Annotated in this window: 47 protein-coding genes (1 of these 47 running past the window's edge); 19 read left to right on the forward strand and 28 right to left on the reverse strand. The window is 38.8% G+C overall.

Annotation, left to right across the window (positions count from 1 at the left end):
- Positions 1-322 precede the first annotated feature (322 nt).
- From DSM02_RS00005 to DSM02_RS00025, 5 genes are all read right to left on the reverse strand, one after another.
- On the reverse strand, positions 323-2149 hold the full coding sequence (locus DSM02_RS00005) for a discoidin domain-containing protein (RefSeq protein ID WP_128763725.1): 1827 nt from the start codon (positions 2147-2149) through the stop codon (positions 323-325).
- 11 nt (positions 2150-2160) lie between these two features.
- Positions 2161-2823, reverse strand: a complete 663-nt coding sequence (locus tag DSM02_RS00010; protein ID WP_128763726.1) for a basic secretory protein-like protein — start codon at positions 2821-2823, stop codon at positions 2161-2163.
- A gap of 62 nt (positions 2824-2885) precedes the next feature.
- Positions 2886-4688, reverse strand: a complete 1803-nt coding sequence (locus DSM02_RS00015) for a RagB/SusD family nutrient uptake outer membrane protein (RefSeq protein WP_128763727.1) — start codon at positions 4686-4688, stop codon at positions 2886-2888.
- Positions 4689-4743: 55 nt separating this feature from the next.
- Entirely contained in the window at positions 4744-7935 is a 3192-nt protein-coding gene (locus DSM02_RS00020) for a SusC/RagA family TonB-linked outer membrane protein (RefSeq protein WP_128763728.1), read from the reverse strand.
- 500 nt (positions 7936-8435) lie between these two features.
- Positions 8436-9464, reverse strand: a complete 1029-nt coding sequence (locus tag DSM02_RS00025) for a LacI family DNA-binding transcriptional regulator (RefSeq protein WP_128763729.1) — start codon at positions 9462-9464, stop codon at positions 8436-8438.
- 372 nt (positions 9465-9836) lie between these two features.
- On the opposite strand from DSM02_RS00025, the gene DSM02_RS00030 reads away from it, so the two are divergent.
- Complete coding sequence (locus tag DSM02_RS00030) at positions 9837-10835, forward strand: bile acid:sodium symporter (RefSeq protein WP_128763730.1); 999 nt, start codon at positions 9837-9839, stop codon at positions 10833-10835.
- A gap of 3 nt (positions 10836-10838) precedes the next feature.
- Here the strand turns inward: DSM02_RS00030 and DSM02_RS00035 are convergent, their stop codons facing one another.
- Together DSM02_RS00035 and DSM02_RS00040 are read right to left on the reverse strand one after the other, a co-directional pair.
- Complete coding sequence (locus tag DSM02_RS00035; RefSeq protein ID WP_128763731.1) at positions 10839-12263, reverse strand: exonuclease domain-containing protein; 1425 nt, start codon at positions 12261-12263, stop codon at positions 10839-10841.
- A gap of 201 nt (positions 12264-12464) precedes the next feature.
- Positions 12465-16061 (reverse strand): BamA/TamA family outer membrane protein, encoded by a 3597-nt coding sequence (locus DSM02_RS00040; protein ID WP_128763732.1) that lies wholly within the window; start codon positions 16059-16061, stop codon positions 12465-12467.
- Positions 16062-16358: 297 nt separating this feature from the next.
- On the opposite strand from DSM02_RS00040, the gene DSM02_RS00045 reads away from it, so the two are divergent.
- Genes DSM02_RS00045 through DSM02_RS00055 form a run of 3 tightly spaced genes read left to right on the forward strand, consistent with a single transcriptional unit; the run spans position 16359 to position 18880 of the window.
- Entirely contained in the window at positions 16359-16955 is a 597-nt protein-coding gene (locus DSM02_RS00045) for a YceI family protein (protein ID WP_128763733.1), read from the forward strand.
- Between the two features lie 11 nt (positions 16956-16966).
- Positions 16967-18238 carry a hypothetical protein gene (locus tag DSM02_RS00050; protein ID WP_128763734.1) on the forward strand — a complete coding sequence of 424 codons (1272 nt, stop codon included), beginning with the start codon at positions 16967-16969 and terminating at the stop codon, positions 18236-18238.
- 60 nt (positions 18239-18298) lie between these two features.
- Positions 18299-18880: a hypothetical protein gene (locus DSM02_RS00055; RefSeq protein ID WP_128763735.1), complete on the forward strand. Its 582-nt coding sequence runs from the start codon at positions 18299-18301 to the stop codon at positions 18878-18880.
- Positions 18881-19229: 349 nt separating this feature from the next.
- Here the strand turns inward: DSM02_RS00055 and DSM02_RS00060 are convergent, their stop codons facing one another.
- The 3 genes from DSM02_RS00060 to DSM02_RS00070 form a co-directional block, all read right to left on the reverse strand.
- Positions 19230-20093 carry an SdiA-regulated domain-containing protein gene (locus tag DSM02_RS00060; protein WP_128763736.1) on the reverse strand — a complete coding sequence of 288 codons (864 nt, stop codon included), beginning with the start codon at positions 20091-20093 and terminating at the stop codon, positions 19230-19232.
- A gap of 79 nt (positions 20094-20172) precedes the next feature.
- A complete protein-coding gene (locus DSM02_RS00065) occupies positions 20173-21441 on the reverse strand; it encodes a sensor histidine kinase (protein ID WP_128763737.1) in 1269 nt (422 codons plus the stop codon).
- Positions 21441-22112 (reverse strand): response regulator transcription factor, encoded by a 672-nt coding sequence (locus DSM02_RS00070; protein WP_128762002.1) that lies wholly within the window; start codon positions 22110-22112, stop codon positions 21441-21443. Before DSM02_RS00070 ends, DSM02_RS00065 begins: the two co-directional genes overlap by 1 nt.
- Before the next feature lie 217 nt (positions 22113-22329).
- On the opposite strand from DSM02_RS00070, the gene DSM02_RS00075 reads away from it, so the two are divergent.
- Both DSM02_RS00075 and DSM02_RS00080 read left to right on the forward strand, forming a co-directional pair.
- Positions 22330-22770, forward strand: coding sequence for a PepSY-like domain-containing protein (locus DSM02_RS00075; protein WP_128763738.1), 441 nt, complete (start codon positions 22330-22332; stop codon positions 22768-22770).
- 277 nt (positions 22771-23047) lie between these two features.
- Positions 23048-23479 carry a PepSY-like domain-containing protein gene (locus DSM02_RS00080; protein ID WP_128763739.1) on the forward strand — a complete coding sequence of 144 codons (432 nt, stop codon included), beginning with the start codon at positions 23048-23050 and terminating at the stop codon, positions 23477-23479.
- A gap of 28 nt (positions 23480-23507) precedes the next feature.
- Here DSM02_RS00080 and DSM02_RS00085 read toward each other — a convergent pair whose 3' ends face one another.
- Positions 23508-23888 carry a hypothetical protein gene (locus DSM02_RS00085; protein WP_128763740.1) on the reverse strand — a complete coding sequence of 127 codons (381 nt, stop codon included), beginning with the start codon at positions 23886-23888 and terminating at the stop codon, positions 23508-23510.
- Between the two features lie 286 nt (positions 23889-24174).
- On the opposite strand from DSM02_RS00085, the gene DSM02_RS00090 reads away from it, so the two are divergent.
- Positions 24175-25053, forward strand: a complete 879-nt coding sequence (locus DSM02_RS00090; protein WP_128763741.1) for a DUF808 domain-containing protein — start codon at positions 24175-24177, stop codon at positions 25051-25053.
- A gap of 132 nt (positions 25054-25185) precedes the next feature.
- Positions 25186-26406, forward strand: coding sequence for a porin (locus DSM02_RS00095; RefSeq protein WP_128763742.1), 1221 nt, complete (start codon positions 25186-25188; stop codon positions 26404-26406).
- 6 nt (positions 26407-26412) lie between these two features.
- On the opposite strand, the gene DSM02_RS00100 is transcribed toward DSM02_RS00095, so the two are convergent.
- A complete protein-coding gene (locus tag DSM02_RS00100) occupies positions 26413-27258 on the reverse strand; it encodes a helix-turn-helix domain-containing protein (protein ID WP_128763743.1) in 846 nt (281 codons plus the stop codon).
- Positions 27259-27464: 206 nt separating this feature from the next.
- Here DSM02_RS00100 and hxlB point away from each other — a divergent pair, with 206 nt between their 5' ends.
- Positions 27465-28049 carry a 6-phospho-3-hexuloisomerase gene (hxlB, locus tag DSM02_RS00105; protein WP_240673939.1) on the forward strand — a complete coding sequence of 195 codons (585 nt, stop codon included), beginning with the start codon at positions 27465-27467 and terminating at the stop codon, positions 28047-28049.
- Positions 28050-28090: 41 nt separating this feature from the next.
- Complete coding sequence (gene hxlA / locus DSM02_RS00110) at positions 28091-28717, forward strand: 3-hexulose-6-phosphate synthase (RefSeq protein ID WP_128763744.1); 627 nt, start codon at positions 28091-28093, stop codon at positions 28715-28717.
- A gap of 74 nt (positions 28718-28791) precedes the next feature.
- On the opposite strand, the gene DSM02_RS00115 is transcribed toward hxlA, so the two are convergent.
- Positions 28792-29571, reverse strand: a complete 780-nt coding sequence (locus DSM02_RS00115) for a 3-keto-disaccharide hydrolase (protein WP_128763745.1) — start codon at positions 29569-29571, stop codon at positions 28792-28794.
- Between the two features lie 261 nt (positions 29572-29832).
- Positions 29833-30210, reverse strand: a complete 378-nt coding sequence (locus DSM02_RS00120; protein WP_128763206.1) for a Fur family transcriptional regulator — start codon at positions 30208-30210, stop codon at positions 29833-29835.
- Positions 30211-30925: 715 nt separating this feature from the next.
- Between DSM02_RS00120 and DSM02_RS00125 the strand changes: the two genes are divergently transcribed.
- Positions 30926-31150 (forward strand): DUF4625 domain-containing protein, encoded by a 225-nt coding sequence (locus tag DSM02_RS00125; RefSeq protein WP_128763746.1) that lies wholly within the window; start codon positions 30926-30928, stop codon positions 31148-31150.
- A gap of 903 nt (positions 31151-32053) precedes the next feature.
- On the opposite strand, the gene DSM02_RS00130 is transcribed toward DSM02_RS00125, so the two are convergent.
- The 6 genes from DSM02_RS00130 to DSM02_RS00155 form a co-directional block, all read right to left on the reverse strand.
- Complete coding sequence (locus DSM02_RS00130; protein ID WP_128763747.1) at positions 32054-33025, reverse strand: hypothetical protein; 972 nt, start codon at positions 33023-33025, stop codon at positions 32054-32056.
- On the reverse strand, positions 33022-34029 hold the full coding sequence (locus tag DSM02_RS00135; RefSeq protein ID WP_128762020.1) for a DUF4421 family protein: 1008 nt from the start codon (positions 34027-34029) through the stop codon (positions 33022-33024). Before DSM02_RS00135 ends, DSM02_RS00130 begins: the two co-directional genes overlap by 4 nt.
- Complete coding sequence (locus DSM02_RS00140) at positions 34019-34741, reverse strand: DUF3667 domain-containing protein (RefSeq protein ID WP_128763748.1); 723 nt, start codon at positions 34739-34741, stop codon at positions 34019-34021. Before DSM02_RS00140 ends, DSM02_RS00135 begins: the two co-directional genes overlap by 11 nt.
- A gap of 6 nt (positions 34742-34747) precedes the next feature.
- Positions 34748-35587, reverse strand: coding sequence for a hypothetical protein (locus DSM02_RS00145; protein ID WP_128763749.1), 840 nt, complete (start codon positions 35585-35587; stop codon positions 34748-34750).
- Positions 35588-36562: 975 nt separating this feature from the next.
- A complete protein-coding gene (locus tag DSM02_RS00150; protein WP_317128214.1) occupies positions 36563-37885 on the reverse strand; it encodes an FAD-dependent oxidoreductase in 1323 nt (440 codons plus the stop codon).
- A 514-nt stretch (positions 37886-38399) separates the two neighbouring features.
- A complete protein-coding gene (locus tag DSM02_RS00155; RefSeq protein ID WP_128763751.1) occupies positions 38400-39563 on the reverse strand; it encodes a hypothetical protein in 1164 nt (387 codons plus the stop codon).
- 181 nt (positions 39564-39744) lie between these two features.
- Between DSM02_RS00155 and DSM02_RS00160 the strand changes: the two genes are divergently transcribed.
- A complete protein-coding gene (locus tag DSM02_RS00160; protein ID WP_128763752.1) occupies positions 39745-40506 on the forward strand; it encodes a hypothetical protein in 762 nt (253 codons plus the stop codon).
- An 8-nt stretch (positions 40507-40514) separates the two neighbouring features.
- Positions 40515-41615 (forward strand): cadherin repeat domain-containing protein, encoded by a 1101-nt coding sequence (locus DSM02_RS00165; protein WP_128763753.1) that lies wholly within the window; start codon positions 40515-40517, stop codon positions 41613-41615.
- Between the two features lie 101 nt (positions 41616-41716).
- Here DSM02_RS00165 and DSM02_RS00170 read toward each other — a convergent pair whose 3' ends face one another.
- Positions 41717-41923: a hypothetical protein gene (locus DSM02_RS00170; RefSeq protein ID WP_128763754.1), complete on the reverse strand. Its 207-nt coding sequence runs from the start codon at positions 41921-41923 to the stop codon at positions 41717-41719.
- Between the two features lie 87 nt (positions 41924-42010).
- Between DSM02_RS00170 and DSM02_RS00175 the strand changes: the two genes are divergently transcribed.
- From DSM02_RS00175 to DSM02_RS00190, 5 genes are all read left to right on the forward strand, one after another.
- Entirely contained in the window at positions 42011-42928 is a 918-nt protein-coding gene (locus DSM02_RS00175; protein WP_164918196.1) for a helix-turn-helix transcriptional regulator, read from the forward strand.
- A gap of 76 nt (positions 42929-43004) precedes the next feature.
- A complete protein-coding gene (locus DSM02_RS00180) occupies positions 43005-43610 on the forward strand; it encodes a hypothetical protein (protein ID WP_128763756.1) in 606 nt (201 codons plus the stop codon).
- 32 nt (positions 43611-43642) lie between these two features.
- On the forward strand, positions 43643-44713 hold the full coding sequence (locus DSM02_RS00185) for a hypothetical protein (RefSeq protein WP_128763757.1): 1071 nt from the start codon (positions 43643-43645) through the stop codon (positions 44711-44713).
- Positions 44703-44834, forward strand: a complete 132-nt coding sequence (locus DSM02_RS20640) for a hypothetical protein (protein ID WP_262707826.1) — start codon at positions 44703-44705, stop codon at positions 44832-44834. The genes DSM02_RS00185 and DSM02_RS20640 overlap by 11 nt, the downstream gene beginning before the upstream one ends.
- 100 nt (positions 44835-44934) lie before the next feature.
- Positions 44935-46302: a PcfJ domain-containing protein gene (locus DSM02_RS00190; protein ID WP_128763758.1), complete on the forward strand. Its 1368-nt coding sequence runs from the start codon at positions 44935-44937 to the stop codon at positions 46300-46302.
- 499 nt (positions 46303-46801) lie between these two features.
- Here the strand turns inward: DSM02_RS00190 and DSM02_RS00195 are convergent, their stop codons facing one another.
- Together DSM02_RS00195 and DSM02_RS00200 are read right to left on the reverse strand one after the other, a co-directional pair.
- Positions 46802-49027: a hypothetical protein gene (locus DSM02_RS00195; protein WP_128763759.1), complete on the reverse strand. Its 2226-nt coding sequence runs from the start codon at positions 49025-49027 to the stop codon at positions 46802-46804.
- Positions 49028-49136: 109 nt separating this feature from the next.
- Positions 49137-49820 carry a hypothetical protein gene (locus DSM02_RS00200; protein ID WP_128763760.1) on the reverse strand — a complete coding sequence of 228 codons (684 nt, stop codon included), beginning with the start codon at positions 49818-49820 and terminating at the stop codon, positions 49137-49139.
- A gap of 678 nt (positions 49821-50498) precedes the next feature.
- Between DSM02_RS00200 and DSM02_RS00205 the strand changes: the two genes are divergently transcribed.
- On the forward strand, positions 50499-51155 hold the full coding sequence (locus tag DSM02_RS00205) for a class I SAM-dependent methyltransferase (protein ID WP_128763761.1): 657 nt from the start codon (positions 50499-50501) through the stop codon (positions 51153-51155).
- Between the two features lie 978 nt (positions 51156-52133).
- On the opposite strand, the gene DSM02_RS20265 is transcribed toward DSM02_RS00205, so the two are convergent.
- The 5 genes from DSM02_RS20265 to ligD form a co-directional block, all read right to left on the reverse strand.
- Positions 52134-52292, reverse strand: a complete 159-nt coding sequence (locus DSM02_RS20265) for a hypothetical protein (RefSeq protein ID WP_164918197.1) — start codon at positions 52290-52292, stop codon at positions 52134-52136.
- A gap of 577 nt (positions 52293-52869) precedes the next feature.
- Positions 52870-55059: a xanthine dehydrogenase family protein molybdopterin-binding subunit gene (locus tag DSM02_RS00210; RefSeq protein ID WP_128763762.1), complete on the reverse strand. Its 2190-nt coding sequence runs from the start codon at positions 55057-55059 to the stop codon at positions 52870-52872.
- Positions 55059-56036 carry an FAD binding domain-containing protein gene (locus DSM02_RS00215; RefSeq protein WP_128763763.1) on the reverse strand — a complete coding sequence of 326 codons (978 nt, stop codon included), beginning with the start codon at positions 56034-56036 and terminating at the stop codon, positions 55059-55061. Before DSM02_RS00215 ends, DSM02_RS00210 begins: the two co-directional genes overlap by 1 nt.
- Before the next feature lie 5 nt (positions 56037-56041).
- Entirely contained in the window at positions 56042-56509 is a 468-nt protein-coding gene (locus DSM02_RS00220) for a (2Fe-2S)-binding protein (RefSeq protein WP_128763764.1), read from the reverse strand.
- A 149-nt stretch (positions 56510-56658) separates the two neighbouring features.
- Positions 56659-57671 carry the 3' portion of a DNA ligase D gene (ligD, locus tag DSM02_RS00225; protein WP_128763765.1) on the reverse strand. It continues 1417 nt past the right edge of the window, so only the last 1013 of its 2430 coding nucleotides appear in the window; the start codon falls outside the window, past its right edge; the stop codon is at positions 56659-56661.

Below are 57671 nucleotides of genomic sequence, written 5' to 3' on the forward strand. Positions count from 1 at the left end.
GGTAAAACGTTTTACTATTTAAAACATTTTTTTTGTAATTATGATAAGTTCTATAGTTTGTTTATAGTACTTAGTAAATCAAGTTGTCAAATTTAATTCTTATATCAAATGAAAAAGCAACAATTCATTTCAAACACTACACGTTTTATTTCAATCACAACTAATTTTTAAATATTTGATAGATGTAATTTTTTTTGAATTGATACACGTCAAAATAGTAGTAAAAAAAAACTGAACATATTAAGGTTTAGTTTTTTTTAAAAATAATAAAAGACATATCAAAATATACTTTGATATGTCTTTTGATTTTAAAACTTAAATTTTATTCTGCAAACAATCTGAATTCTGCCAACTGAAATAAACCATCACCACCATTTGCTAAAATGTCTAAGCGGTAATATTTATAGCTTGTCTCGTTAGTAACCAAGAACTCTCGGGTCTGCCCTCTGCTTTCAAAAGACTGCCCTGTTCTTGAATCTATTTCAGTAAAGTTTGTGCCATCATCAGACCCGGAGAATATCCATTCTACAGGGTCTCTGCCTGCAGCATCGTTTGCAGAAGTTAGGGCGTATTTAGTTACACGCACAGCTTCAGTAAACTCTTGTTGAATCCATTCTGGATTGTTGAAGTCAAATAATAAAAACTTAGTGCCGATATCACCATCGGTAACTTTATCTGAAGATTCATTTGTGCCTGGACCATTACGATTCTCACGGCTCACTGTAGTAGTAGCTGTAGCTGTAACATCTTGTGGGCCAAAGGTGAGCAATTTTAAGTTTAACAACCTCCATTCTGTAAGTTGAATAAGGGTGCTGCCGTTGTTTTCTATAAGATTTATACGGTAAAACTTATAAGCTTTATCATTATTAAATGAGAATTCTTTTGTCTGATTACGAGCCGTAAAAGTCTGATCTGTTCTAGTATCTAACACATCAAAATTAACACCATCATTAGACCCTAATAATTCCCAAGTTTTAAAGTCGCGGTCTGGAGCGTCATTACCTGAAGTAAACGTGTACTTATTTACAACCTGTGCAACATCAAAATTTTGCTGCATGTAGAATTCTTGTGGAAACCCATTTGTAAGGAACTTTGTAGTGTAGTCATTATCAATTACTTTTAAAGAACCTTCTGCAGAATCAGCACCATTGGGATGATCTCTACTAACAACAATATTTGCACTTCCTTCGCTGGTTACATCAATTAGTTCTGAAGCCGGGTCAAATGGATAATTTAGATTAGGGAATTCAGCTCTCGCCTGAAGTAATTCATTTTGATTAGATTCATCAAAATCAAATGCTGTCACAGCAAGCGGTTCTAAATCTACACCAGTTGCACCACTAAAGAAATGAACAAGTTCACCTAAGGTCATATCTCTGGCATAATCTGTACCGTCTATAGGATAATTTGCAGCGAGAACTTTAAAGAAATTATTTAAAGTTACACTACCGTTGTAATTGTCATAAATAGGCAAAAACCAATCTCTAAACCAAAAGGTTTCTGCCTTGGGAAAGTTAGCAGAAGTTTTTATAAAAGAAGACTTTACACGTTCTGCTTCGGTCTCTAAGCCTAACTTTATATAAAGATCATAGGTGAAAATCTCAGTAAACTTATCACCCCATATAGCTTGAGCAGGAGACTTATGCACTCCATTGCTAGAATTTTCTACAACTTTTGCCATTAAAGCAGCAGGCTTGTCAATAGCAGTACCTGTCCCAGTGGTTGCTGTTAGCGGAAAATCAATTAGACTTCTATTTTCAGCATCATCTTCAAAAATTGTTTTGAAAAATGTAGTTTTATCGGCTTCACCGTGAGCTACGACATACAGTAAGCTTTTTTCACCATAAGAGCCGTAGTTTTCTACTACATAAGCCCAAGAATTACTAAAAAAATTAAAAGGCCATTCTATAGTGCGATCAACCTCTAGATCATAATAAACTGCTGCTGATACATCAAAATATTGTCTAAGCACCTGCTCATCGTGGTCATTCCATGACTCGGTTAGTCCTCTGAGAGGAGAGCCTTCGGGATCATTGTTTACGACAGAATCTTGTTCTCCTGTTACTAATGCTGAATCGTCTTCTTCACATGACTGTAGTACTAAGAGTCCTCCTAATACCATTAAAAAAGGATATATAAATTTTTTCATTTTCTTGATTTTTAAATACTCACTTCTGGATTAGTTGCATATTCTTGCCAAAGCACATCTACTGTCTTACCTGTATACTGTTCCCAAGTCTGAGCTGTATATTTTTTAGTACGTAAATCGCTATCTAGTTTTTTAACCAGATTCTTATCATAATTTTGAGTAATCCAAAGTAAGAAACGTGCAGTGATTCTATAACTGTTTTCATAATTTTGATTGGAGCTAAAAGGAGTTAATGACCATCCTGCTCCCTTGTTATCTAAGGCATACTTATAGCGCACATAATCTGCGATTCCTTCCGTTAACCAGCTGGGGCCGGCTCCGCCGGGATATGATTGAACTAAGTGCATCAATTCGTGTGTAACTAAATCAAGATCTTCGGGTTTTTTATGAAGCCAAGCTGAACTAATAGTAATCGCCCCCTGGTGTGCATAAGCAACACCATCATAAGCCGTATCAATTTTAATGGTCACATGCTTCTGAGAATTTTTATTGAAATCCTTTACTAGTTTTGGATATACCTTTTTAAAGATTTTCTCAATTCCTTTTTGAATTGAAGGATCTAACGTGTCATCTTGACTCGTATAGGTTAGTGTATACTTTTGTGCTTGTAAATTGCCAGAAATTACAATAGCAATTAAAGCGAGTATGTAATATTTAGAAAGTGTTTTTTTCATTTTAAAAAGAATTTAAAAAAGGCTCAAATTTTAAATGAGCCTGATTTATTGGCTAATAATAACTACCAACCCGGATTTTGAACCAGTGTTGGATTTGCATTCAATTCATCTTGGGGAATAGGCCACAGATAATCTTGCGATCTAAATATGCGTGTTTCAAAAGTTACTACATTATAGAAGTCACTTTCAGCACGAGCGTTTATATCCATACCGTGCATTTCACCTGCAAAAACTTCTTCTGCAATTTTCCATCGACGTGCATCAAAGTATCTCGTGTTTTCTAAAAATAGTTCTACACGGCGTTCTTTTCTAATTGCTAAGCGCATAGCTTCTTGACTTGCAGGGGCTTCTAATTCTTGAGAACCGTATTCTGGGATTCCTGCACGCTCACGTATGAGATTCAAATAGTTTAAAATATCAGGATCTCCCGGGTTATATTCGTTTAACGCTTCAATATAATCCAGATAGATCTCGGCCAGACGAAGCATTGGTAAAGAGCGGTTGTTGTTACGATAATCACCTACAGGCAGCTTTTTTCGGGCAATATATCCAGTAGGAGGGTAGTCATTGGTACCTGCCTGACGACCAGAATTGCCACCAAACCATGTTTTTGTAATGATATCTCCAAAATTTCGGTTTAACCATAAGCTACCATTGTATGTAACACCTACATAAAAACGAGGCTCTCTATTTGTCCAGGGATTATAAGTCGTACGCGTTGTGAAATCATAAGGTGCCTGAAATTGTGAGAAACCGTCTTCAACATAATTGGCTTGAGGATCATCAATAGATCTACCATTTGAGGTGAAAAAAGCATCTACCATTTCTTGAGTAACACTCAGACCACCTGCCCCACGTACTTCTGTAGCAGAACCTAAATGGTAGGGAGTTATATCGTAATGCAAGTAATTATCACCACCGGGACGGGCATAAATTATTTCAGAATTATAATCTACAAGCATCACATTACGTGTAGATAAGTATGGGTTATAAGAACCGTCTTCATTAAATTGTTTATAAAGATTATAAGTATTTGGTACGTATTTATCAATAAAAGCTTTTGCTGCATCTGCAGCTATTTTCCACTTATTCACATCATAGTTTTGCGGTATTAGGTTTTCACCATCTTGACCTACAAAATCTGCATAGTCCGTATTACCGTTAAACAAGGGACTCGCTGCAAACAGTAACGTTTGTTCTTTAATTGCCATAGCAAATGGAGTACTCATTCTACCGGCATTATTTCCTGTAAAACTCACACCTTCTAAATTATCTGCCGCGATATCTAATTCAGAAGTAATATAGGCGGTTACTTCTTCTATGCTGTTTCTTTTAAGGTCTAAAGCATCAAGATCTGCATCCGCAGGAATAGGAGTTTCCCCTAAAAGAATAACGGGGCCAAAACTGCGCATTAGGTTATAATAGTAGTATGCTCTTAAAACACGAGCTTCAGCTTTATATTGACTAATAATAGCCGGGTCGCAATCTTGACATTGATCTACAGCTTCAATAAAAGTAGATGCAGCACGTATACCCCTATAGAAATTAGACCACAAGTTGCTTACGTTTTGAGTAGTGGCATTCCAATCTCCTATATTCAGGAAATTTCCCATGTGGAAACCCCAAACATATTCTGCTTCATCAGAAGCACCTGTCCAAGGTCCGGAGTTTTGTGTTGTTGTATAACGCTGAGCAAATTCACTTGGAATTTGAGAATAAATATTAGCTAAATATTGTTCAACTGTAGATCTACGGGCAAAAGTCTCCTCAAAGGTAAGACGGTCATCTGGTACCTGATCTAAGTAATCATCACCGCAGGAGAGTAACAACCCGCTAAGAATAAAAGTTAAAAATAATTTTTTCATATGATTTATATTTTTTGAATCAGTAATACGTATGTGTATTGTGTTCCATTAATTTTTAGAATTGAAAAGTTCCACCTAACGATACAACCGATATATTAGGATATCTACCACCGTTGTTTGTGTTGAGTTCAGGATCCCATAAGTCAAATTTGCTTAGAGTAAATAAGTTGGTAGCACGCATATAAATTCTGAAATCATCTACTCCAAATTTCTTAGAGAAGTCCTCTTTGAAGGTATATCCTATTTCAGCAGTTTTTAGACGTAAAAAGTCTATATCACGTAACCACCACGTACTGTTTTGATTATTGTTTGTCTGCCCTATACCCGAAGCACTAAAAGACAGGCGTGGGTAGGTCGCATAAGGATCATTGTTTTCAGGCGTCCAGCGATCTAACGCGTCTCTATAAATATTACCTTCACCACCATCGCCCACAAATGGTCTTACACCATAACCGCCTATAAAGCGATCTGAGAAATTTTGTCCCTGAAAGAACAAGCTCGTGTCAAAACCTTTATAAATAGCTGTAATCCCAAAACCATACGTTAGAGCAGGTACATCACCATCACCAATAACTTTACGGTCAAAAGCATCTATTTGCCCATCGCCATTAAGGTCTGAATACTTAATATCCCCAGGTTGAATTTGTCCAAACTGTGTTGGGAAGCCATCTTCTGAAGTGATAAAGCCGTCTCCGTCAATATCATCTTCCAGAGTAAATAAACGCTCGGCTACAAGGCCAAAATTAGCAATAAGACCGGTACCCTGTCTGTTTAACCAAGGGTAAGGTTGTTTAGGGACACCGTTTTCAATGATCTTGTTTTTATTGTAAGAAAAGGTTCCTCTAAACGAAAGTCTTAATTCTTTAAACTGCTGGCTGAAATTTAAAGTGCCATCGAAACCTTTATTCTCTACTATACCTATATTTCCATAAGGATCTGTAGTTAAACCTATATAATTTGGGATGTCACTTCGATTTAAGAAAGCACCTTCGGTACGCTCATAAAAGAAATCTGTGATTAAACTTAATCTGCTATCAAAAGCATTGATCTCAATACCTAAATCTTGCTTACGAGCTTCTGCCCAAGCAACATCTACACCATAAAAAGTTTGGGCGATACCATCTAAATATTGCCTGTTCTCACCAAAATAGTAGCCATCTTCACCCCCTTCTACACGGTTAAGGTAAGCGAACCTACCAATAGCTCGAACGGGACCTAGCTGATCTGATCCTACAAGACCATCTGAGTAACGTAATTTTAAATAATCAATATGAGTACTTAATGGTTTAAAAAATTTTTCATTTGAGATTACCCAGCCTGCAGCAAAAGAGGGGAAAAATCCGTAACGATTGTTAGGGGCAAAATTCTCAGAACCATTATAGCCGGCATTAACTTCAAAAAAGTAACGGTCATCATAGGAGTAGGTAGCTCTACCTGCTAATCCTTCATTTCTATAAGGTATTGCACTTGTAAAATCACCGGCAAATGCATCTGCATAATCAGTTCGATTTGCCAATAATAAACCACTAACACTATGTTTACCATAGGTTCGGTTATAGTTTAAAGATACTTGAGTATAAAACCTACGGTTCCCCCCATTACTTCGGTTGTATCCTAAGAAGTTAGTACCGGTATAGGTTTCGTTAAGTAAAAGCCCCCCATCTTCTGTATATGGAAAATTTGCATCTACAAAATAGGTGCTTTCCCGCTTAGAACGTGACACGTTTTGCTCATTAAAGGAATCAAAAGCAAACAATCCATGAAGAGAGAGCCCTTCAGTTATAAAGCTTAATTCCTGATTGATGTTGAGGTTGGTGTTTAAGTTGGTTCGCGTAATGGTACGGTACCCCCGCAATGCAACCTCAGCATAAGGATTGCGTAAGCCACCGTTGGCGCTTTTACCTGGTACGTAACCACCCGGATACAACACTGGATACTCAACCGGAGGAGCTTCTAATGCTGTTCCAAATATTTGATTCTCTAAACTTAGTCCATTATCAGAAGGGGTTCCTGGATAGTTTCCATCAGAAAGGTATCCTTGAATTCCTACATTAATGTCTGTGGTTTTAGTTAGGTCTAGTGTAAGGTTTGATGTAAAATTAAAACGTTCAAAACCGGTACCAGAATCATAGGTTACATTAGGGTCTGTTTGAAAAAGACCGGTCTCATTATAATATCCTAATGACACATAATAGCGAGCGCTCTCTGCACCACCATTAACATTAATTAAAGCTTGTCTGTTACGACCATAGCTCTTAAAAACTTCTTCTATCCAGTTAACATTTGGGTAAAGAAGTGGATTTTCTCCAGAAGCTGTAGCATCTATATATTCTTGAGAATATTTAGGAAGATCTCCACGAGTAGTTAAAGCTTCATTAGCCAGATTCATATAACTAATACCGTCAACTAATTCTGGAATCTTAGTGAAATCGGTTACACCTTCATAGTAGTCTAATGTAATCTGTGGTTTACCTATTTTTCCTTTTTTAGTTTCAATCAATATCACTCCGTTCGCTCCTCTAATACCATAGACTGCAGTTGCAGAAGCATCTTTTAAAATAGAAAATGAGGCAATATCTCTTGGGTTGATATTATCTAGAGATCGCTCAACACCATCTACGAGAACAAGAGGATATGCACTACCAAAACTAGATATACCTCGTATCCATAGGTCTGCACCGTCATAGCCGGGAAGACCAGAGCGTTGTACACCAGTAATACCAGCAATACGACCGGCCAACATAGTACCTAAATTAGCTACCGGCAATTCTAATTCTTCAGCTTTTATAGTAGATTGTGCACCTACAACGCTAATTTTTTTCTGCTTACCATATCCTACGAGAACCACTTCATCAAGGGATTGCGCATCATCAGCCATAGTGATATCTATGTTAGATTCTCCCTTCACGGGTATTTCAGCAGTTTTCATACCTACATAAGTAAATATTAAAATTGCTTCAGCATCAGAGACTTTAATTGAGTAATTACCATCAAAATCGGTAAGGGTTCCGTTTGTTGTATTCTGCTCTTTAATATTTACTCCAGGAAGAGGTACCCCTTGGGAGTCTGTTACATTACCGGTAACGGTTAGGCTTTCTTGGGCATAAGTTTTTTGTACAGTATTAAGGCACAAAGTAAATAGAATTATTATTGCCACCAGAGGTATTTTTCTTCTGGATTCTCGTTGCTTTTTTAGAGCAATCAGGGAATAATAAAACTGGTCTGATAAAGCGAGTAGTTTTTTCATTCAATAAATTGAGTTTTTAAATTATTCGTATTTCCGTTAAAAGAATGCTAAAATTAGTAAAACGTTTTACCATTATCATAGTATTGGAGGCTATAATCAGTATTCAGAACTCAATTAGGTAGTAACTGTAAGTGGTGTATCGATTTGAAGGTTTAAGAATGTAACTTAAAAGTTAAATTAAGTTAAAGATTTAAACATGAAATATGAATTATATCGATTTACAATAAAATGTTTCAAAATGTATACAAATCATCTCAAAATCGTTTATTGTTGTATATTTTATCATTTATAATAATAATGATATTTTTCAATTATTAAAATAGAGTGATTTTAAAATTCTGAGAATTTGTTATAATTCTAATTCCTTAACATAATTTCAGACAATTCTTGTTTTAGTAATGGAATAAATAAAAACTCAAAGTCTAAAAAAGTTTAGGTACTAACAACTTTTTGGCTTTAAGTCTAAATTAAAATTCAGCAGTAGTTTTTGCGATATAATTTTATTTTCTTCTAGAAGAATCTCTAGGAGTAAGGGTAGCTTCAAGAACAGTTTGCATCAACGGAGTTTCTTTGTCCTTTGACTTCTTTAATAGTTTAAACATAATGCGCATCAATTCTTCTCCCATTTCCTGCAAAGGTTGTGCTACGGCAGATATAGACGGTGTATTGATTTTGAAAAAGTCATTATCATCAAAAGTGAGAATACCCAAATTATAAATCAACTTGGGGTCAATATCTTTAATAATCTCAAGAGCAGTTTGTGTCAGGTAGTTTGTAGAGAAGAAAACAGCATCTATATTCTCTTTTTGAGTCAATAGGTTTTTAACGCTGTCTTTACCTTTTTGTTTTCGTATATCATCAAATGATAATTCAAGGACCTGGTTAGAAAGTCCGGCCTCATCTACTGCATCGCGGTAGCCTCTTGCGCGGTCAACCATTTGCATTTGTTTTGTATCTATTGATATGAACGCAATATTCTTAAAGCCGTTATCAATTAAATGTTGCGTACCTTTTTTAGAAGCACCGTAGTTGTCAATTACTACGTGATTCATTGGGGAACCTTTAAAATAACGATCGCCTAAAACCACTGGGACGTCACTCTTTATCAGATTTTCTATATCTTTTTGTATTCCGGGAGATGGGATTACGATAAAGCCATCTACCTGACGTTCATGAAAAAGCGTAATGAGTTCGCGAGAACGTTTGTCGTTATTTTCGGTACTGCAAAAAAGCACTTTATATCCTTTTTGATATGCAATTTCTTCAATGATTCTTGCGATTTTTGCAAAGAACGGATTGCCGATATCTTCTACCATAAACACCAGAATTTTACTTTTTCCGGTACGGAGGCTTTGAGCTATTTGATTCGGGCGGTAATTAATCTCTTCAGCATAATCTTCTATCTTTTTAATTACTTCTTTTGAGATCTTACGTTCTTCGCCTTTTCCATTTAAAACAAATGAGATGGTAGTTATAGAAACATTAAGGGCTTTAGCTATATCTTTTATTGAAGGTCTTTTTTGCTTCATTTAGTAATTTATTATGCTTAAGATTTAGTAAAACATCAATCACTTTTAAAGTGAGTAGTTTTTTAAATCTGTTCTCCAGCAAGTGGAATTTGTAACAGAAATAACTATTTAGAAAGTTAACTCAATAACTATTTATATTTCTGCCGGTTAGTTTTATTGATTATAAAAATATTGATTACAATTCTATTATAGTTGATTTTTTAGACCAAAAGCAATTTTGAGACAATTAGTTGCACAAGTTTGCTTTAAAATCCTACCTAAGAAGAATTATACCTGAGCAAAACAGATTGGTAACGGTTTTTTCTAAGACTTCTTTCTGGTTTAAATTTGAACACTTATACTAAAGGTAACACCTATTTTACAAAATCATATATGCGTATTAAGTTAGACAAATTTGTAGTCTCAATTATCATAATAATTATAATTGCCTATTTTTTTCCGCAATGGGGTTTAGAGTCGAGTCCGGTTCCTCTTGATCTAATAGGAACCTTAGGTATTTCTCTGATTTTCTTTTTTTATGGATTGAAGTTGAGTCCGCAGAAATTAAAGGCGGGTTTGAGTAATTACAAATTACACATTCTGGTACAAGCGTCTACTTTTTTACTATTCCCAGTTTTGGTTTTGTTGTTTAGACCCTTAATTCAAAATGAGGAACAGGAGATCATTTGGCTGGCATTCTTTTTTCTGGCTGCTTTGCCTTCAACAGTGAGTTCTTCTGTGGTGATGGTTTCTATAGCAAAAGGTAATATTCCGGCAGCGATTTTTAATGCGAGTATTTCAGGTATTATAGGGATTGCGATTACGCCTTTGTGGATGGGACTTTTTGTGACTGAAATCGCAAGTGATTTTGATTTCAGCACGATCTATTCAAAATTACTTCTTCAGATTTTGCTTCCCGTAATTGTGGGAGTGCTCCTGCAAAAATATTGGGGCGATTTTATTAGAAAGCACACCAGTAAACTCACGCTTTTTGATAAGAGTATTATTCTGTTGATCATTTATAAAAGCTTTGCAGAATCGTTTGCTGATCATTTATTCACAAGTGTTTCAATCTTTGATTTAATCCTTCTATTTGGTGGTGTTATAGGTGTATTTGTTGTTGTCTTTTTAATTACTGGATTGATCGCAAAACTTCTAGGATTTAATATGGAAGACCGTATCACCGCTCAGTTTTGCGGTACTAAAAAATCGCTGGTTCACGGAACCGTTTTTTCTAAAATTCTCTTCGGTAATATGGCCGGTTTAGGACTTATATTACTGCCTTTAATGCTTTTTCACGCTTCACAAATTATGATTATAAGCGCTATAGCTTCGCGTTTTGCCAGAAAAGTGGATGTCGAAAAAGCAAACGAACTTGCCCCTGAAGCGTAATGCTTAAAGCCAGGCTTCAAAAATGTTTTGAGTAGCGGTGTCGTTCTGTGTAAGCGGCAATTTAGTTAATTGCTTTTGAGTAGCTAGATATCTGCGTATAATGCGATCTGCATAAGCTGAACTTTTCTGTGGAATTAAAAAGTTTGTAAAATCTTCCGGTTGATTGAATTCTTCGGTCTCATCAATAAAACCATACCCGGCAAAACGACCTTGTTTCAGGTAAATAAAAGACTTTTCCTGAGTATTTCTTCCTTTTTCAACGAGCAGACACGATTGCTCATAGGTATGAATATAATCTAGAGCTTTACTCACACGACCATTATATGTTTCCGCCTTCAAATCACCACGACAGGCACCGCTACACGTATGTATTTTGTAATGATTACATTCAGAAACACCTTGCTGTAAAGCACAATATTTAGGACACAGATCAAACTCCTCACATAGCTGTTCTAAAAACTGAATGGCTTCTTCTCGTGTATAAAACTGCATCCAACTTACCGGAGCGATCTTATTTTTGTGCAGTGCAAATTGCTCAATACCTTGTTTGTTATGGTAGGAGGTAAGCTTATAGGGCTTTGTTGGGTTTTTCTGAGCTTTATTGTATTTCGGGTAATATTTAAGAATTAGTTCTGCTTCTCGCAGCAAGGCCAGCAATTCGCTGCCGGTGAGTTCATAATCTATACTGTGTGTGTTTTGCAGTAACTCATACTTGCGATTGCTTTTTTCTCTGAAATGAGAAAGCACCCTTTTTTGAATGTCTATAGCCTTACCAATGTATAAAGGCTTCCCGGTTTTGTCTCTAAAAAAATACACACCGGGTTTATGTGGTAATTCTTCAAAATCTGAAGCCTTAAAGTTTGGTGGAAAATAAGACTCTTTAGACTTTCTGTTTAAAAACTCATTGATTACTTCATACTCAGGATCCAGATCCAGACAGCGCTGAAACAAGATCACAGTTGCTTCAGTGTCGCCCTCGGCACGGTGACGATCGTAATGCGGTATGTTTATAGAGGTACATAAATTACCCAGACTGTATGAGAACAAACCGGGAATAAGTTTTTTTGCAAGACGTACGGTACATAGGCGCTTTCGGTTAAAATCGACGCCTGCTTCTCTAAATTCTGCGCGTACCACGTTGTAATCAAATCCCACATTATGAGCGACAAAAATGCAGTCAGTAGTCAGTGTGTTGATGCGGTCTGCCAGTTCATTAAAATACGGAGCGTCTTCAACCATTCGGTCGTTGATACCTGTTAGTTTTTCAATATAAAGCGGAATATCTCTTCCGGGATTGACTAAAGACGTGAACCGGTCAATTTCTTTCCCGTTCTGTAAAATTATGATGCAGATTTCGGTAATCTTGTTTCCTTTGATACCGCCACCTGTTGTCTCTACATCAATGATCGCAAACTTGGCATCTTCCATAACTACAAAGTACGCAATTCTCTTTTTCTTTTAAAAGGAAAAAATCCGTATTAACGGAAAAATTCCGCAAGAAAAGTTAATGGGCTTTTCCTATAATTAAAATACTAATGCTTTTGGGTTTGCCTCAAGATGATTTTAGTATCAATAAAAAACCCGCTCTCTTTAGAGAACGGGTTTTAAAGACTGGTTAATTCGTATTCTTTAGAATTTAAATCCTAATGTAAACAGTACACGATTACTTTCTTTACTTGTATAATAGCCTACATTGGCAGTAATGGCTTTAAACCCATTTATAAAGACAGAACCTCCGTAACTGTTGTGCCATTGTTCAGAATTGTCATTTTCTACCCAAACCCGACCGTAATCAAAACCGGCTGAAACTCCCAGTCTCAAGGGAATGAAATTGGTTTTTAACTGTGCTATACCTACACGTAGATCGGTACTTTGATAAAAAGCAGTTTGTCCATTAAAACGTTCATTTCTATATCCGCGTAGACTGGTATTTCCACCTAAAGTCGCAGCGTGGTAAAATTCATATTCACCTCCAAAGTTCATAGAAGCACCAATTTTAGTTGCCAGTACGGCCATCCCGCTGGGATGTAAGGGGTAGTCAATAGAAAGTGTAGGTTTTAAATAGGTAAATTCGTTATTATATTCATCGATATTGGCTTTGTAACCTGCAACCAGATCAAATTGAAAGCCTCTACGTATAAAGGCGATCTCTCCACTTTTGTTTTTATATTGAAAAGCGGCCTCTGCACCGGCATAGTATTGCGTATTGAATACATCATCACCAGCATCAATTATATCAGTATCACCGGTAACACCATTACCAGAATATTCTACATTATAAGATGCTACAGTTGGGCCAAAACGCAACTGTACCCGGTCTTTTCTGAAAATTAAAGACGGAGTGACGCTCCATTCGCTGATGCGAACTCGGTTAAAGTCTATATCAACTTGATCTCGGTCATAGTCGGTATCGTTGCCTGTTCCAAAATAATTGATGGCAAAATTAGGAGTGGTATAGCGCGCGTCTAAACCAAAGTTCCAGTTGTAAAATGCGTGTGCAAATTCGCCCGAGTATTCTAACTCAATACCGTGGGTCGCCGTATAATATTTAGCAGTTAGCGTTTGCTGGGTAGCAAACGGATTGTTTGCCAAACCATATGTAGTATACGTCCCGCTTAAACCGGCGGAAAAACCAGTATCCTGATTGTAACCAATTGCCGGGGTAGTCGCGAATGCATCTAATTTTCTAGAAGCATCATTATAGGTGTTGATATCATAACTGTCTACCAGCCACTTGCGCGTGCCTGGGTTGACAAAAGTATTTTTCTTGCTTTTGTAATCATATACTTTAGCTGCCCGTGTATTTTCAAAATCGTACACATCGTTATTCTCACCACCTAATATTTTAATCGGGATATAATGATCGCCATTACCCACAATTTTAAAAGTATCATCATCGTCTAAACCGTAGATCCAAATCTCTTTTGTGAGTTCTTTATCATAGGTGCGCTCAAAAGTTTCCTCTTCTTCGGTAGTTAGTTTGATGGTCGTCTTCCCATCAGCCTGACGGGTGATCACAAAGTCATCTTTATCTTCTGTACCCAGAATGATCTGATGATTCATTAGGTATTCGTAGTAACGACGTGCAATAGACATTAGGTTATCGCGACGTGCTTTTAAATTCTTTTTGATGTTTAACGTACTCTCATCCTGTGCCGCTTCCGGTAAGGTATTAAAAGCAGTTTCGATGGTTTCGTCCGTTAGGTTTTCCTGAATAAATTGGACTTCGTTTTCCCAGTCTTCCCAGGTTAAATTCTTTATGAATGCCTGATCTAAAGGATAGGCGTAACGGCTCATCCACTTCACGCTGTTTACATCATCATCGTATTTTTCCATAGATCGAAAATCGATCATTGCAACTTTAAGCAAACCTAAAATGAGTCCGTCGTATTTTGGAAACGCCTGATCACGGTCTCTGCGAATGGTTTTATAGGTAGTTGTACCGTCTTCTTGCTCATAAGCAGACCAGCGCCACTGATCATAATGGCGGTCATAATCCCCCACAGCAAAATCCATTAAGCGTACCTTTAAAAAGTTGGCTTCATCTACCTGATGCTTTTTAGAATCTCGTATTTCGGCAAGAAGATCTTTGGTACTGATGATGTCATCTGCATCACCAAAACGCTCAAAAGACTTATTCTCATCCCCGGCATGTGCTTCTAGCATATAAAGCTTGTCGCCATAATCTTCATTATAAATACCCAGTTGCTTTTGCTTGGGTAAGTAATAGATTTTAGGTTGTGCATTGTAAATGTTCAAACTGTCAAAAATAGTGTTCAATGCAAAGGGTGCATAAGGTTGCGCTGTAGTGTAAAAATCCTGTACAATTTCTTCAGCGACCGTGTTTTGCATAAAGTCACGCACATAGTGATCGGTTATTTTAGACTGAATAAAGCGCACCGCACTCTTACGCAACTCACGGGCGGTATACTCGTGTTCTGAATCGTCAATAAGACGTAACGAACGCGACTGGTTACCACCACCTTCTGAAATTGCATGTACATTTCCCGGAAGGGTGGAGAGGTCTAAGACCGGAGCTTCAATCTCTTTACTGTAAATGTCCCGGTAGTGATTTCCCCAGAAGAATTTGTATAAGCCACTTTTGTCAGTTTCTTCTTTGGTATAGATCGAAGCTTTTTTTGTACTGCTCATCCCGCTGATATCCGGGTAGTTTATGTCATCTTTTTTAGGTTGTTGCCGTCTGATCTCTTTCTCAAAAAGTTTTTCAGGAGCTCCTGATCCTGTTCCGAAAAATTCAACTTTAGAACTACGGTCTTTATAAACCGTAAGTCTTGCAAAACCATTTGCTTTAGAAGCAAACTGTCCGTCTTTAGCTTGAAGCACCTTGTCTAATTTTGTTGAAGCTGCACCACTTATAATTTGTGGAATCCCGTCATCAAACACATATTGCAGGTTTTTATCACTTGCAGAAACAAAAATCACATCAGGAAACTGGCTTGCCAGGGTTTCTAAGGTACCCGCAAACTTCTGACGCTGGGTACTGTAATAATCTTCGGCAGTAAGCCCCCCTATATTTTCTATAAAGTTTTGTTTAGAAAGCGTGAGTATCGAGTGGTGAACCGCAACGATTACCGTTTTATTTTGTTCATCTTTTAAATCGTCTTTAAACTTCGCGATAAAATCATCACGAGTTTTGATGTCGCATTTATTATTGAGGTATAAATGATCATCCCAGTCTTCTAGAAACCATTGTGAATCTATCATCAAGAGTTCAACATTATCCATATCCAGGTTTTCAATCTCCCGTGGACAACCATCATTTGGCCAGAATTCAACCTTGCTGTTGTCTTGTATAAAAGACTCTAGATCATCCAGGTTTTCGTGACCATTTTTGTTCCACTCATTATGACCCGGCATAAAAATGACGTTCCCGTTAAAGTCGGCCAGAGGTTGCATAATACTTTTTTGAAGTAATTGTTCAACATCTTTCCGTTCTTTCTTTTTGGGTGGGTAACCGTCTTTTGTGATGTTTCCTAAAGCTACAAAAGTCGCGTTGTCATCATCCTGAGAAAGGTCGCTGATTGCTTTAAGAACTTCCTGAGTAGGATTACTGGTTTTTAACTCCGTATTTCCTGTAAAATAAAAAACCTGTTCTACCTCTTTGTCCTGTGCAAAGCTGATTTGGCTCAGCATAACCAATAAAAAAGTAAAAAGATATAATCTACCGGAAAGCGTGTTGAATGGGGCTGTGTATTTATGAGTCATAAATGGATTGAATGATTAAGAGGTGGAAAATATGCTAAATATGTTAATGTTAAATCTTTTTTAACCCTATATAACACTCCTTTAATGAAGTGTTAAGAGTTTTTGAGCAGCGGCAGCACGCGCATGAATAAATAAATAGCGTCTAATTGAATAGCATGATTCCTGAGTAGTTTTATTAGGTTATAAAAAAGCAGTATTCAATCGATATAGTTTGTATTAAATCTGTAACCTGACTTTAATCATATTTCAGGCGTTCTTCCTGATGGAACTTTGCATAGTAATCAAAATCCAAATACTATGAAAAAGTCAATATTATATCCAATTTGCTGGAGTCTGTTTCTTTTAGCAATCGGTCTTCAAAACGGTTTTGCCCAAAACTATGTCTTAAAAAATGCTGAATCTTCTATACGTGTCGCCGGTACTTCTAATCTTCATGATTGGGAGTTAGAAGTAAAAGATATGAGCGGTACGTTAGCACTAAGCCAAGAGGATGGAGTCTTAACAGCTCTTAATAAACTAGAGCTTCAAATTGTAGCAGAAAGTCTTTCAAGCGGAAAAAATGGGATGGATAAAAACACCTATAAGGCTTTAAATACCAAAAAGCACAAGGCGATCACCTACCGCCTAAAATCAGTAGGAAGTCTGGAACCCGCTCGTGCCAACACCTATTTGCTTAAAACAACCGGAAGTCTTACAATTTCTGGAGTTACCCAAACGGTTTCTATTCCGTTTGAGGTCCGCTTTTTAGCAGATGAGATTGTGTTGTCTGGGACTTACAAAATGCAGATGAGCACATACAAAATAGAACCTCCTACAGCTTTGTTTGGCACCATAACTACAGGTGACGAACTTCATATCACATTTAAAACAACATTTATTAATCAAGCTCTATAATATCAATACTTATGAAAACTAAACTTACCTATTTAACTCTCATCTCTTTATCTTTTTTTGGGATGACCCTACAGGCACAAAGTCAGCGCGATTTAGACAATTACAGATCACCTGATCAACGCGGAATTTCAACCTTTGAAGCGCCAAAGGATACACTATCAACTTTTAATGGCGTTCACGTACGTATAGGAGGCGCTTCTACCATACAGTTTCAAGCAATAGATCACGAGAACAGCAGTAATCCAGACACTCCTGTTTTACAGGAAATAGGTAGCAATTTCAACCTGGCAACCGCAAATCTGGATTTAGATGTGGCTTTGTATGACGGGGTGCGTATGCACTTAAGAACCTATTTATCTTCACAACACCATAACGAAACCTATGTAAAAGGAGGGTATTTTCAGATAGATAAACTAGAATTTATCCAAAAAGGATTTATGGAGGATGTGATGAATCATGTACGTATTAAAATAGGGCATATGGAGAGCAATTATGGAGATGCACATTTTAGACGTACTGATAACGCAATGGCACTGTACAATCCGTTTGTAGGAAACTATCTGATGGACAGCTTTACTACCGAAGTTGGTGCTGAATTGTATTACTTCGATAACGGCTGGATGGGAATGTTGAGTTTGACTAATGGTAAATTGAATCAGGCTGTTACTAAACCCGAAACTACAAGCCCGTCCTTTATCGCAAAATTGGGATATGATAAAGCGGTATCAGAAGCGCTACGCGTACGTTTAACAGGTTCTCTCTATAAAACCAATCAAACAGCCAGCGCTTATTTATACAGCGGTGACCGTTCTGGTTCTCGATATTACAATGTGATGATCGCAGAAGATGGTAGCGGAGATGGTTTTAGAGCAGGGCGCATCAACCCAGGTCTTAGTAACGAATTGACTTCAATTATGATCAACCCGTTCTTGAAGTATAAAGGATTGGAGTTCTTTGGTATTTATGAGCACGCAACCGGTAAGACTGCTGCAGAGACAGACAGTCGCAGTTGGAATCAATATTCAGGAGAATTGATCTACAGATTTGGATCTAAAGAGAACATCTATTTAGGTGGACGTTACAACTATGTTGATGGAACTCTCGTGGGGGGCAGTGATGTTTCAATAGACCGTTTTCAACTTGCTGCCGGCTGGTTTATGACCAAAAACATTTTATTGAAGGCAGAGTATGTTGTTCAGAATTATAACGATTATCCTGTTGTAGATCTTCACAATGATGCAAAGTTTGACGGCTTTATGCTTGAAGCTGCGATAAGTTTCTAAACTGTATTAAATAAGATAGCAGCGTGTAACTACACGCTGCTATCTTTAAAATCTCTGATTATGAAAGCCTTTTTAAATTTGTTATTTGTGTTGAGCGGTTTTGTGTTATTGGGTCAGCCCAACTTTGGAGAGGCCACAATTGGTAAGTTGCAAAACAGTACGCTGCGTGTTTCAGGTGAAACCAATGTAACCGGTTTTAGCTGTGTTTTTGATCCCACTTATTTTGAGCCTCAAAAAAAGATAGCGTATTGCGATCAGGGCGACCTTATACTTTTACGCAATGCCACACTAAAACTGAATTTAGACGGATTCAATTGTGGCGGAAAAGCGATAAATAAAGATTTTAGAGCGATGCTTGAGGCAGAAGACTATCCTGAAATTATACTCAACTTTAAACAGTTCAATCGGGTAGAACGCGGGTATGAAGCTTTAGTAAATATAGCACTCGCCGGTCAACAGCATACCTATACCATACCTGTAGAAATCGTACAGGGAGATCTCAAACATTTAAAAGGAATTCTTAAGTTAACGCTTAGCGATTATGATTTGGAGCTTCCCAAAAAGTTATTCGGGTTGCTTAAACTAAAAGAGGTTATTGCTATTGAATTTGATATCGCAGGAAATCTTAACACAGCATTTTAAAAGTAATTGTAGGTTTTTTAGTTTAAACCCTTGAAGCCGCAACTGTATAATCAGTTGCGGCTTCTCCATTTAATTTAGCGTAATAATCACATTATAACTTAATTGGATAATCAAGATTCAAATACTTAAAAATTTATATACTTCTAAGTATTTGCCAATAATTAGCTCTTCAAACAAAATTTTAAAAACCAGACCTCACACCGGTTTTTAGTATTTGATCAAGAGACAGACACTAAAATTTAATCTTTACTCAATAATCGAGATTTAAATGCTCTGAGATTTTTCTCGTTTTAAAAATGTATTTTTCCGTTTAATGCTTTGTCGACAGACAGGCTTGCCCCGAATTAGTTTACTTTTTTAACGTAACCTCCAGAAGCGTTGCTACTCCATCAGCAGCTTCGTTAGCGATATAAAGTGTACCATTAGGACTAAAGGTTATGCTCTCTGGTTGCGCAAAATGATACTTATTTAACTCATGAACCCTTTTAATCGTTCCGGTAGCGCTCAATATCAAGAGCTTTGGTTTTTTTCCGTCTACTATGTAATACTCCCCGGTTTTAGGGTGTATCGCTATATCTGAAGGATTGAAGGTTTTTTCTTCTTTTTTAGTTTGGAAAGCCTCAAACTCTTTGGCTTGCATATCTATTTTAAACAGGGGTTTTTCATCCAGAATTTTAGTTGCTAATGGGATTGAATAGAGCCCTTTGTAGCGATCTTTATCTAAGCCTTTATCTTTAGCAATTGTGACCAGACTTTTAGTTTTCGGGTTATAGGTTAGCGACTCCATATTGTTTTTAGACTTAAATGAAGTATCAAAATAACGCGGAGCAACAGTGTCTGAAGTGAATGATTTAACCTCAAAAATACGACCGTCACTACGCATTACATAGGCATCATTTTCATGGAGCGCGATGGCTTCATAATCGCCGTCTTCTCCAAAAGTAATGTCGTTACTAATCTCACCGGTATTTAAGTTGAAATTGTAAATAACACCATTTTCATCCTGAATACAGGCTATGGTAGAATCATTTACCCACGCAATGCCGCTAACTTCATCAAGAAGTGTGGGCAACTCCCAACTGTTTACAATAGTATAGGTAGCATTTTCTAAAATCTCTCGTTCTTCAGCAATAGATTTTTTATAAAAAGCATAGGATAGTATCCCTGATAAGATGAGAACACCAGAAATTATATAATGTGATAAATACTTCATTTTAAATCTACATTTTTCAGAAAACAAATTTGAATACTAAAACTAGAAAGAATTGGGAATACCACCTGATCTATAACTTTTATTTAGGAAATTGAACCGTAAACGTGTGTTCTCCGTCAAACGTATACCTGAGCGTGAGATTATATTTTTCGGCAATTGCGCGTGCAATGGGTAAGCCCAGCCCTGTTGATTTTTCGGTAGCTCCTATTTTTTTAAAACGTGCAAAAATAAGTTCAGCATCCAGTGGAGAAGCTGTACCGGTATTCCTCACCTGCAGTTGCTTGTTTGCAATACTCAGGGTAACCGGGTTTTGCGGCTTGCCGTGTACCAAAGCGTTTTTGATGAGGTTGGTCAATAAAATACGCGCCAGGTCTTTATTCATTTTAAATTGAATGCCATCAGTAGCATGCAGCTTTAAGTCTATACCTTTGTGTATGGCGATCTCTTTAAAATCTGTTATGCACTCCTGAGCGAGTACATTAAAATCAATAGGTTCTGCTTCTTGAAACTGTTTGTTTTCAATCTTAGAGAGGAGCAATAACGATTTGTTCAACCGGGTAAGCCTACCCAGATTATCCAGTACGGAAGCCATATGCATCAGTTGGTCATCAGTAAGGCTGTTTTTTTCAAGAAACAATTCGAGTTTATTAATGCTTATAGCCAGCGGGGTTTGCAGCTCATGGGATGCATTTTCAATAAACTGTTTTTGCTCATTATAGGATTTATGCGCAGAGTTTATGAGTTCGCTTACCGTGGTGTTGAGCAGGTTAAATTCTTCTACAGCAGTAGGGGTGAGCGTGATTTGCGGTTTTTGTTCAATATTGAAGCTTTTTAACTGAGCGATAAGGTCGTAAAACGGTTTCCAGATGCGCTTGAGTAATAAGTTGTTTAAAACAAGAATGCTGAGGACCAAAACAAAATAAAGTCCGATGAGATAACTCACCAGATCTTCAATCAGGTCATCTTCCTCTACCATCGAAGTGATGATTTTAAGCTTGTAATAGCGGCCTTCTGCTTTCAGCGTACTTTCGTAAATGCGCACGGGCTCAAAATCTTCTTCGTTAATCATATACATCAAGGTATCCTGATACCGCTCTTGATGATTCTCATACTGTTGTTGTTGAATAGGAGTAAAGCTATATACGTGTTTGTTAAAGTCGTTGTTGTCCAGGATACCGGGGTCTTCTTTAGCACGTTTAAGCAAGAGTATTTTTTGATTTTCGAGTCCGTCATCAAGACTGTCGTATATCTCATCAAGCATCGCATAATAAAAGGCTAACGCCCAGAGGGTGATGACTGCAAGCAGCAGAAATGCAAGGTATTTTGAAGTATAATTGAGCAGTTTCATCAATCGAGCTCTAATTTATATCCTATGCCGTAAACGGCTCCGACTTTAATAGTAGCATTTTCCAGTTTTTTACGCAGGTTTTTAATTTGAGAGTATATAAAATCAAAACTATCTGCCTGATCTATATGATCTCCCCACACGTGTTCTGCAAGGGCAGCTTTGGTAACCAGTCGGGTTTTATTAGAAATCAGATAGGTCAGAATATCATATTCTTTTCGGTTTAAAATCACTTCTTTATCTGCTATGGTGAGGCTTCGGCTTTCGGGATCAATGACCACATTACCTATTTCTATGTATTTATTTCCTTCAAAATTTCTGCGTCTTAAAACGGCCTGTACCCGAGCATTCAATTCTGCAGTGTGAAAAGGCTTGGGCAGGTAATCATCTGCACCCATATTTAAACCCTGAATGCGATCATCTAAAGAATCATTTGCAGAAACGATGATAACCCCTTCTTCTTTACCTAAATCTTTAAGTTGTTTAAGTAGGTTGAGCCCATTACCATCAGGCAACATAATGTCAAGTAAAATACAGTCATAATCATAACTGCCTATTTTAAAACTTGCTTCAGCAAATGTACTTGCAGTTTCTACGAGATAACGTTCTTGCTCTAGCGTATCTCGCATATTATCTAGCATCTGAGGTTCATCTTCTATAATCAATATTTTCATCGCTACGGTCTGTATAAGTCATGCAACATTAAGAGCCAATTCTGTAAAGAAGTGGTAAAGTCAGGATGAGGGCGCTATTCTTTATACCTTCTAAATAAAGCAAGCTTTCTCAATCTATATGGTAGTTTCACAGTTTTTAACGTTTACACCGGCTGAAGCTACCAATTGTTTCCAGTTTTACTTCATTTGTTTGTGCAGAATTTAAACTGAAAAAATTATGAAAAATGTAAAATTGATGCTTCTGGGGCTAACCGGAATAACCGCTGTACATGCTCAAGATCTAACCCCTGATCGTGTGCCACAAGCGATAAGAGCAAGTTTTCAGCAAAACTATGCTCAGGCAACGGATGTGGAGTGGGAGCAAGAATACCCAGGTTATAGTGTCGCGTTTGAAGTAGATCGTATGGATCATGAGATCTGGTATGATAAGTCTGGCGCTATATTGAAGTCTGAACAGGAACTAAAAGCAGATGAACTGCCTCAGGGGGTACACGATGCATTGCTTAAAGCTCATAAAGATTTTACCATTGAAGAAGTTGAGAAACTGGATATAAAAGGCAAAATCACCTATACTGTAGAACTTGAAAAAGGATGGTTTCAGGAGCGGGAAGTGGTTGTAGATGCGACCGGTAAAATTTTAAGCGATCTAGAAGATTAATGCTTCTTTTGAGCTATACCTAGTAAAGGGATTGAATACGTGTTCAATCCCTTTTTTAATGTTTAATCGATACTCGAGATTTAAATGCTGCAAGACAAGTCTCGCTCAGTCTAATGCTTGGAGGGGCTGGTCACGAAGTCGTTTACTATATGAAAATCGGTAAACTTAAGAAGCGATGAAATTTCACATTTTTTAACTTTTTCAAAAGGGATAGGTACCAATTGCTTCCAGATTTGAGCCTTTAGTTTGTACAACATTAATTTATAAACAATACCCTATGAAAACGCTAACAATCTTAATGATCAGTATTTTTTTAAGCACTACAGTAGGAGCACAAGACTTACCTGCTAACCAAGTGCCCGCAAATATCAAAACCAATTTTGAATTAGACTTTAAAGAAGCAACTCATGCCAGTTGGGAACAAGCCGGGAGTTTCTATAAAGTAGACTTTCAATCAGAAGACCTTAACCAAAGCGTATGGTATGCTAAAGACGGATGCCTTATTAAGCAACAAACTCCTATAGCATACCACGAGCTTCCGCAAGCAGTTAAAGAGACGTTGACAGCTTCTTACCCCAATATTAAATTCAATACGTTGCTACACACTAAAAAATATGGTAACAGTACGTATAGCTTAATTCTAGAATCTGATATAGCAAAAAAGAATCAATTGGTTTTTAATTATAAGGGGGATGAAATTACGCAATAGGTGGGTAGATTATATGTAAGATAAAGGGCTACATCGTGTGCACGCAGTATGTATCATGGTCTGTTACTTCTTTAAAATCAGTTACAAATTTACAAGGAATCGAAGTCAACCTTTTAAAGTATTCAAAATTCGTATAGTCCGGATTTTTATTAGAGACGACAATGATCCATTTAAAATTATCTTCTAAAACCAATTTATCTTTGATCAAAAATAAAGGATCTATTGAATAGTCATTCTTATCTTCATTTGTGATTAATAAGCCCAGCTTTCTGCTTCCGTATATTTCAGATTTAAGATCCAGGCAATTTTGAAAAGAATCGGAATCAAAATGTCCGCCGTCATTGATTTTTAGTTTTATAAAATGGGCTTGAAAGTCTAGACGAAACTCGCCGAGATTAATGGTATTCATAATTTTTGGAACATGGAGAATTAAGCCTGCGAAATTAATTAAAACGAATCTAAATAGTAGTTTTTAGACTACATCAATTTTAGATTTAACATATTTAATATGCACTTTAATCGCATATATCTGTATTTCAACCTTTTTGAGCTTAGGCTGTAAACTATGTAGATTGAAGAATTAACAAGTATATTTCATAGTACATAACGATAGGTTTCTCTATAAATTATCAATATTTTAATTCTTTACTTTAAAAGGTAAACTTATATTGCTGTCCACAACCAAAACTGCTTTTATGGCCTCAGGATTTTTTGCGCTTTTAGATGACATTGCAACCTTAATGGACGACGTTTCGGTAATGGCCAAAGTTGCGGGTAAGAAAACCGCAGGAATTCTAGGAGATGACCTTGCCGTTAACGCCGAAAAAGCTTCAGGCTTTATGTCGTCGCGTGAGATTCCGGTATTATGGGCCATAACCAAAGGTTCGTTGCTCAATAAGATCATTATTTTACCCATAGCCTTTTTATTGAGTGCCTTTATACCCGTCGCCATCACGGTGATTCTCATCATTGGCGGACTCTATTTGGCTTATGAAGGAGCAGAAAAGATCTATGAGTTTTTCTTTCCGCATGCACATGCCGAAGAAAAACCAGCTTTACAGGAAATGAGTGAAGAAGCGATTCTTAAGTATGAAAAAGAAAAAGTGAAGTCGGCTATTTTAACCGATTTTATCCTCTCTGTAGAGATCATCATCATTGCTTTGGGTACGGTAACCGGTGAAGAACTGATCAATCAGATTATTGTGGTAACTATTATCGCACTTGTTGCAACTGTAGGGGTTTATGGCATAGTTGCACTTATCGTACGCATGGATGAGTTTGGTGCTAAACTTATTGACCTTAATGAAGAAGAAGATAGTTTTTCTGACAAAGTAGGCAAGTTTCTAGTCAGTGCCCTACCGGTAGTGATCAAAAGTCTTTCGGTAATTGGTACTATTGCTTTGCTTCTGGTTTCTGGTGGGATTTTCACCCACAACCTGCATTTTATTCACGATCTATTTGAAACCTGGCCCAGTATGTTGGTTGAGTTTTTACTAGGACTGGTAGTTGGTTTTCTGGTGTTGCTTGTGGTTAGCGGTAGTAAAAAAGTTTACCATTCTCTAAAGGGTAACTAAATAGCCAAACTGTGTATGCTTTAGTCTCAGATCTATCCATTGTGTTAGGCTTATGTTTCTTTAACCTTTAGTTATTGTTAACTGTGAGCTTATACTTACTTTTGCAGGCCTAAACTTTAGGTTCTTATAGCTATGGATACGCTTCGTATCATTTATACTTTTTTTGCGCTTTCATGCTTTTGTATGTTGCTTCCACAAGCTGCATTTGCTCAAGAGCTCGCAAAACATGATTCTATCTCAAAATGGCAAATTGATTATGGAGCTAAGGGCATTCAATTTACAGCACCTCATAATGACTTTTCACTACAGATACAGAGTCGATTTCAATTCCGCTATGCGACACCCGGAGATAATGATCCGTTAACCTATGACGATTTCAGTGAAGAAGAGAATAGTGTTTTTAAAATAAATCGTTCCCGTCTTAAAGTTGGTGGTCATGCCTATAAACCCTGGCTGAAATACTATTGGGAATATGAACTGGGGCAAGGAAATCTGCTTGATTTTAGAATTATGATAGAGCGGTGGAAGTGGCTCAACATCAAAATAGGGCAGTGGAAGCTGGAGTTTACCCGGGAGCGCCGCATCAGTAGTGGAGCACAACAACTGGTTGACCGCTCTATTTTAAACCGAAGTTTTACCGTAGATCGCCAGCAAGGTATAGAGTTATACGGTAGATTAGCAGGCAGGGGATCTGCAGATTTTAGTTATTGGGCGGCAGTAGTCACCGGAAGCGGTAGGTCTGCTACGGAGAATGATGATAAGAACCTGATGTATTTTGGCCGTCTACAATGGAATGTTCTGGGAGATGATCTCGGTTTTTCAGGAGGTAGTGATTTACAATTACATCAGACTCCAGAGGCAATTCTAGCCGTATCAGCTGTTACAAACCGAAGTCCGTTTACGCGGTTTTCTTCTTCAGGCGGTGGCTTTTTAGCAGGTTTTGAACAACAAGAACCCGGCCAGTACCGCATCAATCAGACGAATGTAGAGACTGCTTTTAAGTATCAAGGCTTCAGTTGGCAATCAGAAATACACCGCAAAGAAATCATCGATAAACTGAATGCAAATGCCACTACAACATTGAGTGGGTATTATGTGCAGGCAGGTTATTTTGCCAATCAGGCATTTTCTTGGTGGCCCAAACCTTTAGAAGTAGCTGTACGCTATGCCAGTTTTAAACCGGATAGGAGTCAAGATACGGAGTTGGATGAATCTTCACTCGCTTTCAATTGGTTTTTTAAAGGACATCGCAACAAGTTGACTGCTGAAATTTCTAGCTTTGATTATGAAACTCCAACCGAAGAACTTAAAAACGAGTTGCGTTTTAGAGTGCAGTGGGATATTTCGTTTTAATGACGTTCATTCAGGATACAAGGTGTTGTCGTGCTGTTGCACATAGTTTTTTGCCTGGTTCTGAAATTCCTGAGGTGTCTGATTGGTATGCCCTTTAAAAAATCTACTAAAATATGACCGGTCTTTAAACCCCAGATTGAAACCAATTTCTTTGATGGTGTTTTCACTGTGAATCATCTGGCGTTTGGCTTCCAGGACCAGACGATCGTGAATGAGTTGCATTCCGGTTTTGGAGAGTTTTTCCTTTAAGATCTGATTCAACCGCTTAGCACTGATATTCATCTTATCTGCATAAAATGCTGCTGTGCGTTCCTCGTGATAATTCAACTCCAGCAGCATCATAAACTCATATACCCGCTTTTCATTGATGTCCTGAAGGGTAAAATGCTGTTCTTTCAACTGAATGAGTTTCAGTAAAAACACTTTAAGCAAAGCCTTTACTATAATCAGGTTGATTTCCTCTTTAGCATATTCCTCATGCATCAAATTGTAAACTGCTTGCAGGCTGCGTGCACTCTCTTCGTTGAGTTGTAAACACGAGAACTCACCTTGTACATTAAAAATTCTAAAGACATCCAGTAAAAACTCTTTAAGGTCATCCTCCAGCAACTCGTGCTTAAAAGAGATCAAAACTCCTTTTTTACCGGCTTTATTCAATTGATGTACGCGATACGGCGGAATCAGGTAAATCCAATTTCCTATCAGCGTTTGAAAATCGTGTTGTGGGGTGTGTAATGCCTCCTCATTGATCAACCAGACGATCTCATAAAACTCCTTACGCCCCGGGTCGTCCAGATAAGAAGGAGGGCAGTCTGCAAGATCGCGTATGTATAAAACCTTATCACTAAGCATATAAGCACTGTTTTGGATAAGACTTGTATTAAAATTTACAAGTCTGTTTGAAGTGTTGTTTCTAAAATGTACCACAAAAATAGCGAATAACACCACTAATTTTTAGAGGGTGAGCAAATAGTACCACACATCTGTCAAATCGTGTAACAAGTAGGTTGACTTGTTGGGTACTTTTGTACCGATTAGAATAACAATGCTTAGAACTTATGATGAATACTCCAACGATACCCCTAAATGAAGTCTTAGATGAAGCAGTGAATCTGGTTTATGAAGAACATTTAAAAATGCGCGACGGACTGGATTACAACCAGCTGGCAGCGGTGATTCCACATCTGGATGCGAGTAAACGTATTTTTTTGATGGGAATGGGCCGCAGCGGACTGATGATGCAAGCGGCGGCGATGCGCTTGATGCATTTAGGATATGAAACGTATGTAGTGGGAGAGACCACTACCCCTGCAATAGGTAAAGGAGACCTGTTACTTGCCGGTTCGGGGAGCGGAAGTACTACAAGTATTGTAAATGCCGCAAAAACCGCAAAGCAAGAAGGAGCTGGTGTAGTAGCGATCACAACAAACCCAGATTCTCTTTTAGCCGATCTGGCCGATCAGGTGCTTCTCATTCCTGCAGCACAAAAAAACAAACAGGAAGCGGCTATTTCTAAACAATATGCAGGTAGTCTTTTTGAACAAAGTTTGTTGCTGGTTACTGATGCTTTGATACAGGTATTGTGGCAGGCCGGTGGGAAATCTGCAGACGAACTCTGGAAACGCCACTCCAATCTGGAGTAAGAGCTAGAAAAATAAAAATTATAACAACTAAATTACATACCATGACTCAATTACAAGTAGCAATAGATTTATTAACAACAGAAGATGCAATCGCTTTAGCGACTAAAGTAGCACCCTATGTAGATATTATAGAATTGGGAACTCCGCTGATCAAAAGTGAAGGTTTATCAGTGATCACTGCGATGAAAGATGCATTTCCCGATAAACTGGTTTTTGCAGATTTTAAAACAGCAGATGCAGGCGAACTGGAAGCAGATATGGCTTTTAAAGCCGGAGCGGATTATGTTACTATTCTGGGATCAACCGGAGACAGTACCATTGCCGGAGCTGTAAAAGCTGCAAAAGCCCATGGAAAAGCGGTAGTGGTAGATACTATTGGTGTTCAGGATCGTGTAAAAAGAGCACAAGAAGTGATTAAACTAGGTGCTGCGTTTGTAGAACTCCACGCCGGTTTAGATGAGCAAGCTGAAGATGGGTATTCTATTCAGGTATTGATCGACGAGGCCACTCGTGCAGGAGTACCGGTCTCTATTGCAGGGGGTGTTAACCTGGATAGTATTCAAGCGGTAAAGGAATCTGGTGCGGTAGTAGCAGTAGCCGGTGGCGCAATCTATGGGGCAAAAGACCCTGCAGCAGCAGCTAAAGCATTAAAAGAAGCTTTAAATTAAACGATTGGTTGAATACGAATCTGATTTATTAAAGCCTCTGAAGCTTGCTTCAGGGGCTTTTCTCATGGTATAAACTATAGCTTTTTGAGCTTGATGTCTTTAAAAATAACACCTTGTCCTTCTGCTTGTAAACCGATGTAGCCGCTTTTTAAAGCTTTGCCATCTACCTTTAGATCCGGATTATACCCCTTGGCTACTTCGCCCCCTATTTGCGTGTTAGTATAGCGCAGCACTTCTTTGTCATTGACTTTATGAATGATCAGCGAGTCTTGATACACGATCAAATCTGCTTCTACCCAGGTATCCCACGTATAGGTGTCTGAAGACGAATTGATGCAGTGGTCGTTTGATTTTTTACCTTGATAGAACACATCAGTTCCGGGGGAGCACATATTTCCGGTAGGTCTGGCTTTTCCCGGTTCGGCTTCTGCCAGCATCTGGTATTCTACTGAAAGGGGCCAGTCTTGTTCTTTTAAAATAGTTTCCGGCGCTTGTGCATGAAACATAACTCCGCTGTTTCTATACGTATAACTGGGAGCATCTTCCATCCATTCCTCTGTAAAGCGATACCTGAATTTAAGATGAAACGACTCAAAAGGCTGGTCGTAAAATAAATGTCCGTATCGTTCGTCAAAGGTGTCATAATCCTCATAGGCTACCACTATGCTGCTGTCTTGTACGCGAAAGGTATCCGCATAATTCTCACCGGTCTCGTGGTGGTAGAATTTGGGCGTCCAGCCTTTGAGGTCAACGCCATTAAAAAGCGTGATCCATTCGCTGTCTTCTGTTTTTTTAGAAGTGCACGAAGCCCATACAAGCAGCAGTACAAGCCCCAAATAGTTGAAAAGTTTCATGGGTTATATCAGTTTGTGGTTTAAATGTATTGATTTTAGGGGAATGCATACTCAAATAGTAAGGACTTCAAGACGTATAGTCTGGTATTTTTTTAAGCGTTAGGTTTCTTTCAGAATAGGTTATGCTACTGAGATTTAACTACTCTATGACTTGTCTCGTTCTCCAAATGCAGTGCTCCAAGCACAATGTCTCGTACACTTGCTACGAAGTACCTCACCTCATAAGCTTTTCATCTACCGCAATAGGTTGCAGCGCGAAAACTAGTTTCCTTTACATTCCGGGCAAATGCCCGAGACTAAAAAATTTACGTTTTTTACTTCGTAATTAGCCGGTAATTTGAAGCTGGGTTCTACAGCCTCTATACAGGTCACTGTGTTGCAACGCTCACAATTGAAGTGTAAATGATTGTGTTTGTGTTTAGTAGTGCAACTTTGGCAATTCGCATACTTGATAACGCCATCAATATTGGTGATTTTATGTGCGAGGTGTTCATCTACCAGTCGATCTAAAACGCGGTAAATGGTTACCCTGTTGCAGAGTCCTTCGGGTAACTTTGCTTGAACATCACTTTGAGATAAAGCCTCATCAGTCGTGTTGATGATTTCTAGAATGGCATCTCGAGCTACAGTATTTCTCATTTGATTTTTTTAATGCAATAGGGTTGCAGTTGCAAAAATAAAAGTTATGTTTGCAACAATGTTGCAATAGGGTGTTTTTAATACCTATACAAAGTTAAGTAACCTAAGATTAGTAGCCTTATTAAGTTTGGGCAATCTATTTTTAGGGAATCTGATGCTTATACGCAACACCATATCGGGTTATATTCTGTATGATAAGACGGCAAAAACATCGTATTTCATTCCTGTTGCTTACACTTTTTCTAGTGATGAAGTTAGGCAGCCTGCACCTTCTCGTGCACGATGATGATCTACAGCAACAAGACGATTGCCCAATCTGTCAGGTAGTCATCAACCAGGCTGCTATTCCAGTTCTTCCAGAAGGTGAGCTACCTGCAGTTGAAACTCCCTTTTTTCCCACTATGCTTCATCAGGAGGCTACACCCTTTACTTCCTGCTCCTTTCAAGATCGGCTTTTAACACGCCATCTGTATTGCAGGCCGCCCCCACGACACACAACCGTATAAAGTCTCTTGTTTTAGGTGTATGCATCTGCTTTGCGGTAGGTATTGGGTTAGTAGTTTTTCCCTAATACATTTAGTTTAGATTAGTATACGCGCTGCAACGCGTTGCTGCACCTAATTCCAGAGCTTATTAATTACGTACCTCAGCCAAGACCTGTTAGCATTTGGTAGGAATCCAGTTTGGTTGATCCCCGCTTAGCACGAGATAGAATGTGAACATTCACGCACACGGTTTGCCGGTAAACGAAGGTGATGTGGAATGGACTTTTGATCGGGATTTTGAAGCGGGCTATCACGAGGAGATTGCTGTAGAATTTCATGAGCATATCGATGTGCCGGCAACCGCACCTGTAGGAGCATACCATATGGTGATTACCATAGAAGATGAAAACGGGAATACAGAAGTCATTGACACGCATCTAGACGTAACTCCTTAAATTTTAATCATAAGCCTGTGTCTGCCCCTAACAGGCATGGGCTTTTTTAAATCGAATACGATGAGAATACTCAAACGGAACCTTGATCTTTTGGTGTCCAGCCGCATCAACTTGCTCCAGGACATGCTTTGCCGTATCGATGTAAAAAATGAACAGAAAGATGAATAGAAGTTACATCTTCTGATGAAGTGTTGATTGATCTCCTAACGGAGATTTGAGTAGTACTTACTTCTAATCTTGTTTCATTCATTTTCTTAGCTTCTCCAAAGAAACCCTTTGACTATCGCTCAGGGCAGGCTTAACAAAAGAAAAGACACCCTCGCTTCGAAATTTTTCGCTCGATAATCGAGATTAAATATTAATGAGCTGGTCTTGATCCCTAATTGATTCCTATAACGCGTAAGGTATTCCTTTTAAAAGCCGTTTTACGGCCAAAAACCGGCTCGTCAGCTCCGCGTCGCTACCGCTCCTGTCCTTCGGAGCTTCTCAAGCCTATTCTGAACCGAGGGAATTGATAATCCGTTTGACCCTTCGGGTATGGGTATTGTAGTGTTTTAAATTGAGTAAGAATTCAACTCCCTTTTCCTTGAGAGAAGAGATCATGATTCGTTGAACCCTTCGGCTAGGGGTGAGTGGTCATGCTGTCCTGATCATAATCGGGATTGTTTCAGCATCTCATCCAATAAGGCTTCTCGATAGCCCCTTCGACAGGCTCAGGGTGACAAGTGATAGGGTTGCTTATTTGGTAGTTCTGATTTTTAATCTTGTATTTCAAAAGGCTTTGGTTTAAAACCTTCCGTCTAACGTAAATTGACAGTATTTCATATGATGAAGGGGAAAGTCCGCTCCTAGATACGGTTACTGAGCATTTTAGGGCTTTAAAATAATGAATGCTGTTGTTTTTTAATCTTTGGCAAAATCCACCATTTTAAAAGATCGCATAGCCTCTCCATCAATTAAGGTATATTTTAAAGTATACGTTGCTCCGGAAGGGGTTCCATTTTGATACTCAGGAAATGTTCTTAGTACGGTGTCATTTTTAATCTCATACTGATCATAACCCTTATAGGATTGAGTTAAAAGACTATCAGAAAAACCATCAGGAAAAGCAAATAAGCTCATAGATTTTCTGTTGTTAACCGATACGCCCTGAACGCTTATGCTATGATCTTTAGCAGATTTTATGAACAACAGGATTTCTGGAGAATCGTCTTGATTTAAATCGGTTATTTGAGCATCTACAATGTTTCCTTCATAAGCCATTTGTACTTCTTGATTTTTCAATTCTAGTCCTGCGGGTTTAATGCATACGGTTTTTTTGCGATCACTTATAGAGCCGGAAACCTCAAAAAACAGCGTGTCATATCTCAGGTTTTGCACAAAGCTGCGTTGATCTATTTGAGTGGTATCTAAGGATTGCTGAAGTTTGGTATATAACCCTGCTAAACTCGCTCCGCCTGAACAATAGTAAAATAATGCAGCTTCATCACTATCTTTTAAAATGGATAGTTTATCCTCGTTGAATTGTAGCCTAAGCGTTCCAACATCCTTTTTGATTTCAAAGGTGCTGTCGTTTAGTGCAGTAGCAAAACCATCTAAGGTACAGGTAGGCTTTTTAATAGCATTTCTAGAACGAATGCTTACCTGTAGCGCATAGTTTTTATAAGAGGTGGTGTCTACTTTGATTGCAACCCAATCGTAGCCTTCATCCTTTTTAAAATAAGCAGCATCTACATAAGCTCCTATAACGTTTTGGAAAGAGACCTTGCTTTCTTCTTTTGATAGCTCAGCAGAAGGCGGTGTTTTTTCTTTAGGTTCTTTACAGGCAAATGCCAAAAGGAGGATGCTATACATTATTAAGTAAACCTTTTTCATAATCCCAGACGTTCAGTAGTTTGTCTTAACTTTTCTGGAGGGTCAAAGCGGTATCCTATAAAAAACAATCCATACCAGGAGTCATCCTTTAAAGAAGTGTCATTTTCGTTAGTATAACTTAAAGATTTGTAATTGAGACGCGCTCCCATTAAGAATTTAGAGGTGTTATAACCTACTTGTATTCCCGCACCGTATTCCGTTGTGAAATAGGTGTTTGATTCTTTGTCGTTATATTCTTCTCCAGAACGTTCATAAGTAGACATGCGGGTACCTATACCCCCAAAGGCATAGGGAGCAATATTGAATTGTTCTTCAATAACGGCATTGTAATAATAACTAACATCTAAACTAAAATCAAAATTATTCTCTACTCCGGTGTAGGTTTCAAAATCATTCTTTAATCGAGCATAGCTATAGTTAAAAGTAGGCACAAAACTACCTGCACTTACCCGCTGCCATTTACGTTGGTAAAGCAGACCTTCTAAAGAAAAATCTGGATTTAAAACGTAAGAGGTCGATCCGCCATAAAAGGTGCGTTTAAGATCAGGAAACAATAAGTACCCCTCATTGTCAAAAAAATCAGGAAAAAGAACGTCAGTATTCTCTACGTAAAACCCTTTTAAGCGCTGGTATTTGAATTCTTGTACAAATTGCCCCGGAAATAGTCTAACGGTAAAATCTTGATATTGACTATCGCCTCTTTCGTCGTTATCATCATTACCGGGTAAGAAACCCGGTGTAAACGAATAGGAGAAGCTAAAAATTTTATAATCAAATAGTCCTGTAAGCCTTAAATCATTATTTGTAGCGAGTTTTAATTCCTCATCCATTCCTTCTCCTGAGATAAAATAGTTCTCCAGATAGGAATCTACGTGCACTTTTACCTGCACCTGATCCGTGTAAGAGATGATCTTGGGAAGGGTTTCTAAATCTTGAGCATAAAAGCTAGCAGGTACCGCTAAGAACAGCAGTATTTTGAGTGTTTGAAGTGATTTAAAACGCATAGGTGTAAAGTATTAGTAACGTTAATAAGAGGACATAGGTTAAAAAGAACGTAAAAAAGGAAAGGAGTACTACCTTAAATTTAGAATGGTCAAAAAATTGTATAAAACACCAGAGCGTTAGTGCGCAACCCAATAGCGTCTCGAAATTCTTGAACAGATTGAATTGAGTAGTGTTTTTAATCCGTACCAAAAAAGCCAGAAAAACGATATGCATCACCAGTCTTTGACAAGCAGCAAACGTGTTTAAAATAAAATGCTCTGCAAAATTGAGCCTTTGTTTTTTAAAGAACAGCCAACTGCTAAAACTCATTATGGGTAGAATTGCCAACGTAAAATAAACATAATTCCCATCTAAACGGGTGGAAAATTCATACAGTGATTCACTAAATTCCGGTTCTTTTTCAGGCAACTGAAACACATCAATATCAAGGCTATGGTATAAGAAACTATAAATAGTAGCTAGTACGATGAGCATAGATACCGGCATAAAGTACTTGACGCGTTTACCTGCTAAATAATCTTTAACCACATAGCCGGGTCGCCAATATAAAGCGCGTATGGTATACAGAAACCCGGAGTCTACATTAAAGAGCCCCAGGCTTAAATCTTTAAATATATACTGTAATTTTATACGTTGTATTTGGCTGTGTTGCCCGCAAACCGGACAAAAATTACCTTTAAATTCATGGTGGCAATTTTTACACTGGGTCATAAAAGCTTATTTACGCTTAGTACCCCAAGGGCAACGCTTGATCAAATAGCTTAACGTGCCCTCATACGTATCAAGAGACGAACCAAAACCATTTCTATTCACCGAATAGAGGCTTGAACCCGTATCTGAAACAATGGTTAAGCCAATAGTCGTATCGTAATTGGTAGTAGTAGTTGATGAGTTCGAGGTAAGCTCTCTCCCTTTTCTTTTATCCTTGTCTTTATCGTTTTTATAGGTAGTGCTTGAAAGTCCGGAAGTGCGGGTACCTTCAAACTCAATATTAGCAGTTCCATAAACAACAAATTCTACACCCAACAGACTGGCTACATCTTTGGGAAGCATCGTCTTAATGCTGGTAGGATCTAGTCCATTTTGAAGAAGTATGGCATTTGTGGTCATCGCTTCCTGAACTATAACCTGATTGGTATTCTTTTTAAACGAATTGATGGCTGTTTGTTGCACCTGCCCTGACATGGCTTCGCTCATCAAGCCCTGGTCGTTAGAAACCATTACAAAGGGTAACACCGCCAATTTGTTTTTTCTGCTCGCTGCAGTAGTAGCACTTACCGGTGCAGCCATCGCGGTAGGAGCAGCAGGTTGCTCATTAAATACCTGAGTGCGACCACTTGAGAATGTGATTTTTGCAATTTCAGATTTTTTGATGTCGTAATTTAAATCTTCGCCAGAATAAATAAATTCTATGTTGTCTTCATGTACAGCAGTCACTTTACCTTTCTTAGTTTCCCCATTAAGCATATAGACCATATCTGCCGCATCTTGAGCACTTAAGTTGGTATTTAAACCCACGAGGGCTATGAATAGGCATAGGAGTAATTTTGTTCTCATTTTTTTAATTTTTTGGATCTTAAATTTAAATTAACTTAATTTTTGATGGGGTCAAAAGGATTGATTCTGTATACTGGATTTTTTTCACATAAAAGATTTAAATACTTATAAATTACTTGTAATAAGTTGCTTGTCTGCTTCTTTAAACGTTTGAATTGAACGCTTCAAAGCATTCTTGATAGCATGTTGTTATCCACAGACTCCTCACAATCCTTTCTCGCTTAATCATTCTAAAAGCTCACAGCAGGTATAAGAACAGGGGGGTAAATGGAAATTGCTATAGCATCATGTTCTTTACTTTTCTTTACTCGCGTGAGTTATATTTTTACGGGAGCTCGTGAACCTCGTGCCCTCGGTTTAGCTCGCGTGGTTATTATTTCACGGGAGCTCGTGAATCTCCTGTCGTCGATTTAGCTCGCGTGATATTATTTTACGGGAGCTCGTGAATCTCCTATCGTCGATTTAGCTCGCGTGGTTATTATTTTACGGGTGCTCGTGAACCTCGTATCCTCGGTTTGAGTAGTGTTAATTATGATTCTTGTTCCTTACTTTTCTTTGCTCGTCCAAAGAAACCTTTCGACTATCGCTCAGGGCAGGCTTAACAAAAGAAAAGACACCCTCGCTTCGAAATTTTTCGCTCGATAATCGAGATTAAATATTAATGAGCTGGTCTTGATCCCTAATTGATTCCTATAACGCGTAAGGTATTCCTTTTAAAAGCCGTTTTACGGCCAAAAACCGGCTCGTCAGCTCCGCGTCGCTATCGCTCCTGTCCTTCGGAGCTTCTCAAGCCTATTCTGAACCGAGGGAATTGATAATCCGTTTGACCCTTCGGGTATGGGTATTGTAGTGTTTTCAATTGAGTAAGAATCAAGCTCCCTTCTCCTAAGGGAGAAGGGTTTGGGATGAGGAGTTTTAGCATCAAGGCAAAAGAACAATAGCAATAGCAATAATAATAACAATACTCATAACCCACTATTTCTTGCTTACTCCCCCTCTGGGTCCATCGCGTTCCTGAAGTACTTTTTCAGAATGCAGTACGGCAGCGGCTTTTGCGGAAGCGGTGACTTTTAATGCACTGCGTTTGAGCATTTCGGTTTCAAATTTGTTGAGTACGCGTTTTCGAAGGTTACTCGCTTTAAAGGTTTTTGCCGGGGAGTAACCTTTGGTGATGCGCTTGGCCAGCGCGAGTGCATCCAGTAAGGCCTGATTGGCACCCTGGCCTTTAAACGGACTCATCGGGTGTGCGGCATCGCCTAGAAGGGTGCAGTTCCCCCAGTTTTTCGTGAAGTCTGGAGTCAGCAGTTCGCGGTCATATACGGGATATCCTGAAATGAGGCCCGGTTCTGTAGCTGCTACAACCTGAGGAATGGGAGCGTGCCAAGGGGTTCTGTGCTGTACGGCCTGTTTTAAAGCTTCGGGGCCTAAAGCACTGAGGGCTTGAGCCTGATCTTCCGGGATGGGGAAACTGAATTGCCACATAACGGACTCCCGATCGTAGGGCATCATATACATACGAGCGGTACCGTCTGCGGTTTGAAACACGGTTGCTGAATCGAGTAACGGACTTTCAACTTCTGAGAGTGCTTTCAGTTTACAGATCCCTAAAATGACGATACAGCCTAAATACTGCAAGGGAAGGAGTTGCGGCTTTAGCAGCATGGTGCGTACGGTACTGCGTATGCCGTCTGCTCCCACGACCAGATCAGCATGAGCGGTTTTTGAAGTACCATCCACTTCCAGATGGAGTTGAAGCGCTCCGGTATCGGTGGGCTGAATGCCCAGCAGTTGGTGTCCCCACTGTATTTGATGGGCCTCCCCCAATTGGTCAAACAAGGTCTTACGCAATGCCTGACGGGCAATGTGTATGTTGGTTTTTTTAGCGGTGGTGTGGGTACCGGCATCCCACTTGCGCATCCCCCATTCACCAACGACGGTGCCGTCGGGTTTGTGTGCGAGATGCCGGGTAGAGACTACGCCATCTTCCAGTTCGTGAATGCCAAAACCCTTTAAAGCGGTGTGCGCCTGTTGCAGGGTGAGGCCGTATCCCTGTGAACGCGCATCCACATGCAGATCCCGCTCGTAGACGGTAAAGGGAATCCCCCGGTGTAAACAAGCTACTGCCAATGCCATGCCGCCTATTCCTGCGCCTATGATAGCGACGTTCGGGAAGGTGTTGGTATCGGGTACCGGTGGCTGTGCCGCAGGGATCAATCCCGAAGCCGAACAGGTGGTGCACGGTTGTAGATGCGCTTTGGGCTTTACCGGTTTGGGATTGGAAGGAAACCGGCGGTGCACCTCCAGGGCTTTCTGATACCGCTGTTTAGCACGCTTGGAAAGCCCCCGGTTTACATAGCCCTGGCCCTTACAATCGGGACACGGGATATAGCTTGTTTTTGGGGTTTGCACGATGATTTACGCATTTGGAGGTGCAAAGATGTTTAAAGAAAATGGGTTTCGCTAGTTTTTAGGGAGAATCTGGGCAATACACAAGTAATCCGTTTGCAGTTGAAGTTGGTAATCGTCAGTTAGCAAGCTGAAAGTTACAGGTAAGAAGTGAGATTTGAGTTGGTAGTTTTTTGGATTTGAAATTTATAATTTAAGAACAAAGAATTTGTGTAGCAGTCTCATTAAGTAGTTGCAGTTTACAGGTGTTTTAATTCAGGGTTCCCTAATTACAATTTATAATAACCACTTGCACTGAATGTAGCATTTTAAAGGATCAAAGCGGCGGCTGCGTGAATTTTACGCGCGTAGCCTGGTAAATTTGTACCGAAGCAAGAGCGACTGAGAAGCCTAGTAATACGTGTCATTAATTTAGGAATTTACCGATTGCTTTCCCCACGCTTATGCCTAAATAATGTTGTTTATTAAACTCCCGCCACTGAAGTTCGAAGGCTATGCTTGATTCTCCGTCTTTGTTTTTGAGATTCAGGGGGATGCCTAGTTTCCAATTGAGAGCATCATAACCATTCCAAAAATTTTGTTCTATGGCTGCACTAAGGCCAACGAGTTCTTTCAGCAAGAATGTACCTTCAGCTTTTACCTGCCCTGATGTAAACTCTTCATACTCCCCATAATAATAGCTGTCTGTACTGGTAAGGGCGGGTTGACCTACTGGAGAGCTTTCAAAAGATGTAAAAGTTCTTTTTTTGACTGTCTCGGTTAACGTGTTGTTGTTTTGATAAATACGTGATAAGATAGAACCGCTAAAGGATATATTTCTCAATTTGAAAAAAGCATTGCCGCTAAGCGATGCATCCCAGGCTTCAAACTGATGCTCAGATAGTTTACTTGCATCTGTTGCGTTAGTAAAGGTGTTACTGCTCTTTGTAAGTGGGATATAGCCTTGCAGGGTAAACCAAAATTTCCGCATCGCGACGTAGAGGTCATTTTTAAGTATATATTCCGCCTCTTTAGTAGCAATTAATTCAATGAGTTCTTCATCATTTAAAACTTTGGTTTCTAAAGCCTCAAGAGCTAGGTTTTTTATCGTTTTATCTCTATACGCTTTTAAAAGACTCTGTATGTGTTGATCTGAGTTTTTAGTAAGCGTACCCGGTATAAACCATGTCAGTTTGAATTGGGCACCTATATTTTGCGCCCAACTGGATTCTTTAAAGGTATAGAAAGAACCGGTAGGTTCCCCTTTCAATTTTAGACCTCCTGATGCCAAAAAGCTTTGATAACTGGTTTTAGTCAATCGAGGATCAAAATTACCCATTAAACTCAACGAATTATCAGCATCGTCTAATATAAAGCTTAAACGTTGGGTCGAAATTTTAGTACTCGGGAGGTATTGATTCAATACATCTCCTACCAGAATATTCAGGGTTTTGTTATTTAGAAACTCAGAGGCATTGATCTCAGCTTCATAGTTTACTAAAGCTTCATCAATTAAGGCTCTTGGGGCTTGATTTTGTGCAAAATTTAAAAAGGGTATCAGAAGAACTAGTAGCGTAATTTTTTTCATCATGCAGGTATTTGATTGTTAGTAGTTTGGTTCTTATAAAGAACGCTCTTTTACATTTCTTTAACAATCCCCAGTATCGGGTATTTTTCCCCTTTTTGAAGGGAATACGGAAATCCGTAAAGCCATATAGCTTCCGTGGTTTAGATTTGTTTAAAAATCATACTAAACAAACCTCAAATCAATTATGAGAAAACAGTACCTTACATTATTAGCAGCAACGACCTTTACCTTTTTATCCTGCTCTGATTCGGCTTCAGACGAATTTGAAGAAGTGAACGGTGAGGTAGAACCTCAATACATCACTTCGACCATTGTAACGGCAACCGCCGATCCTTCAGACCGTACCACTTTATTTTTGAGCTATGATGAAAATATGCGGCTCACGGACGTTTCTAACGGGGAGGATACCGACTATTTTATTTACGAAGATGATGAGTTGGTTAATGTAACCGGACAGAACGATAACTTGGATATCGAAGAATTATACCAGTCGCCTTATAATGCTTTTGAAGTGGGTGAGGTACGTGAATATGACGCTAATGGAAACCCTAAGCGTATTGCTTTTTATAGTGAGGATTATGATCACACTACTGGAACAACCATCGATAAAGAGTATATGGCGGTGGTTTCTTATGATGATGCTCCTAATCCATATTTCTACACCTTAAAGGCAGCAGGGATCATAGAGGTGCTTGACGGGGTGCAACTCCACCTAACGATGACCCCTCAAGCTTCAGAGGTAGTCAAAGCACGGGCATTATTGTTTAATAACAATCCTTCTCAGGTGGTGTACTTTGATGAAAACGGGGAGACGTTATACGATATCAAAGTTGATTACAGCTATAATGATTTAAATTATCCCACCCAAGCTACTATCAAAGCAACCAATTATGAGCAGGATGGGGCGGTTGATTTTTATACGGCTACGTTTAGTTATTTAAACTAAATACTGCTATGAGATGTATTAGACTTATAAGTTTATTGCTTATCGTATTTTTAGGAAATGGGTGTGATGTAGAAGAAGTCGATTTACCAGAAACAACTAACCCTCTGGTTTTTTGGACAAATGATTTAGTGGTCATTATGGATGAAAATCCAAGGAATAATAGCTTATTAGGAAATATACAAGGGTATTCGGAAAAGCAATTTTTATACAGCTATTCTTTAGAAGCATCAAATCCTGAAGGCGCTTTACGCATTGACAAACTAACGGGTGTGCTTCAAGTGCAGGATTCGACTTTTTTTGATTTTGAGCTTTACCCATCAATTACAGCGAAGGTAAAGGTGGAAGCAGACAATACAGCGGTGTTTGCTAATATAGGCATTGAATTAAAAGATGTTTATGAATCGGTATTGAAAGCTGAAGGATTTGAAATAGCGCTTGCTGAAAATCCTTATGCACAAACCTACTTAGGGCAAATTGAAGCAACGACGACCGACGGCGCGTTAACCTATGAGCTACTGAAAGAAAGCCATCCCGGTTCTATAGATCTCAGTCCTACCGGTGAGGTCATTGTATTAGATAATAGCCTCTATGATTTTGAAGCTAACCCAAAGCTCACAGCAACCATAAAGGTTTCTAATGGCGTTGTCTCTAAGCAGGTTCAGGTGGTTATTTATCTTACCGACGTTGACGAACCGGATGCTGTTTACAGTATAGGTTTTCGTGGATTTAGTGATCACAACTTTTGCAATCAGGGGCCTGACAACTCCAGCTATTTTTATATAGAAACCACGAGTAGCGATGGCTTTTTTCAAGCGGCTGAATGGTTTGCAGGGAACGGAGTTGAGATCGCACAGAGCTTTGATCAAATAACAGGAAACGAAATAAAAATAGACCTATCGATTCCGCCATTTGATCCTGAATATATCGAACTTACTTTGGGAACACATTTAGAGGGAATCTTTTTTACCGTATATAAAGACCAGAAGGAATTGATGACCATCAGTGCAGAAGAACTTTTTATATGTACAGATACCCAGCATAGACTTGTGCTTACCTATAACACGCAAAATGACACCTATGACATCATCTATGATCAATATGGTTTTTAGTCTAAATATATTGTGTTGCTACTAGCCTGATGTCATCTTTAAGTATTTTTCACATAAGAAGTTCAATAAAAAAAATAGGTAGTGGTACTGCTTGCTGGTAACTAGTTTAAACCCAAAAGCTCTTCAACCCGCTCAAGTGACTGTTCTAAAAATTTGTTTATATCTTGTTCAGTAGCACCTCGCTCATATTTCTGCCGCGAGACAGAATCACCCTTTAGTTCCTTTATTAATCCCAGAGAATCGTTGAGTTGAGCGTAGAGTATAGCTAATTGAATCTGTCGTTCTTTGGGTGTGAGTTTAGGTTTCATCAGTAGATTTATAGTTTTTACAAATGTATTTTATCGAACCGTCATAATATGACGGTGTGAATGTTATATTTGCTTAAAATACCAGTTATGAGTACGTACGCTAAAATATCCCGATTGGGAAAAATTGTTAGTTTAATAGAACACAAACCGGGTATTAGCCTGGCTGAAATACAGGAAGGTCTATCTCATTATGAAGAATCTAAGCCCATATCTAAACGTACGCTAGAACGCGATCTGGCCACTATACGCAGTGAATTTTTTATTCAGGCTGAGTATAATAACGCTTTACAAGGCTATAAAATTGACGACAGCGCATTGGACGAAACTTATGAGTTTCTAAAACTGGTTGAGTTTGCCAGTGTAGGGAAGTTATTGAAAGACGGGAAGACAGACCTAAGTAAGTTTTCAGATCTTGTAGAACTGGACGATTCCTCAATTTTTACAGGGATTCATTTAGTCAAAAAAATAATCACCGCCATTCTGCAGCAGCAGCACATACGTTTTAAACACATCAATTATTGGGAAAACACTGAAAAAGACTATACCATCACGCCCCTTCGCATTAAGGAGTATTTAAATCGCTGGTACGTCATTGGAGTGCCCCACAAATCTAAAGAAATACGGACTTTTGGAATTGACCGTCTAAAAGACTTAGACACTGCCGGAGCAAGCATGATCAAGTATAAAGATTACGAAGAGCAGCTGAACCGGTTTCATAAAATCATCGGTCTTAATTTTAATGAGGGAGACGGTAAAACCAAACGCATTAAACTAAGAGTCTTCCACAAACATTTAAAGTATTTGCAGAGCTTGCCGTTACATCGTTCGCAGCAGATTGACTGGCAAAGAGGACAGGAGCATGGGATCGTGACCTACCGCATTGTACCCAACTACGAATTTAAAATTCAGATTTTAAAAATGCATTGTTTTGCAGAGGTGCTTGAACCCAGTGAGCTGCGGGAAGAAATCAAAAGCATGCTTCAGGAAGCTTTGGATCAGTATTAATAGTTTTTTGTCCGTCACAAATTGGCGGACTTTGCTTTTACTTTTGGTTATCAATGTGAACTTTTAAAATAGAATTATGAAAACTAAAACCTGGGATCCTTGGATTGGATCAAATTATAAGAATGGAGGTATATTTAATAAGCGAATTTTAATTTTGGGAGAATCTCATTATGGAAACTCAAATATTTTTAATCGTAGAGATTACACGCAGCAAGTAGTGAAAGAAAAAATAGGAGAGGGAACAGATGACGGCGAGGTATTTTCATCTTCTTTTTTTACCAAATTATTTTACACATTACATTCAAGAGATAATAAGTTAGAGAATTTAAAAGAGCTTTGGCATTCTGTGGCCTTCTATAATTACATCCAAGAGCCTTTAATTGCTTCAAGAAGAAAACCCGAAAAATGGATGTGGCAAAACTCTAAAGAGTCTTTTAAAAATGTTGTTTTAGAATTAAGACCAGATTATATAATAGTACTAGGATACAGAATGTGGAATGAAATCTGGGATAAATTTGAACACAATGTTCTTAAATTAACCAAAGAGAATAATTGGAGAAACATTCATCAGCTTACTTTTTTTGATAACAGACCTATTATGTTCTGCATTAAACATCCCTCTAGTGGTTATTCTAGCGATAAGTTTGGTATGTTTATAAGAAATACTCTCAGGGAATTTTAATAATATATTTAAACTACACTATTACTACTTTTATGAATAATAATAACGGTATAATAATTAAGCTTAAAAATCATCTGGATATAATCACCTCTGGCGATATTGAAAAAATACCGGTTGGAGATAGTATTTTTTCTAAATCCTTTATTGATTATAATAATCAATTCATAAAATCTAATTACGACGCGAATTATAATTTGTTTGCTGAAATCCTACGTAAAATTCCTGGGGCCTCAAGAATAGTTCAAAATACAAAAAGGGGGCTTTCATACATAGCCGAAATTTCACCAGAACTACAAAAAATGATTGATACTGGTGAAGCATATATATCAAAATCAAATGTTAAAGAAGGGAATTATTCAGCAAATGTATTAGCCAATGCAAACAATAGTAAAAAGGGAATTCTAGGACAAGTCACATTAAAAGAAATTGATTTAACTGCTGAGCAAATAGATAATTTATTATCTACAGCTCAATTAATGAATATTCAGCAGTCAATTGCTAGTCTATCAGGACAAATTAAGGATTTGGATGAAAAGTTGAATATTGTTTTATATGGAGCTCATAATGACAGACTAGCACATATTCAGAGCGCATATAATATGTTTCTTCAGACTAGAGTAAGTGAAAAGTATAAGGATTTACTTTTTCCCGTAATTATAAGTCAATTAAGTTTGGGTAGAGAACAACTTATTTATTCTCTCAAGTATGATTTAGAACAAATAGCATCCAAAAAAACAGGGTTTAAAGCTATAATTGATGGTTTTACTGAGGATAACTTGCTTTCTAAGCAAAGAGAACGATACTATCGAATCAAACAATCACTCAGTTTTATAATTAGGAGCAGTCAACTTTTAGCCTTAGTTTATCAAGATATGAATGAGCCTAAGATGGTTGCTCAAGCTCTAATACGTGTAAATGAGGTTTTATCATCATTTGATACTAACGCTAAGAGAGTTATTATAGAATGGGCGCCAAATGAAGAGGAGGCTGAACAAATGTTTTTCGCCATTGAAAAGACAGAAATAACAATGAATAACTATTTTGAAGATTTACCTTTAAATAATGGAAATTTACATTTGAAAATAGATAACTATGAAACATAATCAAACCAAGAATAAAAATTCTGCAAAATGGGCCAAGGTTGGTTCTATTACTAAGAAAGCAGGTAGTGTATTGCTTGCTTTGGCACCACTAGTAATTACAGCTATAGTCAAGAAGAAGTAATTTTTTAGATAGAAAAAAACAGATTTGTTATCTTATATTTTTTAGTCCGTCACAAATTGGCGGTTTCCATTTTTACTTTTGACATTCAATCTGAAGTAAAGTGGAGGAAAATATTAATGTTATAAAACCCAAATACAAGCCAGAAATTCAGCAACGACTGAATCTGGTTATGGAGTGTTTCTCTGATTTTGATTTGTATGAAGAGTTAGCATCTCTTTCAAAAACTACCATTTATACATCCTGGCTTCAGTTTTTAGATCTTCATTTTAAAAAGTTGGAGGATAATTACCGGCTTTATTTCGCCGCATTAAATTATTTGATGGCTGATGATTATTTCATCACGAAGCAAACACAACTTGAGCTAGATAGAAGCCTGTGCTTTATGAAGGCGGTGGTTAATACTAACCTTCAACTAAAAACAGAACTTTTAACACAATGTATCGTCCAAATTGCTTGTTTTTATGGAAAGCACCCGCAGCGTTTATCCGTATATGCGTCTCTTCTGGCTAAACAACAAACTACCCTCAATGACCTTAGTTCTTGCTGTCATTTGCATCGGTTTTTGTTTGGGGGAAATTTTTCTGTCCCGGGTTTTATAGACGTAACCAAAACAAACTTACCGGAATTCAAAAGGCGTGTATTGGCGGTTATTTTTGAAGAGCGCAGTTTAAGGACGACCTTTCCTTCTTGGCGTCTATCAAAGCAGGAAGCTCATTTGTTGCAGTATACCGGTATTAGATTAAAACATACATCTTATTTAAGTCGCTACGATACTCTTACACATTACCTCATTGTCGTACGATTACTTAAAGCATTTCCGGGAAAGCTCAATGAAATTGTCCAACTGCTTAAATGGACTAAATCCTGGGAAAACCGTCATTTAGAACGATTTAATACAGATATGGCGTTTTGGGAGGAGATTATTCGGTTTTACCTGACTCATTCCAGGGAGAAGCTTGACTTTGATTTTTACATTTATCTTGATTTCATTGAGTATAAGAGATATTTGAGTCCTAAAACAGCAGGGAAATATAGTCTGAAAGGAAGAACTATTCAGTCACTCAATTTAGCGATGGAAAAATGGCATCGCATCGGTTATTTGGAGGCTGATCAGGAAGGAGAACCCATCACTTGGAAATCTTGCAATCTTAAATGGATTGACCACGAGATTGATGGAACACGTTATGTTATCGAGGAGATTAAAGATTCTAAAACTTTATTTGACGAGTCAAAAGCACTTAAACATTGTGTATACTCATATTTGCCTGATTGTATAAGAAGTTATTCCAGCATATTTGGTTTGCGTATTGAAGAAAATGGAGTTTTTAAACCATGCTGTACGATTGAGTTACGCCGTAATAAAGTGGTTCAGTTTTTAGGAGAAAATAACAGAGACCCTTACGAAGAGGAACGAAGAATTCTCAAAGAATGGGTTGAACTCAATAATTTAACTATTGATATCTTCTAAATACGGATTTCAGTAAAAAAATTAAAGAACAATTCACTTAATTTGATCAGAACCTATGACGCCCCAGACAAACAACAGATACATAACCAAATCTCACTTCAAATTAACGCTCGATTGCCCAACCAAGCTTTTTTATACCCGCGAGTGTGAATATAAGAATCAGCCGTATGCAGAATCCTTTTAGGCTTCATAATTCAAACTCGATAGGCTGGCGTTGGTGATGATCCTGGAATAGTTTAGAGAAGAGCAATACGTTTAGCATTGTCCTGAATGTTCTGCGTGTACTGACTGCGCAGTATGACCTTTCCATTGACTTTTGATGTTAGACCAGAACGAGACTCGAAGAGATCATTACGGTATAAATGCCACTTTTTTCTTAATCGTGACTTACATTAGCGAGCCACCAGTCACAGACTGGCGGGAGCAGGGGTTACAAATCGTGTAAAATACATTTAAGAATTGTGTAAATTAACTTGGAATAATTTTAATTTAGGGAAGGCTACAAATTATTTTTAACATAGAATCCAAACTCTTTACTCCCCAAAAGCCCGTTTTCACTTACCCCTTCAATGATACCCACGAAGTAACTACTGATGTCCGAACAGAAAAAACTAAGCTCCGCTTCCCCATTGTCATCGGTGATGATTTGAGGTTTCCAGACAAGGGTATTGCGATAGTCTGGGAAGGAATCATCTTCACTATCATAATTAGGTTCATAAAATTTCTTTTCTTGATAGTATCCTTTTGTTTTGGTAAGATTGAATTTTTCCAAGAGTTCGTCCTCAGTAAGCTTAGGGTAGTGATATACTATGCTTTGCATTTCATCGGCGGTAAAATTATATGGATGACTACCAGGATTGCGATCGCTTATCCAAGCGGTATATCTTTTACCTTCAATTGGTTTCTTTCCAGCAGCTTCTGCGGGACAGTTTAATATACCACAAGAAGCAACATAATCATCAATAAGGTTAAGTTTTGCCAGGCTATCGAGCTTCGCTAAATATTTATCCCTAGAGCCTTTTATTTTCTGTCCTTTAACCAAAACTTCATCAAGGTATATCCCCTGGGTCATACTGGTGCTTGCAATCGGTTCTTGGTTTTCTTTTCTATTGCTATTAATGGGGTAATTGTATGTGTATTGGTCAGCCTGCCTTTCTAAAACTTCATAACCATCTGAGACTTTTACTTTCACTTCCGGCCCGTCTTCGGGCTCAAAATGTTGGATGTAAATGCGCGGTCCTAAACTCAGATAATCCGACTTGATATAAAATCTTTTAAGACTGTCTAATGGTACAAGGTTTAAAACTTGGCCACTTTCTGGATCAATGGTCATCACACCTTGTTGTTCGATGGCATTTTTCTTTGAAGGTATTGTGATTACCTTTCCTATGATGCCATCTTCCAAGATTAAATGACCATTATTCTTTTTTAGTTTCTTTTCGGTCCAGACATACTTTCTCCAGCCTTGTGTTAAAAGTAACAGATCGAGCATTTTTTGCCGGTCTTCGTTTTCTTCGTCAAAATAATAGTTGGGATTGTAGATACTTCCTTTAAGCTGAGTTGAAAGCTCATAATGTGTCAGGATGTTTTTGCCATCTTCCGGGTTTTTGTATAACCTGTCATAGACGCTCAGTGCCAAATTAGATTGTATTGGATTCCCGTCATTATCGGTGACTTTTATTTTGAGATCTACCTTTTCCTTAGTATTATAAATCTTTTTTGAAAGTGAATAGGAAACCTGTAATCTCTTTTTTGAATTCACATAAACAAGCCTTTCGGCAACCGGTCTTTGCTGCTCATCAAACAAGGTCACCTCGCAGATTCCCTGAAGGAAGTCTTTTGTAGGAATAGTAAGTTCCAGACTATCCTGTATATGGGCGGAGGCCATGGCCTGTACCTGCCCTCTTATCTGCGCCCTTAGATAGAGCTGCCCGTCTGCTGTATTTCCCCTTACTTTAAAAACCAGTTTTTCCGAATCCCTTCGGGCCAGATGAAATGAAAATCCTTTTTGCTGAATTTCTGGAATATCATAAGAAATAGAATCACATTTATCTTTTGACTTCAGCTTTATCAGGTAACTATTCTTGATGTTCGGGACAAAGCTAAAACTGCCCATCCCGGCATGGATGGAAGTGAATTTCAGTAGCGGCTTTTGATTTTCATAAAGTGTTCCCGAAACAGCAATAGGTATGCCCGTGCTATCAACTGCTTTAAAGGCTAGTTGGCTTTTGATCCCATCGATAAGCGATCCACCTTCGGGGAATATTTTAAACTGAATAGTGGATGCCACTTTTTGAGTAGTATCAGGATCGAGCGTTTTTGCGGTAATATCTGTATTGGTTTTCTCAATATATTCATTTATCCGATTGACAAGTTTGATTTTTCGGACGCCATGATATTCTGTTATCTCACTTTTGAAGGAATGCCTGCTGTAGGCTTCTAAAAAATAATTTCCCACATCTAGGGTATCGTTGAGATAGATCTGCCCATCTGAAAAACCATTGACGATCTCATATTTTTCCCGCCATACCACGCTATCATTTTTAATGTTTCTAAGCTGTACATACAGGGTTTTATCTATAGGTGAAGGTATGAAAACCTGAGCATTGAGTATTGTGGCCCTAAACCAAAGGTCCTCTCCGGTCTCAAAAACCCCTTTATTTGTACTTAGATAGATCGATGTTAGGGTTCCTGTATCAGTAAGGGAATGGAGCTGGGCGGCCATACTGTCCAGTTTTGCCCTAGTATCTTGACTGAACAGATTATCAGCGAAGAATAAACAGCAAACAAAACAGGAAAATCGTATTGTAATTCTGCTTTGTGATATAAAAAACTTAAACATAATGTAATATTAAGAAACTAACACTTCTCAATGTAAAAGTTAAAAAAAAATAAACTACTACGGCTAGAAGGCTTTTAACAGCTTCCCGGGTCTCGTTTGCATTATAGATACGCAAGGAGTCTAAATACGGTCTGGCCAGATCTGCCCGCTCCAGTTTAAATAAATAGGCATCTGCAATATTGAGGGAGCTGATGATTAACCGCCGATTATCTTTGACATGTTTTGCCAGAACAATCACTTCTTTGTTTAAGCGTATAAAATCTTCGTAATTTTTTTCTTCCAGATAAATATTAGCAAGATCAATTTTTGCGGCATTAATCAGTGCAGTATCGTTAATGCTTTCGGCCATAATTATATTTTTATCAATATAATCGCGGGCCTGCTCCGGGTTGTCTAATCTCAAGTAGTCATTGGCAATATGACTTCTGGAAATCGCCAGTAATAATGAATCTCCAATCTTCTCTGCCAGTTTTAAATTCTTATAGTTGTAGAGAATTGAAGCCGGATAGTTTTCTTTCTCAAATTCAATAGCTGATTTTTTGATATTGCTTTTTAGGTAAGCAACTATTTCCTCTTTTGTGGAATCAGGTGAGATGATGGTCGTCTCCTTAATGTTTTGAGAATAGGTAAAAGACCAAGCTACAACTAAGGTAAATACTGTAGGTAATAACTTCATTAGGGCTTAAAGTTTAAAGTTCAATACGCTAGTAGACTACCGGTTAACGAGTTACTGGAAGTTATACAACTCTTTGAATAGTGGCTTTTTATAAAGCTTAAAAAACACAAACTCAAGGTGTAGCTAGTTATACCATACCTAAGAACTGCTAAATAGTTATGGTTATCTAAATGAATCTGCATTTTTTTAAATCTTAGATTAGCCAATTGGATTTTTTACATTGGATAAAAATTGAAAGACTTATACTCGTGTTTTAGGATATAACAATAACTTTTTATCTTGATATAAGGTTATTATTGGTTTTTTTTTAGCACAAGATAGGAAGCCATAACTTAGATTTTTTACACGTCTGTGATTCATTTCACTTGGAGGATCACCTCATACTGAGCATAAATATACATTATTATTTCATAACTATAACGTTTTCGATAACGTGTAAATGTTTGAATAAAAGAAGTTTATGGTCATTTTTGCCCGTTAGAAGCTTCACTGCCAAAACATCTTCTTTTTAGGTAAAGTTTTGTCATTCCTCTGCAATTACATTTTACAAATAACTGGGTATTAAGCACGCTCCAGATTCACACTGATTGAAGTATTGAGGAGTATCTTTATCAAAATTTGTATTTGGTTATTAGGGCTCAGTTGGTATATTTTAAAACCTGCTTTAACTTGCCTCCAATGAAAAAAAACTCCAAAAAGCCCTGGCCCACCAAAGATGCTATGCAGCAGGTGTACGAAAAGAACCTGTGGGGTGGAGACCGTACTTTTTATTCCGGAGCCGGTTCACACGATGCAGAAACAATACAGCCATATATCGAGGAGGTGATCACTTTTTTTAAAAGCCTGGAAATTCCACCCGTGGTCTGTGATCTGGGGTGTGGGGATTTTAATGTAGGGAAGGAGTTGGTTCCCTATACCCAGGCCTATAAAGCTGTCGATATCGTACCGGAGTTGATTGCCCACAACAAAAACACGTTTAAAAGTAAACAGCTCACTTTTGACACCATCGACCTTGCTAAAGACCCCTTGCCTGAAGGGGAGGTGGCTTTGTTGCGGCAGGTATTGCAACATCTCTCTAATGCAGAAATCCAGCGTATCGTCAACCAGTTATACTTCTATCCATACGTGATCCTTACCGAGCATGTACCGGAAGCGGAATTCTCCCCTAACATAGATATTATATCCGGACAAGGTATCCGTCTTAAAAAACACAGCGGGGTTGATCTACTGGCGCCTCCTTTTAATTTTAAAGTAAAAACCGCCAAACAGCTGTTATCCCTACGGGCACCGGCAGTTAAAGGGCGGTTGGTGACGACCTTGTATATGGTGTTTTAAGGTTGTTGTTGAAATATACTGACCTTTTCAAAATCATTTAATGAAGATATAGTAACAACCTGTTAAAGCTTTATAAGTTATGATTTTCCTGCCCGGCTTACCAGACGGGTTGGTTCTTTTGCATCAATGTGGAAGAACTGGGAGATGAATAGATGTTAGATCTTCTGATGAAGTGTTGATTGATATTCTAACGGAGATTTTAGTAATGCTTATTTCTAATCATGTTTGTTCATTTTCTTTACTCGTACCTTTTCAAAAGGCAGTTTAAAAACTACTTTACTTTGAGCAGTGCATTCCTCTCCTTTTAGTCGTCGGATGCAGAAAAGAAACGACGCCTTTTGGATAGGTATTTTTCGCCTTGGGGCGAAAACCGCAACAGTTGTCCTAAATTCCTTCCAAGGCTTTATGAATTTTTAACGGACAACTGCTGCTATACTGACCAAAAGGAAACCAAACCCTTCGGGTATGAGTACATATAGTTTTATTCGTGTAGTTATTATGTACTATCTAAATTCTGATAGAATGCCAGTATCGGCCTATCATGAGGTTCTCGTTAAATTTGAAGTGAGCGTAGCGTAGCAGGCGGTTCTGTTTGAGGCCCGTGGCCGAGTTAAGCGCATGCAGCGGAGGGAACAAAAAATTTAGAGAAGCTCATGTAAGCCTAGATTTTTTTGGTTTCCAGCCGCATCAACTCGCTCAAAGACATGCTTTGCCGTATCGATGGAAAAAATGAACAGAAAGATGAATAGAAGTTTGATATTTCAATTCATGTTCTGAACCCACAAATCGACCTATCTAGATGGATTAGCATAACTCAAGGACTATTCTGAACCGAGGGATTTTAATTCTTTTGATCCTTCGGGTTTGGATAATTTGTAGTTAAGCTTCAAATTGAGTAAGCATCCAACTCCTGCTCCGATCTTAGGGAAGGAGTCAAGGGAGAAGGGGGCTACTCCGGTGGAATTAGCCTAAATCCAACTAAACGACCTCAAAATAAATAAACGAACCGATCACGGCCAAAACCAATATAATCAGCACGACAATGATAAAGCCGGCGCCAAAGCGTGTTTTTTTATTATCCTGAAGGATATAGTCCCGTTCCTTCTCGTCATCAGAATCTTTTACAATCTTAGTCATAACATCAATTTTGAATCTAAAGTACACTATTTAGAGCGAGCTGAAATTATTTTAAGAAATTTTAAGGACAAGAGGAACCTTCTGTACCCTCAGTCTCGTTACTCTTTTAATGGTAAGCGCTACATAGTATATACCAGATAAAGCGATAGGATCTCAAAGCCTATGCGCCATCTGGCTCATTAGCCAAAAAGGTGCGGTTATACTGAACCGAGGGTTTTTGATTGATTTAGCCCTTCGGGTTTGAATATGGCAGTGTATTCAATAGAGTAAGAATTCAACGCTTTTCTCCAACTTAAGAGAAGGAGTCAGGGGGAGAAGGAGTGGGGACACGGTCGATTGAGAAAGATGGTATTGTGCTTTTAATATTGAATTAAATATACTGCCCACTGTAACTTATACTGTGAACTTAACGTATGATTTCTCTACTGGCCTTTCTACTTGCTCAGGGCGAACCCCCGTAATGATATTTAGGTTACGGAATAATAGAGATTTAAATGCTATGAAACGTGTCTCGATCTAAAAATGTATGGTTCAGTTTAAGGCTTTGTGGGCTCACCCATCCTCACGGAGGACGCTGTTAGGCTTCTAAAACATCATCCAGCAGCATAGGTAGCTTTCTCAGTCTTTTTCCGGTTGCGTCAAAGATCGCATTACTTATTGCTGCTGCCAGGCCTACAATACCCAATTCTCCCACACCTTTAGCACCCAGCGGATTGACTTTATCATCTTTCTCTTCAACAAACTCTGTGTGTATATCGTGTATATCGGCATTTACAGCAATGTGATATTCGGCGAAGTTGGCATTCATAACCCGCCCATAACGGGTATCTACCATTCCCTCTTCACGAAGGGCCATCCCCAGACCCCAGACCATAGATCCCAGCAACTGATTTTCAGCAGTTTTAGGATTGATGATCTTACCGGCTGCAGAAACATTGACAAGGCGGGGCACCTTAATAATTCCTAAGTCCTTATCAACTGTAACCTCAACCATCACACAACAATGGGCATAACCCGAATGGGTGTTTTGACCTGCAGCTGGTGATTCGCTGTGAGCGATGCTTAATTCTTCTTTGGAAGCCTGTTGCATAATTTCCGTGAAAGCAAATGTTTTAGAACCGTATTCCAGCTTACCTTTTTGAAACGAAATATCTTCAAAAGCTACAGCTTGATAATCCGGATTGTTTCGTTTCCATATATCGGCGATTCGGTATTTGAATTTTTCACAAACTGAGGCTACCGCCGATCCTACTGACGAAACCGTCCAGGAGCCTCCTTCAATTGGGGAGTCTGGGAACGCGGTATCTCCCAGCATAAATTTTATCTTTTCTATAGAAACCCCTAACTTGTCTGCAGCGATCTGAGACATTACGGTATAGGTTCCTGTTCCAATATCTGCTGTGGCGCATTTAATGGTAAATGTACCCTCTTCATTCATACTCAGAGAAACGGAAGCTGGTTGTTGCAGCGCCTCCCAAGAACCGGTAGCCATCCCATAACCCTTAAGCAGGTGTGGCTCAGTCTTAGATAAATCCTTTCTGTTTTTCCAGCCAAATACTTCCTCACAGCGCGCATAACATGCCATCAGCTCTTTGCTGGTGAAGGGTTTGTCTTCATTCTGATCGTAATCTACATAATTTTTACGCCGGAATTCCAGCGGATCAATGCCCGCTTCATGGGCAAGTTCATCTATAGCACATTCTAAGGCATAAACCCCAGAAACGCCGCCGGGAGCACGCATATCAAGTGGGGTATAACTCTGTACCGGCGTTAATTCATATTCTAAATTTACATTGTCACATTTGTATAAGAGACCAGACCAGTCTACAATAGTCTCATTAAAATCTTCAAACGTAGAGGTCTCTCCAACAGTTTTATGCGAAAGAGCTTTTAGTATACCGTCCTTTGAACAACCCAACTTCATGGTGTGAATGACTTCCGGCCGGTATCCAAAGCTGAACATCTGCGCACGCGTCATAACCATTTGTACATTGTGTTTTAACTCTAAAGCAGCAAGTGTTGCCATAAATAACTGGTACTGCGGGCGAAGCCCGGAGCCGAACGCACCGCCTACAAAATCGCTTTTCACTTGCACTCTATCTGCACCAAGGCCAAACACACCGTTAAGATATTTTAATGAACTCGCAACACCTTGTATTTTATCATAGACCACAAGGCTTCCGTCGCTTTTATATTCGACGCTTGTGGCGTGGGGCTCCATCGGATTGTGGTAATTGCGCGACTGGCGGTATTCCCGAATTATTGTATAGTCGGAATTTTTAAAAGCTTTTTTAAAATCCCCTCTATTCGATGCGGGTTCTGGAGCGCGATCGGCGCTGGCATTTTTGAGGTTATCCGATAAGCTGCCTTTAAACTTCTTTTCTTCGTAGGTCACTTTGATCAGCTTAGAAGCATAGCGGGCCTGTTCAAAAGTTTGGGCAACTACCAAGGCAATGGGTTGACCGTTATACAGTATTTTATCGTTATAAAAAGGGCGGAATGGCTTGCCGGGAGGGGAAAGTGGATCGGTATAATCAACCTTATTTTTTAAACGCTCAGGAAGATTCTTGTGTGTGAAAATACCTTTTACCCCTTCAAATGCTTCTGCTGCCGAGGTGTCTATAGCTGTGATGCTTCCACAGGCAATAGTGCTTTGCAAAACATAAGCGTGGTAAAATGGAGATGCGATATCTGCAGCATAGGTCGCTTTGCCGGTTACTTTTTGCGGACCGTCGACCCGTTTTTGTTTGTTTCCTATATTGAGCATTATGATGGATTTAGAGCGTTGTTTAAGGCACGTACGATAGCGCCTTTTACCAGCGAAATTTTAAAGTCATTGGTCCCAAAACCTTGGGCACCCTGGATTAATTGTTCAGCTAAGGATTGAAAATTTTCTGTGGAAGCCTCTTTCCCAAAAAAATCTTTTTCTACTTCTTTTAGTTTCCAGGGTTTGTGAGCGACACCGCCCAAAGCGACACGTATGTCTGCAATTTTACCCTGAGAAACTTTTAAGCATGCCGCAACAGAGACGAGAGCAAAAGCATAGGACTCCCGGTCACGAATTTTTAGGTATTCAAAATGCTCTGAGAAACCTTCAGCGGGTAATTGAATATGGGTTATGAGATCTCCGGGTTCCAGATTATGGTCCTTTTCTGGCTGATCTCCCGGAAGTCTGTGAAGTTGGTCAAAAGGGATCACTATGGTTTCTCCCTTGCGCAGCACATGTACTTTGGCTTCTAAGGCGGCCAGGGCTACACACATATCTGAAGGGTGCGTGGCAATACAGGAGGCTGAAGTGCCTAAAATAGCATGAATACGGTTAAACCCCTTAATCGCGGCACATCCGGTTCCCGGTTCACGCTTGTTACAGGGCATTGTCGTATCGTAAAAGTAATAGCAGCGGGTACGTTGTAGTAGATTTCCCCCGTTTGTAGCGCGGTTACGCAGCTGTGAGGATGCTGCGGCAAGTATGGCTTTATTGAGAACAGGATACGTGCTTTTTACCGCTGCGTGGTAGGCGGTATCTGCATTGGTTACCAATGCTCCCAGTAATAAACCCTTATCAGATTCTTCGATCTGAGCGTAAGGCAACTTACCGATATCTGCAAGGCTATCGGGTTCTTCAACTCCATATTTCATGAGGTCTACTAAGTTGGTTCCGCCGGCAAGAATAGTGGAATCACGTAATGTAGTGCCTAACGAGAGATCTTCGGTCGAAAGCCGGGTGTATTGAAATGGTTTCATAGTGATTAGGATTCTTCGTAAATGCGACGGGCGGCTTTCGTTATATTTTTATAGGCGGCGCAACGGCAAAGGTTACCGCTCATCCAATCTTTGAGTTCTTCTTCAGAATTGATTTCCCCGCGGTTACACATCGCGATGGTGGAGCAAATTTGCCCCGGGGTACAGAATCCACATTGGTACGCATCTTCTTCTATAAAAATCTGTTGTTCAGGGCTTAAGTTATCAGCGGTTGCAACACCTTCAATGGTGGTGATTTCTGCTCCATCCAGACTCACTAAAAGGCAAAGGCAGGAATTCACGCTGTTACCGTCAATAAGAACTGTGCAGGCACCGCACTGGCCATGGTCACAACCTTTTTTTGTTCCAACGAGTTTTTGATGATAGCGCAGGTAGTCAAGTAGTGTGGTCCACGGTTCGATAGCAACTTCCACCGGTTCTCCATTTAAGGTAAAATGCACAAGGTTTGTATTCATAAAAAAGCAGTTAGTTTGTCGGTAACGCAATACCGTATTTGAGAAGGGTTTTGCGTTTTCAATTTAGCGGGATATCCCGGGCTAAACTGTTTAAGAACTCTTAAATAACAAATTATTAAGAGATGTAATGTATTTCTAAAAACTATAGGTTACTCGTTTTCTAGTTTTTCGAGGGCCACAGCCATGTCAATACCCGCTCCTAAAATCCCTGCAAACAGATCGCCCTGCTCCTGCAGTCGGTCGACCATTGTTTTTAGGGTAAACTGATTGATTTTTAGACCTTTATTGACTTCCTTCCACTCTAGGGGAGCGGAGACCGTTGCTCCGGGTTTGGGTCTGACGCAATAGGGGGAGGCAAGCGTTTGCCCTTTCCGGTTCTGCAGGTAATCCAAATAAATTTTACCCTTTCGGTCTTTGACGGCGCGGGTCATACTGGTAAGATTAGGAACTTGTTCCTCCACATACATACACAGCAGTTTGGTGAAATTACGCGCTTCGGCATAACTGTATTGAGCCGCCAGCGGAAGGTAGATATGTAAACCACTCGAACCCGAGGTTTTGCAAAAGCCTTTAATACCTGCTCGATCCAGGATTTCTTTTACGGCCTGTGCTACGGTTATTACTTCTTCAAAGGTATTGGTGTCTGAAGGATCAAGATCAATAATGGCATAATCGGGTTTCTCCAGAGTACCCACCCGCGAATTCCAGGGATTGATTTCAATACATCCCAGATTGGCCATATAGAGCAATGCGGCTTCGTTTTGACACAGTAGGTAGTTGATCTTGCGGTCTAACGATTTGGAGAATACGGAAACCGTCTCCATCCACGCCGGAAGATGCTCTTGGTCTTTATGGTAAAAACCTTTCTTATTAATTCCGTCTGGATGGCGGTGCAAGCTTTGCGGCCGGTCTTTGAGATAGGGCAACATATATTCTGATACCTGAATATAATAATCAATAAGATCATACTTGGTGTAGCCGGAAGCGGGCCAGTATATTTTTTCCAGATTGGTGAAATTAACGTAGTGTCCGGCTACTTCAATACCTGCTTCAGAAGTGGGCTGGGTTTTCTTAGATACTGAATGTGGCTTCTGAATACGAATCTCTTGTGGAATCTTATCGCTGCGCAGGCCTTTATAAACTGGATGGCGCATAACATGGT

The sequence above is a fragment of the Leeuwenhoekiella polynyae genome, assembly GCF_004104075.1.
Taxonomy (GTDB): Bacteria; Bacteroidota; Bacteroidia; order Flavobacteriales; family Flavobacteriaceae; genus Leeuwenhoekiella; species Leeuwenhoekiella polynyae.

What these genes read in the sequence shown, in the direction of transcription:
- DSM02_RS00025 (WP_128763729.1), bottom strand. Translation starts at nt 9,464, where the DNA reads ATGAAGCAAAAAAGACCTTCAATAAAAGATATAGCTAAAGCCCTTAAT.
- DSM02_RS00175 (WP_164918196.1), top strand. Translation starts at nt 42,011, where the DNA reads ATGAGTACGTACGCTAAAATATCCCGATTGGGAAAAATTGTTAGTTTA.
- DSM02_RS00165 (WP_128763753.1), top strand. Translation starts at nt 40,515, where the DNA reads ATGAGATGTATTAGACTTATAAGTTTATTGCTTATCGTATTTTTAGGA.
- DSM02_RS00065 (WP_128763737.1), bottom strand. Translation starts at nt 21,441, where the DNA reads ATGAAACTGCTCAATTATACTTCAAAATACCTTGCATTTCTGCTGCTT.
- DSM02_RS00155 (WP_128763751.1), bottom strand. Translation starts at nt 39,563, where the DNA reads ATGATGAAAAAAATTACGCTACTAGTTCTTCTGATACCCTTTTTAAAT.
- DSM02_RS00075 (WP_128763738.1), top strand. Translation starts at nt 22,330, where the DNA reads ATGAAAAATGTAAAATTGATGCTTCTGGGGCTAACCGGAATAACCGCT.
- DSM02_RS00055 (WP_128763735.1), top strand. Translation starts at nt 18,299, where the DNA reads ATGAAAGCCTTTTTAAATTTGTTATTTGTGTTGAGCGGTTTTGTGTTA.
- DSM02_RS00205 (WP_128763761.1), top strand. Translation starts at nt 50,499, where the DNA reads ATGAAAAAAAACTCCAAAAAGCCCTGGCCCACCAAAGATGCTATGCAG.
- DSM02_RS00015 (WP_128763727.1), bottom strand. Translation starts at nt 4,688, where the DNA reads ATGAAAAAATTATTTTTAACTTTTATTCTTAGCGGGTTGTTACTCTCC.
- DSM02_RS00020 (WP_128763728.1), bottom strand. Translation starts at nt 7,935, where the DNA reads ATGAAAAAACTACTCGCTTTATCAGACCAGTTTTATTATTCCCTGATT.
- DSM02_RS00195 (WP_128763759.1), bottom strand. Translation starts at nt 49,027, where the DNA reads ATGGCCGCCCAGCTCCATTCCCTTACTGATACAGGAACCCTAACATCG.
- DSM02_RS00180 (WP_128763756.1), top strand. Translation starts at nt 43,005, where the DNA reads ATGAAAACTAAAACCTGGGATCCTTGGATTGGATCAAATTATAAGAAT.
- DSM02_RS00210 (WP_128763762.1), bottom strand. Translation starts at nt 55,059, where the DNA reads ATGCTCAATATAGGAAACAAACAAAAACGGGTCGACGGTCCGCAAAAA.
- DSM02_RS00085 (WP_128763740.1), bottom strand. Translation starts at nt 23,888, where the DNA reads ATGAATACCATTAATCTCGGCGAGTTTCGTCTAGACTTTCAAGCCCAT.
- DSM02_RS00010 (WP_128763726.1), bottom strand. Translation starts at nt 2,823, where the DNA reads ATGAAAAAAACACTTTCTAAATATTACATACTCGCTTTAATTGCTATT.
- DSM02_RS00215 (WP_128763763.1), bottom strand. Translation starts at nt 56,036, where the DNA reads ATGAAACCATTTCAATACACCCGGCTTTCGACCGAAGATCTCTCGTTA.
- DSM02_RS00045 (WP_128763733.1), top strand. Translation starts at nt 16,359, where the DNA reads ATGAAAAAGTCAATATTATATCCAATTTGCTGGAGTCTGTTTCTTTTA.
- DSM02_RS00005 (WP_128763725.1), bottom strand. Translation starts at nt 2,149, where the DNA reads ATGAAAAAATTTATATATCCTTTTTTAATGGTATTAGGAGGACTCTTA.
- DSM02_RS00120 (WP_128763206.1), bottom strand. Translation starts at nt 30,210, where the DNA reads ATGAGAAATACTGTAGCTCGAGATGCCATTCTAGAAATCATCAACACG.
- DSM02_RS00185 (WP_128763757.1), top strand. Translation starts at nt 43,643, where the DNA reads ATGAATAATAATAACGGTATAATAATTAAGCTTAAAAATCATCTGGAT.
- DSM02_RS00140 (WP_128763748.1), bottom strand. Translation starts at nt 34,741, where the DNA reads ATGACCCAGTGTAAAAATTGCCACCATGAATTTAAAGGTAATTTTTGT.
- DSM02_RS00135 (WP_128762020.1), bottom strand. Translation starts at nt 34,029, where the DNA reads ATGCGTTTTAAATCACTTCAAACACTCAAAATACTGCTGTTCTTAGCG.
- DSM02_RS00095 (WP_128763742.1), top strand. Translation starts at nt 25,186, where the DNA reads ATGGATACGCTTCGTATCATTTATACTTTTTTTGCGCTTTCATGCTTT.
- DSM02_RS00200 (WP_128763760.1), bottom strand. Translation starts at nt 49,820, where the DNA reads ATGAAGTTATTACCTACAGTATTTACCTTAGTTGTAGCTTGGTCTTTT.
- DSM02_RS00040 (WP_128763732.1), bottom strand. Translation starts at nt 16,061, where the DNA reads ATGACTCATAAATACACAGCCCCATTCAACACGCTTTCCGGTAGATTA.
- DSM02_RS00030 (WP_128763730.1), top strand. Translation starts at nt 9,837, where the DNA reads ATGCGTATTAAGTTAGACAAATTTGTAGTCTCAATTATCATAATAATT.
- DSM02_RS00145 (WP_128763749.1), bottom strand. Translation starts at nt 35,587, where the DNA reads ATGAGAACAAAATTACTCCTATGCCTATTCATAGCCCTCGTGGGTTTA.
- DSM02_RS00080 (WP_128763739.1), top strand. Translation starts at nt 23,048, where the DNA reads ATGAAAACGCTAACAATCTTAATGATCAGTATTTTTTTAAGCACTACA.
- DSM02_RS00220 (WP_128763764.1), bottom strand. Translation starts at nt 56,509, where the DNA reads ATGAATACAAACCTTGTGCATTTTACCTTAAATGGAGAACCGGTGGAA.
- DSM02_RS20640 (WP_262707826.1), top strand. Translation starts at nt 44,703, where the DNA reads ATGAAACATAATCAAACCAAGAATAAAAATTCTGCAAAATGGGCCAAG.
- DSM02_RS00170 (WP_128763754.1), bottom strand. Translation starts at nt 41,923, where the DNA reads ATGAAACCTAAACTCACACCCAAAGAACGACAGATTCAATTAGCTATA.
- DSM02_RS00100 (WP_128763743.1), bottom strand. Translation starts at nt 27,258, where the DNA reads ATGCTTAGTGATAAGGTTTTATACATACGCGATCTTGCAGACTGCCCT.
- DSM02_RS00050 (WP_128763734.1), top strand. Translation starts at nt 16,967, where the DNA reads ATGAAAACTAAACTTACCTATTTAACTCTCATCTCTTTATCTTTTTTT.
- DSM02_RS00160 (WP_128763752.1), top strand. Translation starts at nt 39,745, where the DNA reads ATGAGAAAACAGTACCTTACATTATTAGCAGCAACGACCTTTACCTTT.
- hxlB (WP_240673939.1), top strand. Translation starts at nt 27,465, where the DNA reads ATGATGAATACTCCAACGATACCCCTAAATGAAGTCTTAGATGAAGCA.
- DSM02_RS20265 (WP_164918197.1), bottom strand. Translation starts at nt 52,292, where the DNA reads ATGACTAAGATTGTAAAAGATTCTGATGACGAGAAGGAACGGGACTAT.
- DSM02_RS00090 (WP_128763741.1), top strand. Translation starts at nt 24,175, where the DNA reads ATGGCCTCAGGATTTTTTGCGCTTTTAGATGACATTGCAACCTTAATG.
- hxlA (WP_128763744.1), top strand. Translation starts at nt 28,091, where the DNA reads ATGACTCAATTACAAGTAGCAATAGATTTATTAACAACAGAAGATGCA.
- DSM02_RS00060 (WP_128763736.1), bottom strand. Translation starts at nt 20,093, where the DNA reads ATGAAGTATTTATCACATTATATAATTTCTGGTGTTCTCATCTTATCA.
- DSM02_RS00130 (WP_128763747.1), bottom strand. Translation starts at nt 33,025, where the DNA reads ATGAAAAAGGTTTACTTAATAATGTATAGCATCCTCCTTTTGGCATTT.
- DSM02_RS00070 (WP_128762002.1), bottom strand. Translation starts at nt 22,112, where the DNA reads ATGAAAATATTGATTATAGAAGATGAACCTCAGATGCTAGATAATATG.
- DSM02_RS00115 (WP_128763745.1), bottom strand. Translation starts at nt 29,571, where the DNA reads ATGAAACTTTTCAACTATTTGGGGCTTGTACTGCTGCTTGTATGGGCT.
- DSM02_RS00035 (WP_128763731.1), bottom strand. Translation starts at nt 12,263, where the DNA reads ATGGAAGATGCCAAGTTTGCGATCATTGATGTAGAGACAACAGGTGGC.